Genomic DNA, 57,151 nt, shown 5'->3' on the forward strand with positions numbered 1-57,151 from the left:
ACTCTCCAGCGTGGTGCTGCTTCCGGTGACGAGACCCGTGAGATTATTGACGTAGTTGCCGCTACTGTCGACGCTCCAGATGGTGTACTGGTCCGTCCCCGGGGTTTTCCAGGCAATGTCATAACCCGTCGAGGTCTGCTCCGCTCCGATCGGTGCCCAGGGCGGAAACTGATTGGTGACGACGGCCGCGCCATCGCGCATCAACTCCGGTCCCGAGCCGGAATGATAGAGAAAGTAATTGTTGGCGATCTGCGTGAGGCTGGTGACGCCGGCGGACTCGATGACCGTCTTCACAACGCCGATCGTACCGTCGCCATTGAGGTCCTGATGGAACGTGGTCTCGAGCGACTCCAGCGCGTAGCTCGTTCCTGAGACAGCGTCGTCGAGCGTCGACAGGTAGTTGCCGGTGCCATCGACGCTCCACACCGTGTACTGATCGACGCCGGGCGCTTTCCAGGCAACGTCGTACCCGCTGCCGACCTGCTCGGCGCCGATCGGCGCGAGCGGTGAGTATTGGCCGACGACAACCGATACGCCGCCGTATTTCAGCGACGGGCCAGCACCGCCCGCGGTCGGATTGAGGAAATAATTGCTTCCCGCGCTCACCAAGCTGGTGAGGCCGAAGGCCTCGATCGTCGTCGGCGAGTTGACCGCGAGATGAAATCCGAGCGCATCGAGCTGCTGCAGATCAATCGACGTCAACCCCTGAAGAGTGCTGCTGGTATAGTATTCGTTGAAGGGGTCGTTGGGCCCCTGCACGCCGCTGTTGAGGAAATCGCTCGGATCGGAACTCCGGCCGTAATCGGCAAGCTTGGTGACACCCCCGTCCAGCGAGAAGTACGCCGCCGGTGCGGTCGCACCACCCGAGAACAGGCGGACGCCCGCGCTCGTGAAGCGGTAGAAATCGAAAACGTCGGGTGCCGAACCATATGGCACCCGCCCCATCGCGTGCGTCAGTTCATGCAGGGCAACGCCGACCAGGAGGTTGGGATTGATGTCCGTGGAAAAATTCGCGCTGGCATCGTCGGTCGTGGTGTCGTTGGCAGCGATCACGCCCCATAGCTTCAATTGCGCATACCAGGCCGCGACGTTCGATTGTCCCTGGATGGTGGAACCGCTCGGCAGGCTGTTGAATGTGGTGTCGCCTGCACTCGCGTTGTTGAGCAGCTCCGAGCGGACCCACGAATAATTTTCATAGTAGCCATTGTCGGGGCCAGCCGACGCGCCGCCGCCGGTGCCGCTGTAGTCGATTTTGATGTTGACGGTGATCTTGTCGGTGATGTTGGCAGCCAGGATCGCAACGGCCTGCTGCAGGCCGTTCTTGAAACTGGCGGGCGCCGCCTGCGCCGCCGCATCTAGGATCAGGTTGATCGTGATGCCGCCCGAGGTGACCGACATGACTGAGCCGGTCGTCGAACCGTCGGTCGCGCCTCCCGAACCGGCCGGAACGTAGCTCCCTTGAATGGTGTTGCCGACGACCGTGTAAAAGGGATCGTCGGAGAGCAGGTCGTCCTGGGTAGATGTCGATGTCATCTCGTCGTCTCGACTTGGGTTCCGACCCTCGGATCTGGCGCGAACGCGGCACGAAGCGCCGAGACTGGCCCGGTGCGGGGAACGTCATGCTCCGGATGCAGAGGATTGATCTTGCAGAGTTAATTTGCAGTTTCGATCGCGCCGGCACGGTGATGGCGACCCTTCATCGACTCTACGCCGACAGTCAACCCCGGTTAACTCCCGGTATTTGCGGTGCCTTTCAGGCGAAAGCCCGCCATCGCCCAGCCCATGCGCCCGCCGTATACGCCGCCAAACCATTGAATTTCTGCTAAACTTGCCCGATCAGAAGATCCGTCAAAGCCCTGTCCTCCCGGAGCCACCCAAAGATGCCCTTTCCGCCTGCCTCAGAAGCCCTGTCGCGCTTCACCGTGCTCGATCTGACCCGCGTCCGTTCCGGGCCCACCTGCGTACGCCAGCTCGCGGACTGGGGCGCCACGGTGATCAAGATCGATGCGCTCACCGAGGATTCCGGCGGCGAGCAGCCGGGCGGCCCGCGGCGGGGCTCCGACTTCCAGAATTTGCACCGCAACAAGCGGGCGATGACGCTGAACCTGAAGGACGAGCGCGGACTTGCGGTGTTCAAGAGGCTTGCTGCCAAGGCCGACGTCGTGGTCGAGAATTTCCGCCCCGACGTGAAGAAGAAGCTCGGCATCGACTATGAGAGCCTCGCCAAGATCAATCCGCGCATCGTCTACGGCAGCATCTCCGGCTTCGGCCAGGACGGCCCCTATCACAAGCGCCCCGGCTTCGATCAGATCGCCCAGGGCATGGGCGGCCTAATGTCGATCACCGGCGCGCCGGGCGAAGGTCCGATGCGGGTCGGCATTCCCGTCGCCGACCTCACCGCTGGCCTGTTCTGCGCCATGGGCATCCTCACCGCACTGCTCGAGCGCGAGGTCTCCGGCAAGGGCCAGTGGGTGCAGACCTCGCTGCTCCAGGCCCAGATCTTCATGCTCGACTTCCAGGCCGCCCGCTGGCTGATGGAGAAGGAGGTCGCCAAGCAAGCCGGCAACAACCATCCGACCAGCATCCCGACCGGCGTATTCAAGACCTCGGACGGCTACATCAACATTGCCACCACCGGCGGGCGGATCTGGGAGCGCTGTGCGCAGTCCATCGGCGCCCCCGAGCTTTACAGCCATCCCGATTATGCGACGGCCCCTGCCCGCTCCAAGAACCGCGACGCGCTCAACGCCGAGATCGAGAAGCGCACCGTGACGAAGTCGACCGAGACCTGGGTCCGTGAGCTCAACGAGGCCGGCGTGCCCTGCGGACCGATTTATGCGATCGACCAGATGTTCGAGGACGCGCAGGTCAGGCATCTCGGCATCGCCCAGGACGTGCCCAACGACGAGGACCGCCACATCCGCCTGGTCGGCCAACCCGTGACGCTGTCGCGCACGCCGAGCAAGATGGTAGCGCGGCCGCCGGAATTCGGCGAGCAGACCGACGAGGTGCTGAAGGAGTTCGGCTTCGGAGCCGACGAGATCGCAAAACTCAGGGACGCCAAGGTGGTGTGAGGCCCGCGCAACCCATCAGCAAAGGCAACCCATCAACGAAGAAAGGCTCGGCCTTTCGACCGAGCCTTTGAGCCGAACCGCGGACTCCGCTGGCTAGCGCGAGTAAATGCCGGGAGCGTGATAGCCGTTCGGATAGCACCGGCCATCGGAATAATTGTAATCATAGCCGTCGCCGCAGCCACGACGGCGGCGAGGCGGACCGGCGTCATACACCCCCGGCGCGTGATAACCGTTCGGATAACAGCGACCGTTGGAATAATTGTAGTCATAGCCATCGCCGCAGCCACCGCGCGGCGGACCGCCACGGCCGTAGCCGTAGCCACCGCGATTGTCGTAGACGCCGGGCGCATGATGGCCGTTTGGATAGCAGCGACCATCGGAGTAGTTGAGATCATAACCGTCGCCGCAACGAATCTGGACCTGCTGCAAGGGCGGCCTTAACGCGGCCGTTGAACGCCCGGCCTCCTTCGTCGGAATCAACGCCAAAGCGACCAAGGCAACTGCGATCATCGATCACTCCTCCCAGCAATATCTACGCTCCAGCATGGTCAGATTTGCCCGGGCGTCAACAGAGAACAACGCGACGAAGCCGCACGCCATCCCGCGATTGAAACGCCCCGCCGATGTCATGACCGGATCGCCATTTCGCCTGCACCATGACGCGCCGCCTGTTGGTCGCGCCTCCCGCTACCCGGCGTCGATCTTTGCGATTGTCTCCCCAGCTGGCTTGAGCTAACCCAGACGAAATGCAACTTCACATCAGCGAGAGCCTCGCCCACAAGTCGTGGTACCGGCCTGACATTGACGGGCTGCGCGCCATCGCGGTGGTCTCCGTCGTTCTGTTCCACTACGGAGCGCCGATCCGCGGCGGCTTCACCGGGGTCGATATCTTTTTCGTCATCAGCGGGTTCCTGATCACTCAAACCCTGGTGGCCGAGATCGCGGCCGGGACGTTTTCGATTGTCGGGTTTTACGACCGACGAATCCGCCGCATCCTGCCTGCACTCTTGGTGATGCTGGCAGCAACGCTTGCTGCAGGCACGCTGCTTCTCACGCCGGGAGATTACGCATCTCTCGGCACCACGGCCGCGATGGCGACATTTGGCGCCTCGAACATCTTCTTTCTCGCTCACACCGGCTACTTCGACCGAACCTCCGACCTTCTGCCGCTTCTGCACACCTGGTCACTCGCGGTCGAAGAGCAGTTTTACCTGGTCTGGCCGTTGCTGTTGTACCTGCTGTCGCGGTGGGGTTCGCGGGTTTTCATGGCCAGGGTTCTGGCCGCCCTCGTCATCATCGTGTGCGCGGCCAGCATCGCCTACTTCCGCGTCGACCCCAAGGCCGCGTTCTTCCTTGCGCCTCCTCGCGCATGGGAACTCGGGATCGGCGCGCTGCTGGTGTTCCTTCCAGCGTTGAACCGCGCTGCCGGCGAGACCGCCGCGTTGATCGGCCTGACGCTGATCGCGATCGGGTTCACGATCTCGCCCACGAAGTTTCCGGGCGAATTTGCGCTCTACCCCTGTGTCGGCGCGGGATTGATCGTCTGGCCGCGGTCCGGAAAAGCCACATCGAGCGAGATGCTTGGCTTGCTCGCGCCGATCGGGCTGATCTCGTACAGTCTCTACCTTTGGCACTGGCCGATATGGGTGCTGTATCGGATCTACATCAACGGAGCTTCGCCGGGCGCGACAGAAGCTACCTGTCTCGCAATCATCTCTCTCATCGTCGCAACCCTTTCGTACCGCTATGTGGAGACGCCGTTTCGTCGCCGGCGACGGAAGCCGGTACGAACAATCGCCGCGGGCATCGCGGCCATGCTGACGATGTTCGTCGCTGGGCTCTCCATCAGTGCGGCCAACGGATTGCCGCAGCGCTTTCCCGCAGAAGCCCAGCCCTTGCGCGATCTTGCCACGATGTGGGATTGGCCGTGTCAGGAAACGACCGTCGACGGGGTAGGCCCTTATTGCGTTTTCGGCGCTGCCTGGGACACCGCCAAGCACAAATCGATGATCTGGGGCGACAGCCATGCGCAGCATATTGCGCCGATCATAGAGGCGGTCGCGCGCGATCGAGATCGCTCCTTTCTCGTCTTTGCCGGATGCTCGGCCGTGCTCGGCGACGGCAATTCGATCATATCGATCGGAGTACCGAATTATCCGCAACGTTGCGGGCGCCTTCATGCGCTTGCAATGAAGCTGCTCGCGGATACTGCGATCGATCAAGTCGTCCTGACATCGAGCTGGCTGGAGCTGCCGCGGCGGATAGGCAATGATGACGAGGCCCGCGGTGCCAGCGCCATGCGCGACGCCCTGATCAAGCTCGTCGGAGAAATCTCGGCGCCCGGTCGGCAAGTCGTTCTCATCGGCGGAGAGCCGGAATTGCCCTTGCAAGTCGTGGAATGCGCTCACGCCGAGATCGCAGGACTATGGCGGGCGCCTTGCGAATCCGAACTCGGCTCGGCCGATGCACGCACGATCCTGCAGAGATCGGCCGTCGTCGACGACATTATCGCAGGGATCGCACAAACGCACGCTAATGTCGCGACCGCATTCCCGGCCCGCAACCTATGCAACGACCAAGGTTGTGACATCAGGCTCGACGGCGAGTTTCTGTATCGCGATCCGAGCCATATCAGGCGCAATTTGAAGCCGCAGACCAGGCGCGACTTTGCCGACAAGATCGGTCTCACTGCTGCGTTAAGCCGGCCACGGTGAGATCCTCGAGGCCGCACGCAACGCGGACGATCTCGAAAATGCTGATTCGGAAACGACAAAGCCCGGCGCGAGCCGGGCTTTGCTTCTTGTTGGAGAGGCGCGCCAAGCGCTGTGCCGAGACAGCGATATTCAGCAACAATCGAGCACAAGCGGTATCCTGACCAAAATACCACCAACTCGCCATAGGATTGATTCCAAACGAGATTATCGGATCGCTCTAACGCGATGTCGTCCCTGTCCGCTGCGTCCATCCAACGCGGACGAGCAACCCATCGATCGCCGGCCAGAACAGCAGCACGATCGCCAGCGTCGTGATCGAGCCGACCAGGCCGTTCGACCAGAACACTTTGAGGTCGCCGCCGGAGCCGATCATCGACAGGCGGAAGGCGTCCTCGGCGCGGTTGCCGAGCACGAGAGCGAGGGTAAACGGCGCCAGGGGAATGCCGATCTTCTTGAAGACATAGCCGACGACACCGAAGCCCAGCATCAGCCAGATGTCGAACATCGCATTCTGGATCGCATAGGCGCCGATCGCGCAGGACACCACGATCATCGGCGCCACGGCGGCGAACGGTACGCGCAGGATCGAGGCGAAGATCGGCACCGTCGTCAGCACCAGCACGAGGCCGACGACATTGCCGAGATACATCGAGGCGATCAGGCCCCAGACGAAATCCTTGTGCTCGACGAACAGCAGCGGTCCGGGATTGAGGCCCCACACCATCAGGCCGCCGAGCAGGATCGCGGCGGTGCCGGAGCCGGGAATGCCGAGCGCCAGCATCGGCAGCAGCGCCGCGGTGCCGGAGGCATGCGCCGCCGTTTCCGGCGCGAACACGCCCTCGATGCGGCCCTTGCCAAAACTTTCGGGATCCTTCGAAAAGCGCTTGGCGAGATTGTAGCCCATGAAAGACGCCGCGATCGCGCCTCCCGGGGTAATGCCGAGCCAGCAGCCGATGAAGGAGGAGCGCAGCAGCGTCACCCAGTACTTCGGCAGGTCCTTCCACACGCTCAGCACCACGCGCAGCGAGATGCTCGCCGCGTGGCCGCGCAGCGCCAGCCGCTCCTCCATCGTCAAAAGGATCTCGCTGATGCCGAACAGGCCGATCACGGCGACGAGGAAGTTGATGCCACGGAGCAGCTCGGACGAGCCGAAGGTCATGCGCAGCTGGCCGGACACCGTATCCATGCCAATACCGGCGAGCAGCAGGCCCAGCGACATCGAGATCACGGTCTTGTGCTTGGCTTCGCGGCCGAGGCCGACGAAGGAGCAGAAGGTCAAGAGATACACCGCGAAGAACTCGGGCGGACCGAACTTCAACGCAAACGACGAGATCATCGGCGCAAGGAAGGTGATGAGCAGCACCGCGACCAGCGAGCCGATGAAGGAGGAGGTGAACGCCGCGGTCAGCGCCTCGGCCGCCCTGCCCTGCTGCGCCATCGGATATCCGTCGAAGGTGGTCGCAACCGACCAGGCTTCGCCGGGGATGTTGAACAGGATCGAGGTGATTGCGCCGCCGAACAACGCGCCCCAATAAATGCAGGACAGCATCACGATCGCCGAGGTCGGATCCATCGTGAAGGTCAGCGGCAACAGGATCGCAACGCCGTTGGGGCCGCCGAGCCCGGGTAGTACGCCGACGAAGATGCCGAGCACGAGCCCCACCATCATCAGCACGAGCGTCTTCCCCGTCAGCAGGACGGCGAAACCGTGGAGCAAGAGACCGAAAGCTTCCATCGCGGATCCGCCTAGTAGCCGAAGGCCGCTTCGAGCGGCCCCTTCGGCATGATGACGTCGAAGGCGATATCGAAGGTGACGAACATGATCGCCGTGAACAGGAAGGCGGTGAGCAGCGACTTCCACAGCGCGATCTTGCCGATCGCCCGCATGAAGCCCGCGATCAGGAGGAAGCTCGCGACATAGAGGCCGAGGAACTGCGTCACCAGGCAGAACAGCAGCGTCGGCACGAACACCGCCATCACGCGGCGTGCCTGCGCGCGCGTGACGAAGGTCTCGGATACCGCGCGGCGTGCGAGCAATGCTGCGATCAGGCCATAGATGCTGCCGCAGCCGAGGACGATGGAGAGATAGAACGGGAAATAGCCGGGTTCGGGCCCGGTCGAATCCCAGGAGGCACCGGTGCGCCAATTGTCGAAGCCAAGCGCGACGGCGAGCGCGAGCAGCAGCAGGCAGACGATGATTTCGACCGTGCCGGAGCTCACGACGGCGGGCGAGTCGTCTTCAGGCGCAGTCGGATCCTCGACGGCGATTTCAAGATCGGTTTGGGACATGCTCTACAACAAACGCTGTGGCCAATCCCCTCTCCGCGCTTGCCGGGAGAGGATTAGGGTGAGGGGGGAGTCTCCACGGGGACGGTGAAAGCTAGACTCGCGGAGAGTCCCCCTCACCCGAATTCGATCTACGATCGAATTCGACCTCTCCCCGCAAGCGGGGCGAGGTGAAGAAGACCGGCTACTTCGCGACGAAACCGGCTTCCGTCATCAGCGACTTGTTGACGGCATCGTCCTCCTCGAGGAATTGCACCATGTCCTTGCCGGTGAGGAAGATCGGTTTCAACGCCTGCTTTTCCATGTAGTCCTTGTATTCGGTGGTCTGCGTCACCTTGTGGAACAGCTCGACGTAGAAGGCCTGCTGCTCCGGCGTGACCTTGCCGGGCAGGAACACCGCGCGCAGCATCAGATACTGGACGTCGACGCCCTCCTCCTTGCAGGTCGGGATGTCGGCCCAGGACTGCGTGTCCGTCACCTTGGCTGTGTAGGAGATGCGCTCCTTGTCGAACACACAGAGCGGCCGCACCTGGCCGGCGCGCCAGACTTCGAGATTTTCGGACGGGTTGTTGACGTTGGATTCGGTGTGGTTGCCGACCAGCTGGGTTGCGGCCTCGCCGCCGGACTTGTAGGGCAAATAGGAGAATTTCGCGCCGGTCTTCTGCTCGAGGAAAACAGTGAGCACGTGATCCTCGCGCTTGGACCCGGTGCCGCCCATCTTGAACGGGGAGCTCGCGGCCTTCGCGGCCGCGACGAATTCCTTCAACGTCTTGGGGCCGGCGCTGTTGTCCCACAGCACGAACTGGTCGAGCGCGATCACCGAGACCGGGGTCAGCTCACGCCAGTTGAACGGGATCTTGGCCGACAGCGGCAGCATGTAGATCAGCGAATAGGCGATCAGCACCTTGTTCGGATCGCCCTCGCTGGATTTCATGTACATCAGCGCTTCCGCGCCCGAGGCGCCGCCCTTGAGCGAGACCACCATCGGCTGCTTCATCAGATTGTTCTTCTGAATCGCGGCCTGCATCATCCGCGCCATCTGGTCGGAGGCACCGCCCGCGCCCGCCGCCACCACGATCTCGACGGGTTTGGTCGGTTCCCAGCCGGCAAAGGCTGGCGCGCTCAATAACAGGGCCGTCGCAGCGCCGACGGCCTTCACTGACATTCGCACGAGTTTCGTCCCCTGGTTCTTTTTTGGTTTTGTATTGTGCGGACTAAAGATCGCGAGTTCAAGCAGGCGAACATTCCGCCGCATATGACTTTCGGCTGACGAAGCGCGCGCTACTTGCCCTTCCAGTTCGGCGTGCGCTTGTTGAGGAAGGCGTCCATGCCCTCACGGAAATCTTCGCTCATATAGGCCTTGAGGATCAGATCCTCGCCTTCCTCGCGCGACAGCGTGCGGCGGATGCGGCGCACTGCTTCCTTGGTCGCCTCCAGCGTGAGCGGCGCGTGGCTCGCAACGAGCTTTGCAGTTTCATCCGCACGACGCTGCAGCGTCTCGACGTCGGGCACGATCTCGTTGAGCAGGCCAAGCGCCAATGCTTCCGGTGCCTCGACCAGGCGCGCCTTGAAGATCATGTCCTTGGCGCGCGCGGGCCCGACCAGCGAGACGACGCGGCTGATGTTCGACATCGACAGGCAATTGCCGAGCGTGCGCGCGATCGGGAAACCCATTCGCGTCGTCTCGGTGCCGATGCGGAGATCGCAGCAGGCCGCGATGCCGGCGCCGCCGCCGGTGCAGGCCCCCGCGATGGCCGCGATCACGGGCACGCGGCACTGTTCGAGCGTGCCGAGCACGCGGTCGATCCGCGCCTCGTAGTCGAGCGCATCCTGCGCCGTCTTGAACGCACGAAACTGGGAAATGTCGGTGCCTGACGCAAACGCCTTGTCGCCGGCGCCGGTGAGGATCAACGCCTTGATCGAACGGTCTGCGTTGATCTCGGTGCAGATCTCCGCCATGCGGTCATACATGGCGAAGGTCATGGCGTTGCGCGCCTGCGGGCGGTTGAAGGTGATCCGCGCGATGCCGTCCGTGACGGAGTAGAGCAGGTCTTCGTTGGTCGTCGTCGGTGCATTCATCGCGCGCTCACTTCTTCTTCAAGTTAGATAGTTCAAGCCACCTGAGCTTTGGCAATCGGCACCACGTCGCGTCCCTTCAGGACGTCCATGGCCGCCAGCACGCCGCCGCTCCGGTGCGGAATCTTTGCAAGATCCAGGCCCATCTCGACGCCGGCGAGCGTGCCCATCAGCATCAGATCGTTGAAATGACCGATATGGCCGATGCGGAACACCTTGCCCTTGATCTTGTTCAGGCCGGTGCCGAGCGACATGTCGAAGTTTTCGAGCACCACCTTGCGGAAGGCGTCGGCGTCATGACCGTCCGGCACGCGCACGCCGGTCAGCGCCGGCGAGTGTGCGGCGGGATCGGCGCATTGCGTCTCCAGACCCCAGACCTTGACTGCTGCGCGCGTCGCTGCGCTGTGGCGCTTGTGACGGGTCCAGACGTTCTCCAGCCCTTCCTCTTCCAGCATCTTCACGGCTTCACGCAGGCCGTAGAGCAGATTGGTCGCCGGCGTATAGGGGAAGGTGCCGAGCTTGTTGAAGCTGATGACCTCCTGCCAATCCCAATAGGATCGCATGCCCGGATTGGTCTTGGCGACAGCGAGCGCCTTCTCCGAGACGGCGTTGAAGCCGAGGCCCGGCGGCAGCATCAGGCCCTTTTGCGAGCCCGCGACCGAAACGTCGATGCCCCAGGCATCGTGCTCGTACTCCATCGAGCCGAGGCCGGAGATGGTGTCGACCATCAAGAGTGCCGGATGCTTGACGCGATCGAGCAGCTTGCGCACCTCCGCGGGCGGCGTCACGCAGCCGGTCGAGGTTTCGTTGTGGACGACGCAGACCGCCTTGATCGCATGCTGCTTGTCGGCAGCGAGGCGCTTCTCGATCTCGACGAGATCGGCGCCATGGCGCCAGTCGCTCGGGATGAAGTCGACGTCGAGCTTGAACTTCTCGGCAATGCCGCGCCACAGCACGGCGAACTGGCCGGTCTCGCACATCAGGATCTTGTCGCCGGGTGCGAGCACATTGACCATCGCCGCTTCCCAGGCGCCGGTGCCGGACGACGGGAAGATGATCACGGGCTGCTTGGTGCGGAACACGCGCTGCATTGCGGCGAGCACGCCGAAACCGAGCTCGGCGAACTCCGGACCACGATGGTCCAGCGTCGGCATGTCCATCGCCCGCAGCACGCGGTCGGGCACGTTGGTCGGTCCTGGAATCTGGAGAAAATGCCTTCCAGTATGCACGGTCATCGGCGTCCTTCCCGGTCTAGCCTTATTTTGATGGCCGCCGAATAGCACCATTTGACCGGCTTGTCCCCTCTCCAAAGGGCTGCTCCCATGCATAACCGGTGGACCTCCGCCGCCCCTACTCCGCAGCCATCACCTTGCGGGACGGCACCAGTCCTTCGGCGTCCGTGAACGGGCGCTCCGGGTGCATCAGGAAGGCGGAGAAGCCGCCGAGCAACAGCAGGCCCATCGACATCAGGAACGGCAGGTACCAATTCCCGGTCGCATCGATCACGAAGCCCGCGACCAGCGGGGAGACGATCGCGGCGAAGGCCGAGCCGGTGTTCATGAGTCCTGAGGCGGTGCCCGAGTATTTCGGGGCGATGTCCATCGGGATCGACCACATCGGGCCGATCACGAGCTCGGCGCAGAAGAAGCCGGCCGACAGACACAGCGCCACGATCGTGATGTCGTGGACGAACAGGATCGGAAACAGCGAGAGCAGCGCCCCCGCAAATCCCGCAACGGTGACGCTGAGCCGCGCCAGGCGGACATTGCCGGTGCGGTCAAGGATCTTGTCCGAGATCACGCCGCCGACGCTGTCGCCGATCACGCCGGCGAAGAACACACCCGAGGCGAACAGGGCCGAGTTCTTGATGTCGAGATTGTAGTTGTTCTTGAAGAAGAGCGGCAGCCAGTTGAGATAGAGCCACAGGCTCCAGCCGTAGCAGAAATAGGTCAGCGTCACCGGCCACATCCGCCCGAACAGCGGACCCCACGGCACGCGCGGCCGCTCGCCGGTCGGGCGCGGCGGCAGCGTGGCGAGCTCGGCTTCCGTGATCGAGGCGTGTTCTTTCGGCTCGTTGCGGAAGTACCAGACCCAGATCACGCCCCAAACGAGACTGACGAAACCGAGCGCGACGAAGGCGCCGCGCCAGGTCAGCCACAGGATCAAGAGCGCCACCACCGGCGGCGTAATCGCATTGCCGAGCCGGGCGAAGGAATGGGTCAGGCCTTGCGCGAAGCCGCGGCGGTTCGCCGGCGTCCAGTATTGCATCGCGCGCGTCGCGGTCGGGAACGTCGCACCTTCGCCGAAGCCGAGCGCGAACCGTGCGAGGAACAGCGCAGGGAGACTGTTGACGAAGCCGGTCGAGATGGTGGCCGCGGCCCAGATGACGCCGCACCAGAACAGCGTCTTGCGCGGTCCGAAATGATCACCGACCCAGCCGCCGAACACCTGGAACAGGAGGTACGGATAGGCGAAAGCGGAGAAGACGAGACCGAGCTGGGTGTTCGACAGACCCAGCTCCTTCTGGATCTCGCCGGCGGCGGTGCCGATGTTCACCCGGTCGACATAGGTGATGAAATACATCGCGCAGAGCATTGCCAGCACGATATGCGTGGCCCTGAACCGAATTTTCATCTCCACCCCTCCTTGATCGCTTCTTATGATTGCCGCTCGCGTGTCCCTGGGCGATTTAAGTACCGACCACTTTCAGATGCGGCGAGGCATTGCCTTGCGGGCGCTGCTCCAGCAGCTTCATCGCGACGTCGACGCCGCCCGAGCGGTGCGGCACGCCGGCGACCGACAGACCCATCTCCACGCCGGTGAGCGCACCGAGCAGCGTCAGCGCATTGCATTCGCCGAGATGGCCGATGCGGAAGACTTTTCCGGCGACCTTGGAGAGGCCCGAGCCGAGCGACATGTTGTAACTGTCGAGCACGATCTTGCGGAATTGATCGGCGTCATGTCCCGGCGGCATCAGCACTGCGGTGAGCACCGGCGAGAATTCGGCCGGCTCCTGGCACAACACTTCGAGGCCCCAATGGTTGACGGCCGCGCGCGTCGCCGCCGCTAACCGCTGGTGGCGCGCAAACACGTTGTCGAGCCCCTCTTCGAGCAGCATCGCGATCGCCTCGCGCAGGCCATAGAGCAAATTGGTGGCGGGCGTGTAGGGGAAGAAGCCCTTTGCGTTCGGCTTGAGCATCTCCTCCCAGTCGAAATAGGAGCGCGGCATCTTGTTGGTCTTGGCCGCAGCGCGCGCCTTCTCCGAGATCGCGTTGAAGCCGAGACCGGGCGGCAGCATGAAGCCTTTCTGCGAGCAGCTGACGCTGACATCGACCTTCCACTCCTCGTGGCGATAGTCGACCGAGCCGAGTGAGGAGATGGTGTCGACCATCAGCAGGGCCGGATGCGAGGCGCGGTCGATCGCAGCGCGGATCTCGGCGATGCGGCTGGTCGCACCCGTCGAGGTCTCGTTGTGCACGACCATGACGGCCTTGATCGTGTGCGCGGTATCCTCTGTGAGCTTCGCTTCGATCACGGCCGGATCGGCGCCGCGGCGCCAGTCGCCCGGCACGAAATCGACCTCGATGCCAAAGCGGCCCGCCATCTGCCGCCACAGCGTGGCGAAATGACCGGTCTCGACCATCAGCACCTTGTCGCCTGGCGACAGGGTGTTGACGATCGCGGCCTCCCAGGCGCCCGTCCCCGACGAGGGGAAGATGATGACAGGCCCCTTGGTCTGGAAAATTGTCTGGCTGCCTTCGAGCACGGTGCGGCCGAGATCGCCGAATTCGGCACTGCGGTGGTCGATCACCGGCATGTCCATGGCGCGCAACACGCGCTCAGGGACCGGGCTCGGCCCCGGAATCTGAAGGAAATGGCGTCCCTGATGCATGAAAACCTCCCTGTCGGCGGGTTCTGACCGGCTCTGCCGGCTATTTTGCATTCATTTTTTGTACTTTCAATCTAAATTTGGTATTCGATTGTGGACATCGACGCGACCCAACGGGCAAACTACTGTGCTGCAAATGAAATCCACGATTCCCGACGCCGGGGTTCCAATCGCCCCACCGGCCGGCAATGGCGGCGACCGCCAAGAAGACCGTCAGGAGGCCTCGCTCCATGGCGAGATCCTGCTGCGGCTGCGCGACTACGTCGTGGAAGGCAACATTCCCGACGGCGCGCGCGTTCCCGAGCGGCAACTCTGCGAGATGTTCGGCATCTCCCGCACGCCCTTGCGCGAAGCCCTGAAAGTGCTCGCCGCCGAGGGGCTCATCGAACTATTGCCGAACCGGGGCGCCCGAATCCGCCAGCTCAGCCAGCGCGATCTGGAAGAGCTGTTCGATATCATGGCGGGACTGGAGAGCCTGGCCGGACGCCTTGCCTGCGAGGCCATTACCGATGCGGAAATCCTCGCGATCGAGCAACTGCATTACGAGATGTACGGCCACTATCTGCACCGCGACATGCACGGCTATTTCCAGACCAACCAGCGCATCCACGAGAGCATCGTCACGGCCGCGCGCAACGAGACGCTGAAGACCGCCTACGCCAATTTCGCGGGGAGAATCCGCCGAGTCCGTTACTCCGCCAATTTCGCCCGCAAGCGGAAGCGTTGGGCGGAAGCGATGCGCGAGCATGAGGCCATCCTCGATGCGCTGCGCCGCCGCGCGGGCAGCGAGCTCAGCGACATCCTGTTCCAGCACCTGCGCAACAAGCGGGCGGCCGCGATCGAACACCTAACCGAGCCCCAGGACGAGGCGCCAGTCTCGCCTTGAGAGACGGCGGCCTTGCTCATTTTGAATTCATAATATAATCGGTCAGAAACAAGAATGAATAATCCATCAGGGTCGGAGGCCCGTTGGATCGCTCCGGGATCAGGGATGACAAACGCCACCTCGCTCGAACGGCGCCTGCGCGCGGACGTGACCGGCGACGTCCTGTTCGATCGCTTCAGCCGCGGCCGCTACGCCACGGACGCCTCGTTCTACCAGATCGTGCCGTCAGGCGTGGTCGTGCCCAAGACCATGGACGAGGCCTTGCTGGCGCTGGCGATTGCCCGCGACGAGGGCGTGAAGGTCACTCCGCGCGGCGGCGGCACCTCGCAATGCGGCCAGACCGTCAATGACGGACTCGTGGTCGATCTCTCGAAGCATCTCAACCGCATCCTGTCGCTCGACGTCGAGGGCCGGAGCTGCGTGGTCGAGCCCGGCATCGTGCTCGACGACCTCAACCGCCAGCTCAAAAAGCACGGCCTGTGGTTTCCCGTCGACGTCTCCACGGCCTCGCGTGCCACCATCGGCGGCATGGCCGGCAACAATTCCTGCGGCGGCCGCTCTCTCCGTTACGGCACCATGCGCGACAACACGCTATCGATGGAGGCTTCGCTAGCCGATGGCACGCTGAGCCGTTTTGGCGAGGTCTCGCGTGACCTCTCGGATAGCGACGCAGGCGACACCATGCGCGCCCTGTTTCGCGACATGCTCGATCTCGGCTCCCGCGAGGCCGACGAGATTGCGGCGCGCTTTCCCAAGGTGCAGCGCCGCGTCGGCGGCTACAATCTCGATGCGCTGGTGCCGCGCAACGCGCGCAACAACATGGCCCATCTGCTGGTGGGCTCGGAAGGCACGCTGGCCTTCACCACCAAAGTCGAGCTGAAGCTGTGGCCGGTGATCCGCAACAAGGTGCTCGGTGTCTGCCATTTCGGCAGCTTCTACGAGGCGATGGACGCGGCCCAGCACCTGGTCAAGCTGAAGCCGATTGCCGTCGAGCTGGTCGACCGCACCATGCTCGCGCTCGGCCGCGACATCGCGATGTTCAAGCCGATCATCCATGCCGCGATCAAGGGCGATCCGGACGCCGTGCTGGTGGTCGAATTCGCGGAGGAAGACCAGGCCGACAATCTGCAACGCCTGAAGCAGCTCGGCGTGCTGATGGACGATCTCGGCTTCGCCTGGGGCAACGACAAGCGCAAATGGGGCGGCGTGGTCGAGATATCAGAGCCTGCGCTCCAGAGCGGGATTGCGGATTTTCGTGCCGCCGGCCTCAACGTCATGATGTCGATGAAGCAGGAGGGCAAACCGGTCTCCTTCGTCGAGGACTGCGCCGTGCCGCTGCCGCATCTGGCCGACTACACCCAGCGGCTGAACGAAATCTTCGCAAAACACGGCACCAGCGGCACGATGTACGCGCACGCCTCCGAAGGCTGCCTGCATGTGCGCCCGGTGCTGAATCTCAAGCTCGAAAAAGACGTCAAGGCGATGCGCGCCATCGCCGAAGAGACCTTCGCGCTGGTGCGCGAATACAAAGGCTCGCATTCGGGCGAGCATGGCGACGGCCTGGTGCGTTCGGAATTCCACGAAAGCATATTCGGCGAGCGCCTCGTCGCCGACTTCAGGGAGGTCAAGCACCGCTTCGATCCCGACGGCGTGCTCAACCCCGGCAAGATCGTCGATGCGCCGAAGATGGACGACCGCTCGCTGTTCCGCTTCAAGCCCGACTATCGCGTCGCCGACCTCAAGACAAAACTCGACTGGTCCGCTTATCCCGGCGCCGGCGGCGGCTTCCAGGGCGCAGTCGAGATGTGCAACAACAACGGCGCCTGCCGCAAGCTCGAGGGCGGTGTGATGTGCCCGTCCTACCGCGCAACGCGCAACGAAAAGGACGTCACGCGCGGGCGCGCCAACACGCTACGGCTCGCGATCTCCGGCCAGCTCGGACCGGACGCACTCTCGTCCGACGAGATGATGGAAACGCTCAAGCTTTGCGTCTCCTGCAAGGCCTGCCGCCATGAATGCCCGACCGGCGTCGACATGGCCAAGATGAAGATCGAGGTGCTGGCCGCGCGCGCAACCTCCCACGGCCTGACGTTGCGTGATCGCCTGGTCGGCTACCTTCCGCGTTACGTCGGCCTCGCGTCGCGCTTCGCGCCGATCGTGAATCTGCGCAACAACAGCCCGCTGCTGCGAAAGCTGTTCGAACGTTTCGCCGGTATCAGCGCGCGCCGCGCCCTGCCCGCCTTCCGCAGCGACGTGTTCGTGCCGCCGGCTGCCAGCGTCGGGCCGGAAACGGGCCGCGAGGTCGTGCTGTTCGCCGACACCTTCAACCGCATCTACGAGCGCGAAAATCTCGACGCCGCGTTGCGCGTGCTCACGGCCGGTGGCTATCGCGTGCACATGCCGAAGCCTGCGAGCGGCGGCCGGCCGCTGTGCTGCGGGCGCACCTTCCTGTCAGCCGGCCTCGTCGATGAAGCCAGGACCGAGCTCGACCGGCTCGTGACCGCCTTCGCGCCCTTCGCCGCGCGTGGCGTGCCGATCGTCGGCCTCGAGCCGAGCTGCCTGTTGACGCTGCGCGACGAGCTCGCATCGCTCCGCAAGGACGACGACGCCAAGGCCGTCGGCGCCCATGCGCTGACCTTCGAGGAATTTCTGGTGCGCGAGGCCGAGGCCGGCCGGCTGCAATTGCCGCTGGGTGCCGTCGCCGACAAGGCCATGGTGCACGGCCATTGCCACCAAAAATCCTTCGGCGCGTTCAAGCCGGTCGAGCAGGTGCTGCGCCTCGTCCCCGGCCTCGAGGTCGAGACCATCGAATCCAGCTGCTGCGGCATGGCCGGCGCCTTCGGCTACGGTGCCGACACCTATGATGCTTCGATCGAGATGGCCGAGCTGTCGCTGCTGCCCGCAGTGCGGCGCGCAGACCAGAATACGCTGGTCGTCGCCGATGGCACCTCCTGCCGCCACCAGATCCACGACGGCGCGCAGCGCGTAGCACTTCACGTCGCGCGCGTGCTGGCGATGAGCCTCGATCGCACCGAGACCCAATCCACGACCAATCCCATTGCAAAGGAACCCAGCCATGGCTGACCTCACCCTCGACACCGCCCGAAAAATCCTCGACGCCGCTTTGGCAAAGTCCGGCGAGCTGAAGCTGAAGCCGCTGGTCGTCACCATCCTGGACGCGCGCGGCGTGCTCAAGATCGCAGCGGCGCAGGACGGCACCAGCCTGATGCGCGCCGAGATCGCGCACGGCAAGGCCTATGGCGCGCTCGCCATGGGCATGGGCTCGCGCGCGCTGTACCAGCGGGCGCAGGAGCAGGCCTATTTCATCGACGCCGTGAACACCATCGCCAAGGGCGCGCTGGTGCCGGTCCCCGGCGGCGTGCTGATCCTGGACGGCACGACCTTGCTCGGCGCCGTCGGCGTCTCCGGCGACACCTCCGACAATGACGAGGCTTGCGCGGTGGCCGGCATCCAGGCGGCAGGCCTGAAGGCCAACGCCGGGTAGCTCGTCTTCCGGAACGCACCACCTGGCGCGCGCCGACGAATGACGTCAGGCGAGAAACCCGATTCTGCCTTGATACAGCTGTTTTGCCCGACGGAGCAAGCCATTTTCGGTAAGACCGAAAATTCTTAGGGCGTTTCAACCCCATCTCTACTGTGCATGGGGTTGTTTTTCGATTTCACTTTCCCGTCCAGATCGGCTTCCGCTTCTCGCCGAACGCCTTCAGCCCCTCCTTGGCGTCTTCGGTCATCGCGAGCAGTGCGATCTGGCTTTCGGTGTAGGCGATGCTCTCGTCGAACGACATCGCGGCGATGGCACGCATGGCGTATTTGCCGCGGCGGATCGCGGTCGGGGATTTGTCGACGATGCGGCCGATCAGCCAGTCGACCTTGGCATCGAGCTCGGCCGTGGACACGACGTAGTTGAGCAGGCCTGCGCCGAGCGCGGCTTGCGCGTCGAAGGGTTCACCGGTGAGCGCCCATTCGTTGACGAGACGCGGCGGCGCGATTCTCTGCAACAGGCTCAGCACCTGCATCGGAAACACGCCGACCTTCACCTCCGGCAGGCCGAAGATGACGTGATCGGCCGCAACCGCCATGTCGGTCATGCACAACAGACCCATGCCGCCGGCCATGCAGACGCCGCCGACGCGCGCGATCGCAGGCTTCGTCGCGTTCTGCGACAGGCGCAACAGATCGGCATAGTCGACATTCGGCCTGGAATGATCCATCGCGAAAGCCGCACCGGAATTCTGCAAATCGGCGCCGGCGCAGAACGCCTTGTCGCCCGCGCCGGTCAGCACGATCACGCGGACATCCTTGTCCTCATGCGCCTCGCGATAGCCGCGTGTGATGCCGGCGATCACATCGCCGTTCAGCGCGTTGCGTTTCTCGGGCCGGTTGATGGTGATCCAGAACGCCTGCCCGCGCTTCTCGGTGATGACGCCTGTGGTGTCGGTCATGACGCAGCTTCCTTGCTCCCGGTTTGCAGCCATTTGCGGCAGCCGGGGTGCGAGGTGCAAGGGCAATCTGCCAGGAGGCGACGCTTTAGCGCATCGACGCAAATTTGCGCGCGATCGAGCGCGGGCGCGGCTCAGGCCGCGACCGCTTTCCGGATCCATACCTTGTTGTCGTGGAACGCAGCCCCGCCGATCGGCGCGACGGCCTCGGCCCCCGTCAACATGTTGATGCCGCGGCCACCGATATGATTCTTGTTCGGGTGCACGGACTCCGCGATCAGCACACCCCGTCGCACGCCCTCGAACAACACAGCAATCAGCGTAGTCTCACCGCGGGTGTTGCCGAGCGTCACGGCGTCGCCGTCGGCAATGTCGAGGGCGGCCGCATCCAGCGGATGGATCATCACGCTCGCCTTGCCCTCGCGCGCCTGCGAAGACGGGGTCTCGTTGAAGGTGGTGTTGAGGAAGCTGCGCGACGGGCTGGTCGCAAGCCGGAATGGATGGGCCTTGTTGGTGCGCTCAATCACGGCCCAGTGGTCCGGCAGCGACGGCATCTTGTCGAACTCGCCCATCATCAAGCCGAACGGTGGATTTGCCCAGTCGGCCTTGAAGTGGAATTTCTTGTCGGCGTGGGCAAAGCCGTCGAGATAATGCGCGGTGCGAAAGTCAGGCTGGAGGTCGCGCCAGATGTCGGCCTCGAGGCTCGCGATGTCGCCATGGTCGCTCAGCTTCAGCGTCGCGTCGATCAATTCGCGCGGCGTCATCTCGAAACCCCGGTGTTTCGCGCCAAGCCGCGGCGCCAGCGCCTGCAACACCTCGTGATTGGAACGGCACTCGCCCGGAGGGTCGATCAGCTTCGGCCCGACCGAGATGTGCTGGTGTCCGCCACCGTAATAGAGGTCGTCATGCTCCATGAACATGGTGGCCGGCAGCACGATGTCGGCCATCTGCGCCGTCTCGGTCATGAACTGCTCGTGCACCGCGACGAACAGATCCTCACGCGCAAACCCCTGCCGGACCAGCGCCTGCTGCGGCGCGACCGTCATCGGGTTGGTGTTCTGGATCAGCATCGCCTTCACCGGGCCCTTGCCTTGCAGGGCCTCGGCATCGCCGGTGAGGATGCGTCCGATCTGCGACTGGTCGAGCGCGCGCGTGGTCTTGTCGATCGCGTCGTGGCCTTCGATGATGGATTCGTTGAAGTGCCACAGCGCGTAATTGTTGAAGAAGGCACCACCGCCCTCGTACTGCCAGGCGCCGGTCACCGCCGGAATGCAGTTCGCCGCATGCATCTGTGTCGCGCCGTTGCGCGAGCGCGTGAAACCGTAGCCGAGACGAAGGAAGGTCCGCTTGGTCTCGCCGACGGCCTTGGCAAAGGCCTCGATCTCCGCCACCGGTACGCCAGAGATCGCCGAAGCCCATTCCGGCGTGCGCGTCTTCAGATGCGCCTCGAGCTCATCCGGGCAATCGGTGTACTTGTCCATATAGGCGCGATCGGCATGGCCGTCGCGAAACAGGACATGCATCACGCCGCAGGCAAACGCACCGTCAGTGCCGGGCCGCAGCAGGATCTTGATGTCAGCCTGCTTCATCGTCTCGTTGTCGTAGATGTCGATAGCCGCGATCTTGGCGCCACGCTCCTTGCGGGCCCGCGCGGCGTGCGTCATTACGTTGACCTGGGTGTTGACGGGATTGGTGCCCCAGATCACGACGAGATCCGACAGCGCCATCTCGCGCGGATCAACGCCGGCGATCCTGCCGGTGCCGACGGCATAACCGACGCGCGCAATGTTGGCGCAGATGGTCGAATAGAAGCGCGAATATCTCTTCACATGCGTCAGCCGGTTGAGACCGTCACGCATCACCAGCCCCATCGTGCCGGCGTAATAGTAAGGCCAGATCGATTCCGCGCCGAACTCGCGCTCGGCCTGATTGAAGCGATGCCCGATCTCGTCGAGCGCCTCGTCCCAGGAAATCCGCGCGAACTGGCCGGAGCCCTTCGCACCGGTGCGGCGCATCGGAAACATCACCCGCTCCGGATGATGGATGCGCTCGGCGTAGCGCGCGACCTTGGCGCAGACCACGCCGGCCGTATAGGTCTGCTTTTTCGAGCCGCGGACACGCCCGATGCTGCGGCCTTCGACCACCTCGATATCGAGCGCGCAAGCCGACGGGCAGTCGTGCGGACAGGTGGAGTGGCGGATCTCGATCTTGGCGTGCTGGTTCATGACCAATTTCGTAACACCAAAATACCGGGCAGCCGAGGGCATTTATCCGGCAATGCCCATGCAAAATGCTCAAACCATGCGCGCGACCTGGTTCCTGCCGCGACTGCGAAATGCCCCTCGGTCACACCGAAACCAGCCCGGTATTCCGGCCGGAATCGACTTTCTGAGGCGTCGACAGCCCGCGTGCGCTGCCGCTACAGTGCCGGCCAATAAGAACGACATGAGGGAGGTGGGCGTGACGGCTCGACGATTGATGCTGGCGCTGGCCGCCAGCCTGCTCACGATAGTCTCCGCAAGCCCCTCCCTCGCACAGGATTACCCCGCGCACGCGGTCCGGATCGTCGTGCCGTTCGGCGCCGGCGGGCCGGCCGATGTCGCGGCTCGCCTGATCGGCAATGCGCTCCAGGAGCGATTTGGCCAGCCCTTCGTGGTCGAGAACCGCAGTGGCGCTGGCGGCGTCATCGGCACGGTCGAGGCGGCGAAGTCGCCGGCCGACGGCTACACATTGCTGATGATGTCCAACACCCAGACTGCAAATGAATCGCTGCTGACGCCGGAGCAGCGCAAATACGATCTGATGCGCGACCTCGCGCCGATCACGCCGGTGAACTATTCCGATCTCGTCATCGTGGTGAACCCACAGGTCGCCGCGAAGACATTGCAGGAGTTCATCGCGCTCGCCAAGGCGCAGCCGGGCAAACTGAACTACGCCTCCTCCGGCCAGGGCACGCCGTACCACATGGCCGGCGAGCTGTTCAAAGCCATGGCCGGGATCGACATCGTCCACGTCCCCTACCGCAACAGCGGCGAGGCGCGCAGCGGCGTGATCGGCGGCCAGGTGCAGATGATGATCGACGCGGTGCCGGCGATGGCGCCGAACATCGGAGAGAACCAGGTCCGCGCGCTCGCGACCACCGGCAAGCAGCGCTCGGCGGTGCTGCCGAACGTGCCGACTGCCGGCGAGGCCGGTGTGGCAGGCTATGAGGCGACGATCTGGCTTGGCTTGATGGCGCCGGCGGGCACGCCGAAGCCTGTCATCGACAAGCTCAACGCTGCCGTGAACGCGATGGTGAAGCGGCCCGACATCGTCAAGCTCTGGACCGACCAGGGTGCCGTACCCATGTCGATGTCGCCCGAGGAGTTCGAAAAGTTCCTGCGCGGCGACATCGCGAAATGGGCCGATGTCGTCAAGAAGTTCGACAAGTCCTGAGGCCGGGCATGGCCACCATCCAATTCCAGCTCAACGGCGTAGCGGCTTCCGTGGATACCGACCCCGATCAGGCGCTACTCGATGTACTGCGCGGCCGGCTCGGCATCACCAGTCCGCATTTCGGTTGCGGAGCCGGTGAATGCGGGGCCTGTTACGTGATGGTCGGCGACCGCGCAATGGCCTCCTGCGACATGCCGATGTGGTCGGTGGCAACCAAGGACGTCGTCACGGTGGAGGGCCTCGGGGCAGTCGAGCATCCGCATCCGCTGCAACGCGCTTTCATCTCCGAACAGGCGATGCAATGCGGCTATTGCGTCTCGGGGATCCTGATCAGCGCGGCGGCGCTGCTCAGGCGCAATCCCTCGCCGACGGAAGCCGATGTCAGAACCGCACTCGATCGCAATCTGTGCCGCTGCGGATCGCACAATCGCATGGTCCGCGCCGTGCTCCGGGCGGCATCGGAGATGGCAATGTCATGAGTGCGCCGTCCCCTGCCCCGAAACTGCCGGTCAGCCTGGCAGCCAATCCAAGACTGTCGTCCTGGGTGAGGTTCACCGGCGAAGGCCGTGTGGCGATCTCGCCCGGCAAGGTCGAGATTGGCCAGGGCATCGTCACGGCGCTGGCGCAGATCGCGGCGGACGAGCTCGACGTCGAGATCAGCCGCATCGAGATGATCCGCGCCTCGACCGCGGCAAGCCCGAACGAGGGCGTCACCTCCGGCAGCCTGTCCGTCCAGCAATCCGGCCGCGCGTTGCGCCACGCCTGCGCCGAGGTGCGCCAACGCTTCCTCACAGCAGCATCGGAACGTCTTGGCGTCGATGCATCCCTGCTCGGCGTCGATGACGGCACGATCTCGGGCCCGGGTAACGTCAGGACCAGCTATTGGGAACTGTCGGATGACGTCTCGCTCGATCAGGAAGCCACAGCGGGCACCGTGGCGAAGTCCGCCATCGCACGCAGCGTGGCCGGGCGTTCGATCCAGCGCGTCGACATTCCCGACAAGGTGTTCGCGCGGCCGCGCTTCATCCATGATCATGCCCTGCCAGGCGTGCTGCATGGGCGCATGCTGCGGCCGGACGTCTCTGGCGCGAAGCTGATCGCGCTCGACGAAGGAACCGCGCGCGTTGTTTCCGGGCTCGTCGCGATCGTCCGCGACGGCGGCTTTGCGGGCGTCGTTGCCGACAGCGAGGTCGCGGCGGAAGCCGCACTGAATGCCTTGCGCAAGGGCGCGACCTGGTCAGCTGGCGCGCCGCTGCCCGATCAGGACGATCTGGCTGGCTTCCTGAGAAGCCAGCCAGTCGAAACCACCGTCATCGACACTCGGCCGGCGGTAGTTTCAGCGAAATCTGCGCGCACCCTGCGCCGGCAATACACCCGTCCCTATATCGCACACGCCTCGATCGCGCCGTCCTGCGCGATGGCACAATGGGATGGTGATCGTGTTCATGTCTGGACACACAGCCAGGGCGTCTATCTGCTGCGGGCCGATCTCGCGATCGTGCTGAAGCTGCCGACTGAAAGCATCGTCGTCGAGCACATGGAGGGTGCCGGCTGCTACGGACACAATGCGGCCGATGATGTCGCGCTCGATGCGGTGTTGCTGGCCAAAGCCGCCGGCGGCCGCCCCGTGCGGGTGCAATGGTCGCGCCACGACGAGATGTCCCATGCGCCATTCGGGGCGGCCATGGCCATCGAGATCGAGGCTGATCTCGACGCGGACAACGAGATCGTCGGCTGGCGTCATGGGATCTGGAGCAACGGCCATGCGGCGCGGCCGGGACGCGCGACGCAGCCCGCACTGCTCGCGGCGACCGAAATCGCAAATCCCTACCCGCGCATGATCTCGACGAATCCGCCGGCGGCCAATGGCGGCGGAGGAGATCGCAACTCCGTTCCGCTCTACGACTTCCCGGCTTGGACGATCACGAGCCATCGCTTGCTGACCATGCCGGTGCGCACCTCGGCGCTGCGGACGCTGGGCGCGCAGGGCAATGTGTTCGCCATCGAGTCCCTGCTCGACGAGATCGCCGTTCTGCGCGGCGAGGACCCGATCGCGTTCCGCCTGCGTCATCTGCGAGACGAGCGTGCAAAGGAAGTTATCCGCGCCGCCGCGCGACGCGCCGCGTGGAAGCCGCAGAAGCAAACCGGCATCGGCCACGGTGTGGGCTTTGCGCGCTACAAGAACACGGGCGCCTATTGCGCCGCAATTGCCGAGATCGAAGGCGCCGACGATATCCGGGTGAAGCGGCTGACGCTCGCGGTCGATGTCGGCGAGGCCATCAACCCGGACGGCGTCGTCAACCAGATCGAGGGTGGCACCATCCAGGCGACGAGCTGGGTCCTGAAGGAGTGCGTCCGCTTCGATCGGACGCACATCACATCGACCTCCTGGACCGACTATCCAATCCTGACATTCAGCGAGGTTCCGGCGGTTGACGTCGAGATTATCCAGCAGCCGGAGATCGAACCGGTCGGCGCCGGCGAAGCCGCGCACGGCCCGGTGACGGCGGCCATCGCGAATGCGGTTTACGATAGCCTCGGCGTGCGTGTGCGCGACCTGCCGATCACGCGTGACAAAATCATCGCAGCCATGGAGCTCGCATCGTGACCACAGTGAACATCCTGAGCGGCGGCGCGGCGCAAGGCCTGGTGCGCGGCCTCAGCGAGGTCTTCGAGGCGAAGACCGGATTCGGCATCGACGGCGAATTCGGTGCGGTCGGTGTGATGGCGGACAAGCTGCGCACAAGCACGCCAGCCGATCTCGTGATCCTGACGCACGCTCTCCTCGCAAAGCTTGCCGCGGAGAAGCTTGTCGTCCCCTCCTCGATCGCCGATGTCGGCCGGGTCGAAACCGCGCTGGCGGTGCGCAGCCGCGATCCCAGGGTGACCGTGAAGACCGAAACCGATCTGCGCGAGGTCCTGCGCTCCGCGGATGCCATCTACGTTCCCGACACCAAGGCTTCGACGGCAGGCCAGCACGTTGCAAAAATCCTGGATCAACTCGGCATCGCCTACGAGGTCGCCTCGCGCCTGAAGATCTTTCCGAGCGGCGCAACAGCGATGCGCGAGCTGGCGACGTCCACCGCTACGAGGCCGATTGGATGCACGCAGGCGACCGAGATCATCGCGACCGACGGCATCGCGCTGTCCGGTTCGTTGCCGCCGGGACGCGAGCTCGTGACGATGTACACGGCCGGCGTCGCGGCGCGGGCCGCACATCCGAAGGAAGCGGCGGCGCTGATCGCGCTGCTGACCGGCGCAGATCACAAGGAGCTGCGCCAGCGCGTGGGCTTCACGAGCTAGATGCGGATGGTTCTACTTGTTCAACTGAGTGAGACCGGTCGGCGGACCATCGACGGCAGTCCAGCCGCCGTCCACGAACAGCGTGCTGCCGCTGACATAGCTCGCGGCATCCGAGGCGAGATAGGCCACGGCCGTTGCGACCTCGTCTGCGCTGCTCCAGCGGTTGAACACGGTGTGGCCGGCGTAGAGATTGTAGATGTCGGGGCGCTGCTTGAACGGGTCGGTCAGCGCCGTCTCGGCAATGCTGGGCGCGATAGCGTTGACGCGGACGCCGGCATGGCCGACCTCGGAGGCAAAGCCCTTCACCAGCAGGCCGATCGCGGCCTTGGTCGAGCCATACACGGCCAGGCCGGGCTCGATCGTGACGGCGCGGACCGACGAACAGGCGATGATGCTGCCGCCCTTCTGCTCGACCATGATGCGGCCGAAGGCCTGGAAGAACCAGACGGTGCCTTTCACATTCAACGTGATGACGCGATCGAGATCCTCCTCGGTGTAGTCGAGGATGGTTTTCCGGATGTTGAGCCCCGGCGTCGTCACCGCGATATCGAGCCGCGAAAATTTCTGCATCACGGTTTTGGCCAGCACATTAACGTCGGCTGCGCTCGCGGCGTCGCAGGCGGCGGCCTCGGCCCAGCCGCCCTTGTCGCGGATGCCAGCGGCCGTCGCCTCTGCCGCGTCAAGCGCGCGATCGGCGCAGACGACACGGGCGCCGAGCCCGGCCAGCGCCTCAGCCGACGATTTGCCGATGCCCGATGCAGCGCCGAGCACCACGGCCGTCTTGCCGGTGAGGTCGAAGAGCTTGCGATAGTCCGTCACGGTCACATCCTTCCGGTGTTTTCGAAGTCGGGTCGTAGCGCACCCATCCTCGCCTGCGAAGAGAGAGCACTTGGTGTGTTGGCGCCCTCGCGATCGCCTGATCGATCCAAAATCGGTATCGATCGATACCCCCTTCAACTTGGACTCGCCACTCCACGCGACCCTAGGAAAGCTCCAGGGGAAATGGATCTAGGGAGGGACGCATGAGCGCGGAGCTGTCCGCTGAACGCGACGAAAGCTGGTATCCGACCATTCGCCGTGACCTTGCAAATCCTGCTGCAGCGCACCAATAGGCCAATCTGCCTAGTTGATCTCCGCTCAGTTTGCCTCGTATACTAATATATCAATTTTCAACCATAAGCATGCCCGCACGCACAACGAGGAAACCCCAGGCCGCGCCAGCCCCGGCCGCCATCAGCCCGCGCCGCGGCAAGCCGCCGCAGCGGGCGACGGCGTCGTCGCGCATCTATGGCGAGTTGCGCGGCGAGCTGGTGTCGATGCGCCGCCGGCCGGGCGAAGTAGTCTCGGAGGCCGACATCGCGCTCACCTATGGCGTCAGCCGGACGCCTGTGCGCGAAGCGATCCTCAAGCTCGCCGATGAGGGCTTGCTCGACGTTTTCCCGCAATCCGGCATCTTCGTGTCCCGCATCCCGCTCGCCGCCCTGCCCGAGGCCATCATCATCCGCAAGGCGCTGGAAGAGACCACCGCACGGCTCGCGGCCGAACGCGCCACCACAAGCCAGATCCTGCAATTGCGGTCGATCGTGGAACGCCAGCGCGAGGCGGATGAGGCCGGCGACCGCGTTGCCTTTCACCAGGCCGACGAGCTGTTCCACGCCACCGTCGCCGACGTCGCCCGACATCCCGGGATCTGGACGCTGATCATGCATGTGAAGGTGCACGTCGATCGCTATCGCCAATTGACGCTGCCGGTCGCCGGGCGCATGACGCAGGTGATCGCCGAGCACGAGCCGATCCTCGCGGCGATCGAGGCACGCGATCCGCAACGTGCCGGGATTGCGATGGAGCGGCATCTCGACCGGCTGCTCCGCGACATCTCGGAGACCCAACATACCAATCCGGAGTTTTTCGCCAGCACGGAATGACCGGAGCACCGGTCAACGACGACACACGCCTGAAGAAGCAACGAGGGAGGACTACCATGAGACGCCGTGATTTCATCAAATTGAGTGCCGGGCTTGGAGCAGCAACGTTGGCTCCGATCTCGTCGGGCAACGCCCAGACCAAGACCGTGTTCAAGGCCGCCGACGTGCAGCCGGTCGGTTATCCGACGGTTGCCGCCGTCGAGAGCATGGGCAAGAAGCTTGCGGAGGCAACCCAGGGCCGGCTTTCGATCCAGACCTATCCCTCCGCGCAACTCGGCGCCGAGAAGGAGACGATCGAGCAGACCCAGATCGGCGCAATCCAGATGCTGCGCGTCAGCGCCGGCGCAGTCGGCCCGATCATCGACGATATCAACGTCGTCAACATGCCGTTCCTGTTCAAGAACGTGGCGCAATCCTGGAAGATGATGGACGGCGACGTCGGCCAGGAGCTGCTCGACAAGATCACCGCGAGCCCGAACGCCAATCTGGTCGGTCTATGCTGGATGGATTCCGGCGCGCGCAGCTTCTACAACACCAAGCATCCGATCAAGTCGATCGCCGACGTTCATGGCCTGAAGCTTCGCGTGATCGGCAATCCGATCTTCATCGACATGGTCAACGCGCTCGGCGGCAACGGCATCGCCATGGGCTACGACCAGGTCTTCTCCTCGCTCCAGACCGGCGTGATCGACGGCGCGGAGAACAACCCGCCGAGCTACGTGTTCAGCAACCACTACACCGCGGCGAAATACTATTCGCTGACCGAGCACCTGATCATTCCCGAGATCCTCTGCTTCTCCAAGCGGTCCTGGACCGCGCTGTCGGCAGACGACCAGGCGCTGATCAAGAAGTTCGCGCGCGAAGCCCAACTCGAGGAACGCGAACTCTGGAAGAAGTACGAGACGACGGCGATGGAGAAGGCCAAGGCCGCCGGCTGCGAGATCGTGGAGATCGCCGACAAGAAGCCATTCCAGGATGCGGTCAAGCCGGTCTGGGACAAGTATGGTCCGAAATACCAGGCCATGATCAAGCGCATCCAGGCGCTCTGAGCCCGATCCGGCTCCAACCAAAGCCAGGCGCGATGGTCCCTCATCGCGCTTGGCCTCGACAATCTGAACCACTGACAGAGCAGGAAACGCGGATGGCCGCACTGTTTCGCCGAGCGATGGACTTCCTCTACCTGTTGTGCGTGATCGTCGGTTGCATCGCACTGGTCTTGATCTCCGCGGTGATCCCGTGGGCGGTGTTTACGCGATACGTGCTCAACAGCGCGGCTTCCTGGCCGGAGCCGATGGCGGTGCTGCTGACGATCGTGCTGACTTTCATCGGTGCCGCCGCCGGCTACCGGCTTAACCTGCACATGAGCATCACCTATTTCGCCAAGAAGCTTCCACTGCCCCTGCAACGGGCAACCGACATCCTGGTTCAGCTGCTGATGGCGCTGATCGCGCTGTTCATGGTGATCTGGGGCGAGCGTCTTGTCGAGGTCACCTGGTACAACACCATCCCCGATTTCCCCTCACTGTCAGTCGGCGTCACCTATCTGCCGATTCCGATCGGCGGCCTCTGTCTGCTGCTGTTCGTGATCGAGCGGATCTTCCTCGGCGTGCCGCCCGACCCGCTCGGCAAGCATCCCGAAACCGCCCCCTTCGAGTGAGCCGGGAGTCATCACAATGGACATCTTCATCCTCCTCGGCACGATGATCGCGTGCTTCCTGATCGGCATGCCGATCGCCTATTCGCTGGCCATGGCGGCGATCGCCGGCGCGCTGTCGGTCGGCATTCCGCTGGAAGCCCTGATGCTGAAGATCTCGGACGGCGTCAGCAAGGTTGCGATGCTGACGATCCCGTTCTTCGTGCTCGCCGGCGCCATCATGGCGGAAGGCGGCATGGCGCGGCGGCTCGTCGCCTTTGCCGACGTGCTGGTCGGCTTGACCCGGCTGCGTGGTGGGCTCTCGATCGTCAACGTGCTGGCGACGACCTTCCTCAGCGGCATCTCCGGCTCCGCGGTGGCCGACACCTCGGCGATCGGCTCGGTGATGATCCCGCAGATGGAGAAGAACGGCTATCCGCGCGTGTTCGCGACCAACCTGACGATCTCGTCTTCGGTGCAGGCGCTGCTGGTGCCACCAAGCCACAACGCCGTGCTCTATTCGCTCGCGACCGGCGGCACCATCTCGATCAGCGCGCTATTCATGGCGGGCGTTTTCCCGGGGCTGTTGATCGGATTCTCGCTGATCATCCTGTGCCTGGTGATTGCCTATCGCGAAGGCCACCCGCACGGCCGCACCGTGCCGGCCAAGGATGCGATCAAGATCACGATCGACGCGGCCTGGGGCCTGATCACGCTCGTCATCATCCTCGGCGGCATCCTGGGCGGTATCTTCACCGCGATCGAAGCCGGCGCAGTTGCCTGCATCTGGGCGTTCTTCGTCACCATGTTCGTCTACCGCGACTACAAATGGCGCGATCTGCCGGTGCTGCTGCACCGGACGTTGCGCACCGTTGCAATGGTGATGACGCTGATCGCTTGCGCCTCCGCAGTCGGCTACATCATGGCGCTGACGCAGATGCCGGCGAAGATGACGGCGTTCTTCCTGTCGATCTCCAGCAACAAATACGTCATCCTGCTGCTGCTCAATGTCCTGCTGCTGCTGCTCGGCACGCTCCTGGACATGGCGCCATCGATCCTGATCGCCACGCCGATCCTGCTGCCGGTGATGCAGAATTTCGGCGTCGACCCCGTCCACTTCGGCATGATCATGCTGCTCAACCTCGGCATCGGCCTATGCCATCCGCCGGTCGGCGCGATCCTGTTCGTCGGCTGCGCCGTCGGCAAGGTTTCGCTCGAAGAGGTCATGCGCAAGATCTGGCCGTTCTACGGCGTCATGCTGTTCGTGCTGATGCTCGTCACCTTCCTGCCGGAGATCTCGCTCTGGCTGCCGCGACATATTCTGCATTGAGCTGATCGCGCCGGCGCGTCTCTTGACGCAGCCGGCGCGGCGCCCTCAAGATGACGGAACATCTCGAGGGAAACGCCCATGCCGCGGAAGCTGATCGATATCTCCGTGCCGTTGCAGAACGACGTGCCAGCCGATCCGCCGGGCAATCACCCGACAATTCAATATATCGATCATCAGCAGGGACTGCCGCGCATGCTGCAGTTCTTCGACGGTCTCAAGGCACAGGACCTGCCGGACGGCCAGGGCTGGGCCGTCGAGCAAGTTTCGCTGTCTACGCACAACGGCACGCATCTCGACGCACCCTGGCGCTTCCATCCGACGATGAATCGTGGCGAGCGGTCATGGACCATCGACGAGGTTCCGCTGGAGTGGTGCTTGCAGCCCGGGCTGAAGCTCGACTTCCGGCATCTTCCAGATGGCTATGTCGCCGCCGCCGACGACGTCGAGAACGAGCTCAAACGCATCGGGCATACGCTCTCGCCGCTCGAGATTGTCGTCGTCAACACCAGCGCCGGCGCAAAATTCGGCCTGGCTGATTACGTCAACTCCGGCTGCGGCATGGGTTATGACGCCACCATATACCTGCTCGAACGTGGCGTGCGCCTGACCGGCACCGATGGCTGGAGCTGGGACGCACCATTCGTCTTCACCGCCAGGAAATATGCAGAGACAAAAGACGCGAGCCTGATCTGGGAGGGCCACAAGGCGGGGCGGCACATCGGCTATTGCCATCTCGAGAAGCTGCACAATCTCGAGCAATTGCCCTCGACGGGATTCACGGTGTCATGCTTCCCGGTGAAGATCGAACGCGCCTCCGCGGGCTGGACGCGCGCGGTCGCCATCATCGACAATTAAGTGCGAGACGTCTACTCGCCGTCGAGGCCGCTTTCGGCGAGTTCGCGCAGCGCATCGGTATCGAGCACGACGATGGCGCCGTGCTCGAGGCGGACCCAATTGCGCCCGGACCATGCGCGCAGTTGCTTGTTGATGCTCTCGCGCGTCATCCCCACCATCTCGCTGATCTCCTGTTGGGTGATCGCGAGTGTGCCGCTGCCGGAGTCGAATTTGCGCTCCTCGGTGAGGCCGAGCAGTGCACTGGCAAGACGGCCCGGCAGATTCTGCAAGATGACCTGCTCGACCTGCTGGCTGGTCCAGCGCAGCCGCGCGCAGAGCAATTCGATGAATTTCATCGCCAGCGCTGGCTGACTCTTCACGAACGGAAGGAAGTCGCGGCGGTCGATGATGTAGAGCTCGCAATTGGTGTTGGCGGTCGCATCCGCCGACCGCGGTGCACCATCAAGCACGGCGATCTCGCCGAATATCTCTCCGGGACCGATCAGATTGAGAATGGCATTCCGGCCATCCGGCGACGAGGAGGAAATCTTCACTGTTCCGGTGATCACCGCGAACAGATTGTTGCCGGGGTCCCCCTTGGCGGCAATCGTCGCACCGCGCTTGACCGTGGTGTGCTTGGCGTAGCGGCAGAGCTGATCGAGCGCTTCCGGATCCAGATCTGCAAAGATCGGATGCTTGCGCAGAACCGATAGTTTGTTGCCCGACGACTGCCGGGGGTCGCCGGTCTTGTCCTGAGGCACGCCGGGACTCCTAAGACTGCGAGGCACTGGAGTTCCTGCGTAGTCAGTGTTGCCGGGCTTTTCAACCGGAAAGCACGGACACAGTTTGAGCCAAGTGTAGTTAAAATGCCGCGCTCGCCCACGGAAGCGCATCCGCAGGGTGCGTCGATGCATTTTGGCCCATGCAGAGTTGCAGAGACAGCACGTCGCAGTTGAACTCAAGGCCCCTGCGGAACGGCTGAACTGGCCGAGGAAGAATCTACGGCAGTCGCGCCAAAATGCGATAGCGATCTCAGGAACTTCGGGGCTTAGTATGTGAATCGAGCCGACCGGCGCCGGTCTGTCGGTCCGCCCAAGCCAAAGCCAGGCCGAACGTCACAAACATGGCTACAACGGCGATGGTCACCAGCAGCGCGTCGATCGGCATCGTGCCCTCCCAAGCTTTGTTTCGGGCATTATTCGCGACGCATAACCGCTGTCATTGATCGGGATCAAAAATCAGCGAGCACTCCGGCCGGCCCAGGATTCAGGCCGCAGCCAGTGCCTCGACCCGCGCGGGATCGCGCAGGCCGATTCCGCCGTGAACGATCTCGATCGCTCCATGCCGTTCCAGCTTGGTGAAGGTACGGCTGACGGTCTCGATCGTCAGCCCGAGATAATCTGCGATGTCCTGCCGGCTCATCGGAAGTGGAACCGCGTTCGACGGTCCCTTGAGCAAGGACAGCCGCTCGCGCCAGCCGAGCAGAAACGTCGCGACCTTTTCATCCGCCGAGCGACGGCCGAGCAGAACCATGTGGTCGCGCGCCTGGCTCAATTCGCGGATTGCCAGCTCGTTAATCCGTTTCAGCAGATGCGGCCGGTCCTCGATGAAGCGACCGAACGGTATCTTGGAGAACTGGCACACGGTCACCGCGCCAATCGCATCGGCCGAAAAATTGTGGCGGCCGGACATATTCATCCCCAGGAAATCGCCGGGGAGCGCAAAGCCCACAATCTGCCGCCGTCCGTCCGGCAGCAGTTTGTAGAGCCGCATCACCCCTTCAAGGAGATTGTAGAACGAGGTCGTGATGTCCTCTTCGGAGAACGCGGTCTCTCCCGCAGCGAAATGGACGCGACGCCCGAGATGCTCGAACTCCCTGAGCTCGGCCGGGTCCAACGACGCACAAACCGCAAAGCCGCGGACCGCACAATCGCTGCAAAAATGGCCATTCGGCTCAATCATCGTCACCGAAGTTCTCATCCACCGCTCCCGGCGCCGCCGGATCTCCGTACCTGACGGTACCCACCGCGCGGAGTGCATTTTACTGCATCACGCCAAAGTCGATTGACCCAGATCAAATTTGACGCCCATCCCCGCCCTATTCTGCTTCGAGAATTCGACGGGACCGATTTCCATGCTGCAAAACACGTTGTGCCACACCCTGATTGGGCTGCTTCTGATCACCCCGCGCTCGCTGCGCCGACCGCCGAACAACGCGGCAAGGCTTATGCGCGGGCCAATTGTGCGCACTGCCATGCAATCGACCGTCGTTCCGAAAGCCCGCTCAAGATTCCTCAGCCGTTCAGGACCCTGCATCAACGCTACCCGATCGATACCCTCAAGGAAGCGCTCGCCGAAGGCATCTATACCGGCCACGCCGACATGCCCGCCTTCGAGCTCGATCCGGACCGGATCCACGACCTTCTGTCCTATTTCAAAACGCTCGAATAGGCCGTTGGCGGCCCTACACCGCCTGCACCGTCCAACCGATCAGTTCTTTTGCGATGCGTGCGAAGGCCGCGTCGAACGCCGCGACCGCGGCAGCCGGCTCGACCTTGTCGAGCTTCTCGCTGGTCTCGACCAGACGTGACGCGATCACCTTGCCATTCTTGTCGACGATCCGCGCCGACAGTCCGATCTCGACCCGGGTCTCACCGTCCGTGGCGATCCGGAAGCGCCTGATGTCGATCAGGAGCTGGCAGTCCGCCTGCCCGAGGTCGGCCGAGCGCAGCGGGGCGTGGGCGATATCGTAGTTCTCGAAACTGTCGATCAGCCGCGCCTGCATCAGTTTTGGAATGCTGTCCGCCCACATGAAGTCCGCAAAGCCAGAATTGTCACCAACTGGCGAGAATAGCATGCGCTGCGTCTGGAGCATCGCGACAGCGGTCGGCTCGGGAATGGCCAGCGAAGCCGTTAGCGTCTTGCCGGCCGGCCCGAGATTTTGCGGGCTGCGGAGATCATAGGTGATCTTCTGCGTGGGCGTCCCACCGCCGGTCATCTTCTCGAGGCCCGCCAGAATGCCGTCGAGCTTGCCGGTGTTGCGCGCGAGGCCGTCGGAGAACGTCTTGAAATTCGCAATCGTATCCTTCAGAGGGCCGGAATTGTCCTCCAGCACGGTGTCGACGCGCCGCAGTGCATCGCGCGCCGCCTGTGTCATGCTCTGGCCCGCGCCGGCTTCCGCGATCAAGGTCAGGGGCTCGCCCGACCTGGCGACAATCATGCCGCCCTCCAGTGTTACCACCGGCACGCCGGTCAGACCCTGGAAATCGAGGCCAACCTTGGTGTCGGTGCGCACCGGCGTCGCAGAGGCGACCGAGATCGTCGCGTTGACGAAGCGCGGATTGTCCAGCGCAAGGCCAAGCTGCGTCACCTCACCGACACGGATGCCGTTGAACAGCACGCCGGCGCCGACCAGAAGACCCGGCACCGGCCCCTGGAACTGCACGTGGTAATTCGTGCGCGGCCCGATGCCGCCAGTGTTGTTCAGCCAATAGACGAAGCCGAACACCGCAAGGATCGCGGCCAGCACGAAAGTGCCGATCAGCACATAGGGAGCGCGGGTTTCCATGTCTCATCTCATCTGTGGTTGCAACATCTGCGAGCGCTTGCCGTGGAAATAGGCGCGCACCCAGGGATGCTCGGACTGCAGCAGTTCGCGCATCGGACCGATCGCCACGATCCTGCCGTCGGCGAGCGCGGCGACCCGGTCGCAGACAGTGGTGAGGCTCGCGAGATCATGGGTGACCATGAAGACGGTGAGGCCCAAAGTCTTCTGCAGCGTCCTGATCAACGCGTCGAAATCTCCGGCGGCGATCGGATCAAGGCCGGAGGTCGGCTCGTCGAGGAAGAGGATCGGCGGATCGAGCGCGAGTGCGCGCGCCAGCGCCACGCGCTTGGTCATGCCGCCGGAGAGTTCCGACGGATATTTGTCGCCATCCTGCGGACGCAACCCGACCATCTCGAGCTTGGCGATCGCCATCTCGTTCATCAGCTCCTGTGACAGCACGAGATTTTCGCGAAGCGGAAATTGTATGTTCTGCCGGACCGTCAATGAGGAGAACAGCGCCCCCTGCTGGAACAGGATGCCCCAAGTCGCAGCCGTGCCGCGGTCATGCGGGCCACCGATCGGCTGCCCCATGATTTCGATGGTGCCGCCGCGGCGCGGGATGAGGCCGATGATGGTGCGCATCAGCACCGACTTGCCGCCGCCGGATGCGCCGACGAGCCCGAGGATTTCACCGCGACGGACGTCGAGCGACAGATGGTCAAGCACGGTCTGGCGACCGAAACCGACCACAAGGTCACTGACGCGGATCGCGAGCTCGTCCTTCGGTTCGGGCATCTTCACATTCCGATTGAGGCGAAGAAGATCGCGAACAAGCCATCGAGCACGATCACCAGGAAGATCGACTTGACCACCGATGTGGTGGTCTGCCGCCCTAGCGACTCCGCGCTGCCCTTGACGCGCAATCCCTCGCTGCAGGCAACGATCCCGATCACCAGCGCCATGAACGGCGCCTTCAGGATCCCGACCTCGAAATGAGTGACGGAGACGGCTTCATGGAGTCGCGCGATGTAGATCGCAGGCCCCATGTCGCCGTAGAATTGCGCGACCAGGCCGCCGCCGTAGAGCGCGGCAATCGATCCGATGAAGGAGAGAATTGGCAGAGCGATGACCAGAGCGGCAACCCGCGGCAGGATCAGGACGTCGACGGGATCGAGCCCCATGGTCGTGAGCGCATCAATCTCCTCGCGCATTTTCATCGAGCCGAGCTCGGCGGTATAGGCGCTCCCTGACCGGCCGGCGACCATGATGGCGACAATCAGCAGGCCGAGCTCGCGCAGGACGAGGATGCCGACCATGTCGACGGTGTAGGACTCCGCGCCGAACCTGCGGAAGTGGAAAAACCCTTGCTGGGCGATGATGGCGCCGATCAGGAACGTGATCAGCATGACGATGGGAATCGCCTGCAATCCGATCCGGTTGAGCTGATAGACCAGCGATGTCAGCCGCAACGAGCGGGGCCGTCGCACGACACCGGTCACGGCCATGAACAGAGCGCCGAGCATTTGCAAAAAGATCGCGACGTCTTCGCGGGCACCGAGCGTGGCCTTGCCGAGCTCGTGCAGCCTGAGCAGGACCGGGTTGGGTGCGGACGCCGGCGGCGGCGTGTGGCGATTGACCTGGCGCACTTCCTCCAGCAAGCCGCTGAAATGATCGGCCACGCCAACGATCTCAGCTGATCGCTCCGACGATGCCACCTTGCGGGACAGCTTCTCCAAAATCCAAGCGCCGAGCGTATCGAGCGCGCTGATGCCGGACATGTCCAGTGTCACGGCTCTCGATCGATCGACATCCGCGCCGACCGATCGGGACAACATTTCGAGCGCCGACACGTTGGCTGCGATCCACTGCCCCTCGGGTCGCAGTTCAAGCGTATCGCCAGACGGCGTTGCCAGCAGCAGCGGTTCCGAATTCACGCGCATATCCTCTTGAGACGACTGGTCCCGGATCGTTTGTTTCTAGGCCGACATAGGGTTGGTCGATTGACCTGCGTCAAACACGAACACCCGTCCGCTTGATGCAAATCAATGGTTGTTGGTTTCGCGTGCATAGTCTCTCGCCATTCGATGGAGACCACCAATGTTCGACACCGGCAGAATGAGCGACGAGTTGAGGGCGCTGAAGGTCGACGTCACGCGCCTCTTGAGCGCGGCCGGCGAGGATATGTTCGAGAACTCAAAGGACCGTGCCGAGGCCCTCGCTGATCAGATCAGCGCGGCGCTGGCCGAACTCGGCGAAACCGTCAGCGAGGAGCAGGACCAGTTGCATGATCTCATCGCGGAGCGCCCTGTCGCCTCGCTCGCTTCCGCCTTTGCGCTCGGCGTGGTGGTCGGCTTCATGCTGAGGAGGCATTAGGTGAATACGGAGAACGTGGTCAAACATCTGCGCGCTCTGTGGCGTACGGACAGGATCATCGCGGATATTCGGCTGCGTCACCTGCTGATCGGCCTCGGCCTGCAGGCCTTCGCGGCGCTGATCGCCGCATTCGGGCTCCTGATGCTGGAACTGTCCGCTTATTTTGCCCTGGTCCAGATCTGGAGCGCGATCGCCGCAGCCTCGGTCCTTGGAGCGATCAATTTCGTCATCGCGACGGTTTTGTTCATGGTCGCCGGCAGCTCGCCCTCAGGCCGCGACATCGAGCTCGCCAATGAGATCCATCGTACGTCGATCGAGGCTCTCCAAGTCGAAGCCCGGGCGTTTCAGGCCCAATTGACCGGCGCGGTTCATCATCCGCTCAGCACGATCGTGCCGGTGCTGGTGCCGCTGATCGCGATCATCGTCAAGAACATGCGGAAGACGGCCAGGGAGAGTGCCGCAGACGCATCGTCCGAAGCGCGCTCGTAGCCGGCGCGCGTCAGAGCTTCAGCCGGACTTCACAGATGTCCGGCTCGGTCGAATCCGGCTTGATCTCGAAACCAAGTTGCCGGCACATATCGAGCATCACGACGTTCTCCTTGAGCACGTCGCCCGAGATGGTCTTCAGACCTTCCGATTTTGCATAGTCGATGATCAACTGCATCAAGGCCCAGCCGAGCCCCCTGCCCTTGAGGTCGGACCGCAGCAGGATCGCGTACTCACCGCTCTCGTAGATCGAGTCCGAGTGAAGGCGCACCACTCCGACCATCTCGTTCTTGTCATCGAACGCAATGAACGCCATCGCGCGCGCATAATCGAGCTGAGTCAGGCGCGCGATGAACTCGTGGGTAAATTCCTTCATCGGCGCGAAGAAGCGCAGGCGAAGATCGTGGGCCGTGACGTGACGCAGGAACTCGTGAATGGTCGGCTCGTCCTCGGGACGGAGGGGCCGCACGGAGATGCGCCAGCCGTCCTTGAGCGCGAGGCGGCGCTCCCATTGCGACGGATAGGCTCGGACGGCGAAATTGGCGGGGCCGGAGCCTGCAAATTTCCTCTGCAGCAGTCCCACCGCGACGCGGGCATCGACGGCCGTCACGCCGGTTTCGTCCGCCAGCAGCGGATTAATATCAAGTTCGCGGACTTCGGGGATGTCAGTCGCCATTTGCGCCAGCTTGACGAGAACCATGGCGACAGCGTCCTGCTTGACGGCCGGCACATCCCGGTACGCGGGCAACAATCGCGACACACGTGTGCGCTCGATCAGGTCGCGGGCGAGCTGCAAATCGAGCGGCGGCAGCCCCAAGGCCTTGTCGTTGATGATCTCTACCGCCGTCCCGCCACGGCCGAACACGACAACGGTGCCGAAAGTCGGATCGTCGGCCAAGCCCAGGATCAGTTCGCGCGCCTTCGGCTTGACGACCATTGCCTGGACGATGAGGCCGGAGATGCGGGCTTCGGGCCACAACTTCTTCGCCCGCGCGAGAATATCAGCGGCCGCCGTGCGTACCGCAACCGGCGTGGTCAGATTGAGCACGACACCGCCGACATCGGATTTGTGCACGATGTCGCGCGACATGATCTTGAGCACGACTGTGGCGCCTTGCGCGAATATCTCGTCCGCGTAGGCGACGGCCTGCTCGATATCTGCCGCCGCGTAGGTTGGCACGATTGCGATGTCATAGCAGCCAAGCAGATGCTTGATCTCGACGGGTTCGAGCCATTTTCGGCCATCGGCGATAGCCGCCGCGACGATCTGTCTCGCAGCCGCAACATCCGGTACGAAGGTGTCCGGCATCGCCGGCGGAACCTGGCTGAGTTCGTCGACCACTTCGCGATGCCGGACCAGATGCATGAAGCCACGCACCGCGTCATCTTCAGTCGGATAGTTCGGAATGCCGGCGTCGGACAGCGTCGCAATGATTCCCTGATCGGCTCCGATCCAGGCCGCAAGCACAGGCTTGGCCCAACTGCGGTGCTTCTGGCGGTACTTGCCGACAAGCTCCGTCACGGTCGTCGCGATCGCGGTGGCCGAAGCGATCGCGGTCTGGACGTTGAGCACGAGGACCGCATCATTCTCGGAGTCGTCGAGCAGCACTTCCAGCGCCGCGGCATAGCGCGACGCATCGGCGTCGCCGACGATATCGATAGGATTTGCGCCGGACCAGGTCGGCGGCAGCACCGCGTCGAGCTTCTGACGCGTGTCTGGTGTCATGGGTGCGGGAACTCCGCCAAGGTCCGCCAGCCGATCGACCGCCAGAACGCCGATACCGCCACCATTGGTCAGAATGGCGAGGCGCTTTCCCGCCGGCGATCCGATCCGGCCAAGCGTCTCGGCACAATCGAACAGCTCGCGCAGATCGGATACTCGGAGAACGCCGGCGCGGCGGAAGGCCGCATCATAGACGGCGTCCGCGCCAGCGAGCGCGCCCGTGTGCGTGGCGGCAGCCTTCGCACCTTGCGCCATGCGACCGGACTTCACCACGACGACGGGCTTCACGCGTGCTGCAGCGCGCGCCGCCGACATGAATTTCCGCGCGTCCTTGATGGCCTCGATATAGAGCAGGATCGCGCGGGTCTTGTGGTCCATCGCGAAATGGTCGAGCAGGTCCGCGATGTCGACGTCGATCTGATCGCCGATAGTGACGATGCCGGAAAAGCCGACGCCGCGCTGGGCGGCCCAGTCCACCATACCCGCCGCGATCGCACCCGACTGCGAGATCAGCGCGAGGTTTCCCGCCGCGGGCATGTGCGCTGCGAAACTTGCGTTGAGGCTTGCGCCGGGCATCATGATGCCGAGGCAGTTGGGGCCTATCAGCCGCATGCCATGTTTGCGGGCAGCAGCGGTGGCGGCTTCCTGCAGCGAGCCCGGTCCATGACCAAGCCCCGCCGAAACGATCAAGGCGCCGGCCGAGCCGCGACGGCCGGCCCGGTCGATGATGTCAGGCACCGCGTGCGCCGGCGCGGTGATGACGACGAGTTCGGGCACGAATGGCAGTTGCTCCAGGCTACTTACTGCCGCGACGCCGCCGATTTCGGCATGGCGTGGGTTCACCAAACCGAACAGCCCCTTGAATTCCGCCTTGCGAATGTTCTCCAGCACCGCGCGTCCGACGGAGACCGGCCGGGAGCTTGCGCCGACCAGCGCGACCGACCGGGGCGACAACAGGTTTTTCAGGCGGTAGGTCGACATGACTGCATTCGTCCGTTCGGGCGACGGGTCCGATGGCTGGACACCTGGCTTTGGCGCGTAGAGAACGCCCCTAGTGCGACATCATTACCCAGCACGGTGGCTGGCCGATGACCGTCTTGGTCACGCCGCCCCAAACGGTCTCGTTCAGACGCGAATGGTGGTAGGCGCCCATGACGATGGCGTCGATGCTGTGGGATTGCGCCCAGCTCCCCAGCACCTTGCCGATCGAGCTGCCACCGCCCTTCACGGTTTCGAAGGACGCATAGACCCCGTGTTCCCTAAGATGATCGACGAGACTTGTGCCGGATTGCGTGGTGGAGTCGCCCTTGTCGTCCGCCACCGTGATCACGCGCACCACGGCGGCGGCCTGCAGGATCGGCAATGCATCGCCGACTGCACGCGCGGCACGCGCCGAGTTGTCCCAGGCAATCACGACATTCTCGAACTCCGGCCGCAGCGCCTCCACATGCTGCTCCGGACAGAGCAGCAGCGGCCGGCCGGATTGGAACAGGAAGGTTTCAACGATATTTTCGGTTCGACTATCGTGCGGCTTCACGGGGATCAGCGTAAGATCGCTGAAGCGCGCGTGCTCAGCCAAAGTTGATGCAATCTGGTCCGCCGGCACCCTGCCTGATCGGCTTTGAGCGCGAATGCCGATACGCGAAGTCGCATTGGTGAATGCGTTCAGGAGCTGCTGCGTGTCGCCCGCCTCGCGCACGAGGCTGAGTTCGGCGGCCTCCGGGTCATCAGGGAATACCACCTTCGGCCGCACGAAGACATCTTCCTCGAGCGCAAGCCCAGTCACCCTAGCACCGAGGTCGGCCGCAACGGCCACGCACTTCTCAATCGCGGCCAGCGTGGGGGCACGCGGCTGGCCAATGAGCGGCAGAAAGACGTCCTTGATGGGCATCGGGATTCTCCTTGCCGGCCAAAATAGGCCGTCTTTGGTCCGGACGCTTGATCCTCCTCAAGCCGGGAAAACTCCGCACCGCCAGCCGACGACAAGCCTTGACGGAAGTCAAGGACTGGTCGTGATCCCGCGCTAAGGGTTACCCTGGTTCGCGGCAGGGCCGCCTGGCGCCCCATCTGCATGGATACCGGCAGAGATGACAGACAATTCTGCGACCCAGGAACGGATCTTCGCGGCATTGACGGCGCATGCCGGCGTGAAGCGGATCGACACGCACGCAGCTTCGGTCTTCCTTGACGGGACGCGCGCGCTGAAGATCAAGCGGGCGGTCAAGTTTCCATTCCTCGACTATTCGACGCTCGAGAAACGCAAGGCCGCCTGCGAGGAGGAGGTGCGGATCAACCGGCCGCACGCACCACAAATCTATCATCGCGTCGTGGCCATCACAGAAGAGCCAGACGGATCAGTGAAGGTCGACGGCCGCGGCCATCCGATCGAATACGCAGTCGACATGTCGCGTTTCGACGAAGGCCGGACGCTGGATCATCTGGCGAAGGCGCTACAGTTCGACGTTGACCTTGCGTCAGCCATCGCCGACGCGATCGTGGCGTCGCACGCGGCAGCGACGCCTGCCGATGGCAGGGCATGGGTTTCCTCGATCCCTGCCCTGATCGACGGCAACAGCAATGGGCTGCGGAACGGCAATCATCTTCAGGGCGCGGAGATCGAACAGCTGACGCAAGCTTCCCACGAGGCATTCCTGCGCGCCCGCCCCCTGCTGGAGGAGCGCGGTCGCCGGGGATTCGTGCGCCGTTGCCACGGCGACCTGCATTTGGCGAATATCGTGCTGATCGAGCGGCAGCCCGTCCTGTTCGACGCCATCGAATTCGACGCGAAGATGGCGACTGTCGACGTGCTCTACGACCTCGCATTCACACTGATGGATCTGTTGCGCCACGATCAGTCGCTTGCCGCAAACATCGTCCTGAATCGCTATCTTGCTGCGACGTGGGCCGAAAATCTCGACGCGCTCGGCGTGCTGCCGCTGTTCATGTCCGTACGGGCGGCGATCCGCGCCCAGGTGGCGCTGGCACGGCTGAAGCCGCCCCATTCCGACGATGCCGGCATCCTCGACGAAGCACGCTGCTATTTTGACCTTACCCGGGCGCTGATCCACCCTCCCTCCCCGCGTCTGATCGGGGTGGGCGGACTGTCGGGTACCGGCAAGACGGTTTTGGCGCGCGCGCTCGCGCCGACTGTGGCGCCGCAGCCGGGCGCCGTGGTCTTGCGCAGCGACGTCATTCGCAAGCAGATGTTCGGGCTCGTCGACACGGAGCGGTTGCCGCCATCCGCATACACGCCCGAGCTTGCGGAACGGGTCTACGAGACGTTGGCCCAATGCGCCCGCCGTGTGCTCGCCCAGGGCCATTCGGCGATCGTCGATGGCGTATTCGCGCGCGATTTCGAGCGAGATGCCTTCGCCACGCTAGCCCGGGATTGCAACGTGCCTCTCACCGGCCTCTTCCTGGTCGCGGATCTGGAGACCCGGCAGGCCCGAATCGGTAGCCGCCGAGGCGACGCATCCGACGCCACGCAAGAGGTTGCTGCGTTGCAAGAGCACTATAATATCGGGCATATCGGTTGGGCGACCATCGACGCATCCGGGACACAAGCGCAGACGCTCCAGAGCTGCCTGGACGCGATCGCCGAGAGCAGTAAGGCAATCTGATTGGCGCGGACCAGGATGGCGCGACCCACCAAGAGTTCGACGGCGACCGCTCGCGTCAGGCCGGCCCCAGGCCGCGCTACGCTGCCGGGCCGCCTCAGCCCCGGCATGGCCTGCGACACGGCCTTTCGAATCATCGCCCGCCGTCACCTCGCCGCCGTCCTCGCCCAGCACGAGGGCACCTGCCGTGGCGATCCGGGCGCGCTGCACCAGATCCGAATCGCGCTGACCCATCTGCGCACCGCCATTCGCTTCTTTTCGCCCATGGTCGACGATGCGCTGCGCCCCAAAGTCTGGGCCGAGTTGAGGTGGCTGAATAGCCAGCTTGGCATGGTGCGCGATCTCGACGTGGCGATTGAACGCATCGTGGCCGAGACCGGCGACGAGCTCGCCGTGATCGCCGAGCTGCAGCACTGGGACGAAAAGCGCGCCGAGAGCCATCGCCTGCTGGCTCGCGCGCTGCAATCCGCGCGATATCGCCGCCTGGTCGAACAGATATCGAGCTGGATCGAGAGCGGCCCGTGGTCAACCCGGCGCAGCAAGGAGGCCATCAGACTACGCCGCGGCCCGCTTGCCGATCACGCGACAGCGCAGCTGATCGAATGGGAAAGGACGCTACTCAGGAAAGCCCGAAAGTTGCGCAAGCTCGACGTCGAGAAACGGCACAAGCTGCGGATTCTCAACAAACGACTGACCTATTCGATCGAGTCGCTGGAGGATTTGTTCGCCGAAAAGTCGCTGACGAAGCAGAAGTCGATCCTCAAGCAATTGCGCAAGGCGCAAAAGTCCCTCGGGCGGTTGAACGACGATGCGCGCGGTCAGACGCTGGCCGCATCACTGAACGAGGCCATACCCGCGGCTAGTATTCGCTTTCTCGACCGCAAGCGGGAAAAGAAGCTGTTGCGAACCGCTTCGACGGCATATCGCAAACTGGACAAGGCCAAGCCCTTCCGCTCTTCCGACCTGACGCCGGATTCGGAGCCGGAGGACTAAATGTGGATGTAGTCGCCGGGTGCATCCGGCAGGCTATCGATGTCTCCATACCCGATCGGCGGCGGATCACAGGGCTCGCCGGACCTCGCGATGAGCCAGCGGGTCCATTCCGGCCACCACGATCCCTCGACATGGGGCGCCAGCTTCAGCCATTCATCCGGACCGACATAGGGCCCGTCAGCGGCCTTGGTCATCACCTGATAGTTGTGTCCAGGCTCGTCGGGCGGCGCGACGACACCGGCATTGTGGCCACCGCTGGTCAACAGGAAGGTCAGGTCGGCATCGACCTGATAGTGGAGTTTGTGCACGGACCGCCACGGCGCGACGTGATCGCCGAGCGTGCCGACCACGAACATCGGCACATGAATGTCGGAAAGCGAAATGCTTTGGCCCTCGACACGGTAACGTCCTTCGGCGAGATCATTGTCAAGGAACAATTTGCGCAGATATTCCGAATGCATGCGATAGGGCAGTCGCGTCGCATCGGCGTTCCAGGCCATCAGATCGCTGAGCGGTGCCGCCTCGCCCATCAAATAATCGTGCGACAAATGCGACCAGATCAGATCGTTCGAACGCAGCAGCGCGAACGCGCCGGACATCTGTGCCGTGTCGAGGTAGCCTCGTTGCCACATCATGTCTTCGAGGAAGGCAACCTGGCTTTCGTTGATAAAGAGCGTCAGCTCGCCGGCCTCGGTGAAGTCGGTCTGCGCGGCAAGGAGAGTGACGGTGCCGAGACGCTCGTCGCCGTCGCGCGCCATCGCGGCGGCAGCGATCGACAGCAAGGTGCCGCCCAGACAATAGCCGAGCGCATGGATCTTCTGCCCGGGCAGGATTCGGCCGATCGCATCCAGCGCGGCCATTACGCCGAGCCTGCGATAGTCGTCGAACGCAACATCCCGATCCCTGGCATCCGCGTTGCGCCATGAGACCGCAAACACGGTAAAGCCCTGATCGGTGAGATATTTGACCAGCGAATTTTGCGGCGACAGATCGAGAATATAGTATTTCATGATCCAGGCCGGCACGATCAGGATCGGCTCGGCCTGCACTTTCGCGGTCGTCGGATAGTACTGGATCAGTTCGATCAGCTCGTTGCGGTAGACGACCTTGCCAGGAGAGGCCGCAACCGTTTTGCCGACGACAAACTGCTCGTTGCCGACGGGTTTGGCAGCCGAGAGCATCCGCATCAGGTCGCCGCACCAGTTCTGCCAACCGAAGACAAAATTCTCTCCTCCACTCTGAAACGTCTTCTCCAGCACCTCCGGGTTGGTCATTACGAAATTCGACGGCGCCAGCATATCGAGCATCTGGCGCACCGAGAATTCGACGATGGCTTCGTTCGCCCGCGAGACGCCGCGAACGCCGGTCGCGGCGTCGTGCCACCAGCGCTCTCCGAGCAGGAACGCTTGCGCAAGCAGATTAAAGGGCGGAGCCTCCCATTGCGGCTGCTTGAAACGGCGGTCTTGTCCCTCCGGTCGGATCACGGACCAGGGCGTTTGCCCCGGTGACGTCGCGTGCGCGACGGCTTTCAAAAAACGGCTGGTGTCACGAAGGACGTTGCCAGCGAGGTCCATCCGTCGCTGCGGCGCCGCGGCAAGATGGGAGCTCCAATCGAGCCAGGCGAGCAGCAAGGCCGACGGCGAAATCCCGCCCGTGAACCGCGCCAACATCGCATGGAACGTGCGGTCGAAAAGGTAGGGTTCTGATGCGGATTTGGTGGCTGAGGTCGGGGCAGTCGTCGCAGATGGAGCGACGCCCGCAAGGGGGGCAACGGAAGGCGCCGGCAACACCGGCTCTTCGGTCCGAGGAAGGATTTTCACAACGCTCATGGCCAGCAATTCCTGCGCGCTTCGGTCTGTGAGCGGCAGGATATGGCCGCCCGCTCGGAAGAGCGTTGAGCTGCATCAATTCCAGAGATTGATCACAATCGCTTAACCAGGAAGGACTGGCCCGTCGGCTTGACCTGCGTCAAGTCCCACCGCGGGGCCTGATCTAGATTTTGTCTATCGCAGTTTGATAATCAAGCGGAGCATTCCATGCGCGCCCACCAGATCATGACCCGGTCGGTCATCTCGGTCACGCCCGATACCAGCATCGTCGATGCGGCGAACATCATGCTGAAGCGTCACGTCAGCGGCCTCACCGTGGTCGACGACAGCGGCAAGCTGGTCGGCGTGGTCTCGGAGGGCGACTTCATCCGCCGTAGCGAAATCGGCACCGGGCGCAAGCGCGGCCGCTGGCTGCGGTTCATTCTCGGCTCGGGCAAGACGGCCAGCGATTTTGTCCACGAACACGGCCGCAAGGTATCGGAAGTCATGACCGCATCGCCTGTCACCATTACCGAAGATACTGCGCTTGCAGAGATCGTCGATCTCATGGAACGGAACAACGTGAAGCGGCTACCGGTGGTTCGCGGCGACAAGGTCGTCGGCATCGTGTCGCGCGCCAACCTTCTGCAGACCGTCGCGGGCCTCGCCCGCGAGGTTCCGGATCCGACCGCCGACGACGATCACATCCGCGGCCACATTATTGATGCCATGGAGAAGCACGAGTGGTGCCCGTTCGGGCTGAACGTCATTGTGCGTGACGGCGTCGTTCACTTGAGCGGCGTCATTACCGAGGAGCGTGCGCGGCAGGCAGCGGTCGTTGCCGCGGAGAATGTCGATGGTGTCAAGAAAGTGCACGACCATCTCTGCTGGGTCGACACGATGTCAGGCGTCTATCTGAATTCACCCGAAGACGACGACCTCGCCAAGGCAAGTTGAAGAGGCTGGATGACCGGCAGCGCGATCAGCGGGGAATGACGGCGGTGGCTTCGATCTCGACGCGGGCCGCCTTCTCGACGAGACGGACGACCTGAATCAGCGCCATCGCGGGATAGTGCGCGCCGAAGATCGTGCGATAGATCTTGCCGAGTTCCCTCAGGTTTGCGAGGTACTCGTCCATGTCGACGACGTACCAAGTCAGGCGAACGAGGTGCTCGGGCCGCGCACCGGCCTCGGCAAGGATATCGGCGATGTTGCTCAGGGTCTGGCGCACCTGCGCGACGAAGCCATCCGCGAGACGTTCCTCGGCATCCCAGCCAATCACACCACCAGTGACGACGATGCGCCCCTCGGCGGCCATGCCATTGGCATAGCCTTTCGGCATCGGCCAGCCGGACGGCTGGAGCACCTGCGCCCTCGGGCCGGTGTGATCCTCGGCTGCAGTGGGCAGCACCGCAAGCTGTGGGCCTTTCGGCGTCGTTCCGGACAATTTTCGATCCTCATCTCATTCTGTGGCAGCGCCGGAAGACGTTGCAGCCGCCTGCGCCAGTAGTCGCAAGGCAAAGCGCTTCAATTTGCCGGTCTCGGTCTTCGGCAGCTGCGTCACGAACTCGATCGCACGCGGATATTTGTACGGAGCGATCTCGCGTTTGACATGCTCCTGCAACTCGGCCGCGAGCTGAGCATCGGGCCTCACGCCGGGCGCGGCAATGACGTAGGCCTTCACGATCATCCCGCGCGCCTCGTCCGGCGCACCGACGACGCCGCATTCGGCAACCGCCGCATGAGTCAGCAACGCCGCTTCGACGTCCGTGCCAGCGATGTTGTAGCCGGCCGACACGATCATGTCGTCGGAGCGCGACTGATACCAGAAGTAACCGTCGGTATCCATGAGATAGGTGTCACCGGTGATGTTCCAGCCGTTCTGGACGTATTTCCGCTGCCGCTCGTCAGCGAGATAACGACAGCCGGTCGGCCCCCGCACCGCGAGCTTCCCCATCGTGCCCGGCGGCAAATCATTGCCGTCATCGTCGACGATCTTGGCCTCATAGCCGGGCACGGGCTTGCCGGTCGCGCCCGGACGGATTTCGTCCTCGGTCGCGCTGATGAAGATGTGCAGCATCTCGGTCGAGCCAATACCGTCCATCAGCTTTATGCCGGTGGCCTTCAGCCAGGCATCAAATGTCGGCTTGGGCAGCGTCTCGCCCGCTGAGACGCATTTCCGCAGCGAAGAAATGTCGCGGCCCGGAAGCTTGCCGATCATGGCACGATAAGCGGTCGGCGCAGTGAAGCAGACCGTGGTCTTGTATCGTTCGATTGCCGTCAAGATGTCGTCGGTCGTCGTCTTCTCGAGAACAACGAACGACGCGCCGATATGCATCGGAAACAATACGCCACCGAAGCCGAACGTGAAGGCAAGCGGCGCCGAGCCGACGAAGCGATCTTTCGGCCCGGCCCGCAAGATGTTGCGCGCGTAGCCGTCGCACACTGCCAGCATGTCCCGGTGGAAGTGCATGGTGCCCTTCGGATCGCCGGTGGTACCCGAGGTGAAGGCGATCAAGCAGACGTCATCGGAAGCCGTATCGACCGCCGTGAACTCCGGATTCGCATCCGCAATCAGCGCCTCGAGCGATTCGCCCCCGCCATTGCCCCAATAAACCACGTGTTTGAGGCCGGGCGCCGCAGTCTTCGCCTTCTCCATCTCCTCGGAGAGCTTTCCATCGCAGAGCGCGAGCGTGATCTCCGCCTTCTGGATCGGATAGGAAAGCTCCTTGGCGCGCAACAGAGGCATCGTCGCCACGCAAATGCCGCCGGCCTTGATCACCGCGAGATAGGTCGCAACCATCATCGGGCTGTTGGCAGAGCGCAACAGCACGCGCCCCCCGGTGACGAGACCAAGCTTGCCGACCAGCACATTGGCGATGCGGTTCACCAGTGCTTGCAGCTCACGATAAGTATAGCTGACGGCAGGACTGATGACGCAAGACGCGTCACCGTGGCCCTGTTCAACCCAGCGATCGAGGAAGTAGCTGACGCAGTTCAGACGCGACGGATAATTCAGCTCCGGCCGTGTGAAGATGAACTCCGGCCAGAGCTCGGGCGGCGGCAGATGCGCCCGCGCAAACGTATCGACATGGGCCGTCGCGGCATTGCCGTCATGCGAGCCCGAGAGTTGAACCTTGGCGGCGTTGGCCATCGCACGCTCCTTTGCGCATGGAAAGCACCCGGCAGCACTATCTGGAAAACATTTTAGGCTTAAAGCAATTCGGCGCAATAGCGGATTTTGGGCATCCATGCACTTTCCTGCAGCAAAATGGGTCTGGTGGCTGGTCGGCCCGTGGACTTAAGGCTTGCGTCGCGCGGCCGATTTCTGCGCCGACGCCTTGGTCTTGGCCAGGAGCCGCATCAACTCGCGCACGTCCTTCGGCGTCAAATCGGCGAAGAGATCGGCGATCCAGGTCTCGTGTTCCGAGGCCATCCTGCGAAACTCGGCACGCCCGAGTTTCGTGAGGCGGATCACCTGGACACGGCGGTCCGTCTCCGAAGTGCGGCGGTCGAGATGGCCGGATTCCACCAGGCGCTCGACGAGGCCGGTGACGTTGCCGTTGGACACCATCATGCGCTTGGAGACGTCCGACAGCGTCATGCCATCAGGCGCCTTGTCGAGCTGCGCCATCAGATCGAAACGGGGAAGCGTGACATCGAAACGCTGCCGCAGCCGGCCGCGAACCTCGCCCTCGATCAGGGTCGTGCAGGTCAGAAGGCGCAGCCACAACCGAAGCTCTTCGGCATGGTCCTCCGGCGTTTCGACGGCTTTGGTCTCGGAATCGAGCATCTTGATGCAGTCACTGACAGTTGGCAGGAGCGGAGGCCACGGATTCCCCAACGTTTTGAGCTTCAAATAAATCGGCACCGGCCGCAAGCCTAAAGCTGCAACAATCGCCGCACGCTGTTTTCTTTAAGTTTCAAGCAATTGGCGCGCCGCTTGCATGCATTCGTCTGCACGAGGGCACAACGCCTTCGGCCCTTCCTTGCCGCGGCAGCCATCATCGGAATAAGCTTCGATCGGAGTACGCGGCTTGCGACGCAAGCCGATAGTCACGGGGGACGGATCATGAAGACGCAATTGACCTTGGCCGCAGCCGCCTTGCTGCTCGGCATCTCGCTGAGCCCCACCCTCGCCGAGGACAAGATCAAGCTGGGCATGATCGTGACCCTGTCGGGACCTGCTGCTGCGCTGGGTCAACAGGTCCGCGACGGCTTCGCGCTCGCGGTGAAGGATCTCGGCGGCAAGATGGGGGGCCGCGATGTCGAGCTTGTCGTGGTCGATGACGAGCTCAAACCGGACGCAGCGGTTACCAAGGTCAAGGGCCTTCTTGAGCGCGACAAGGTGGACTTCGTGGTCGGCCCGATCTTCTCCAACGTCCTGCAGGCCATTCATCGGCCGGTCACGGAATCGAAGACCTTCCTGATAAGCCCCAACGCCGGCCCGTCGACCTTCGCCGGCAAGGACTGCAACCCGTTCTTCTATGTGACGTCGTACCAGAACGATCAGGTCCACGAGATCCTCGGCAAGGTCGCGCAGGACCGCGGTTACAAGCGGATGTATCTGATGGTGCCGAACTATCAGGCCGGCAAGGATTCGGTGGCCGGCTTCAGGCTCGACTACAAGGGCGAGATTGTCGAAGAATCCTACATGCCGCTGAACACGCTGGACTTCCAGCCGGAGCTGTCCAAGATCTCGTCGCAGAAGCCCGATGCGCTGTTCACGTTCATGCCGGGCGGTCTCGGCGTCAATCTCGTCAAGCAGTACAAGCAAGCCGGGCTCGCCGACAGCATTCCGGTGCTCTCCGCCTTCACGGTGGATGAATCGACGCTACCGGCGCAGCAGGATGCCGCCGTCGGCATGTTCGGCGGCGCGAACTGGGCGCCCAATCTCGACAACCCCCAGAACAAGAAGTTCGTCGCCGCCTATGAGGCCGCCTATAATAGCGTGCCCGGGACGTATGCCATGCAGGGGTACGACGCAGCGATGCTGATCGGCAGCGCGGTCAAAGGCGTGAAAGGTGATCTCTCGAACAAGGACGCCGTTGGGGCCGCGCTGAAGAAGGCCGACTTCACCTCGCTGCGTGGCGCATTCAAATTCAACACCAACGGCTATCCGATTCAGGATTTCTACCTTACGAAAGTCGCCAAGCGTTCGGACGGAAAGTTCCAGACCGAGATCGTCCAGAAGGTTTTTGAGAATTACGGCGACCGCTATGCCAAGGACTGCAAGGCGGCGAACTAAAGCCGCGCGTCGCGTTAAGGGAGGACTACAATGAAGAGCGAAATCACCGGCATCACACGGGCCAACGAGGGAATCCAGGGCATTTCCTGGAACATCCTCGGCCAGACCTATGTGCCGAAGAGCAATACCGAGAACAGCTTCTCCTGGCACGCGACATTGCCACCGGGCACGTTCGTGCCGCCGCACATCCATCCCGACCAGGATGAGTATCTCTACATGCTGGAGGGTAAGCTCGACTTCATGCTCGGTAACTCCGAGGCGCAGGCAACGCCGGGAGACCTTATCCGGCTCGGCATGGGCGTGCCGCACGGCATCTTCAACAAGTCGGACCAGACCGCAAAGGTGCTGTTCTGGGTTTCACCGACCCGCAAGCTGTTCGATCTGTTCTGGGGCCTTCACAACATGAAGGAACAGAAACCAGAGGATGTGGTGGCGATGGCCGCCGAGTTCAACATCCACTTCCTGCCGCCGCCTCCGGGCGCCGGCTAGCGGCTCAGATCAAGCGCGCACCGCTGCAAGTCCCGGCACTGCGGCGAAGCCGGCTTTGGTGGCATAGCCGCGCACGATGGCCTCACGTTGGGAATAGCTCAAGACGTTGTCGACATTGTCGAAGCCGTCGGGCGCAAGCTGCTCGACGGCATCGATGACCCCCTCGGGGCCTCCCCGGCGATTGGAGCGGACGATGTCCGCGGTCATCGGCAGGCGCTTTTTCTCGTATTCCATCAGCGCCTGACGCGGATGCTCGGCACGCACCAATGCGTCGGCGAGACAGCGCGCATCGAGGATCGCTTGCGAGGCGCCGTTCGAGCCGACCGGATACATGGGATGCGCGGCATCGCCCAGCAGCGTGACGCGCCCAGACGACCAATAGGGCAATGGATCGCGGTCGCAGGTCGGGTACTCATAAAACTCCGGCGTTGCCGAGATCAGGCTCTTGACGTCGATGTAGGGCACGGAGAAGCGCGCCACGTGGGGCATCAGCTCCTCGCGCCGGCCCGGCCGCGACCAATCTTCCTTACGCGGCGGCGGCGCATTGCCCTCGCCCACTTTCACCAGCACCGCCCAATTGGTGAGACGGCTTGCAGGGCTCGATCCCTCCGCGATCGGATAGATCACCACCTTGGCATTGAGGCCACCGGCCACGATCATCGATTTGCCAGTGAGGAACACCGGCCAGTCGCGCGCGCCGCGCCACAGCATCAGGCCGTTCCAGCACGGCGGTCCTTCGTTCGGGAACAGTGTGTCGCGGACACGTGAATGGATGCCGTCCGCGCCGATCAGGATATCGCCGCGCGCGGTGTGGATGTGTGCGCCAGTGCGATCGAAGAAATAGGCGGTGACACCGCTCTCGTCCTGCGTGAAGGCGCCAAGCCGGCAGCCGGTGTGGATTGCTTCTAGCCCAAGCCGCTCCTCGACAGCGCGATGGATGACGCCCTGAAGCCGGCCACGGTGGATTGAGAATTGCGGCACGTCGTGACCGGCGTCGACGCCACGGGCTTCGCGCCAGACCTCCTGGCCGTGACGATTGAGGTAGTAGAGCTGGTCGGTTCGGATCGCGACGTCGTCGAGTTTTTGCAGCAAGCCAAGGCTGGCAAGCTCACGCATGGCGTGCGGAAGCGTGTTGATGCCGACGCCGAGCTCGCGGATGGTGTCGGCCTGTTCGAAAATCTCGCACGCAATGCCGCGGGCCCGCAGCATCAACGCCGTGCTGAGACCACCGATACCGCCTCCGACGATAATCGCCTTCATCGCCCTCAACTCCACTCAAGACACGCCAGGCAATGGGTCAAATTCGCACGGGCGGTCACTCCGCCGCAAGCGGCTTTGTCGCCTCCGCCTTGAGCTCGGCCCGGATCTTGGGCTTAGCCTTAATTCGGAGCTCCTCCAGATCCTGTCTGTCCCGCACGCTGTTGCGGAAAATCTGGTCTTTTCCGGGCAGGTACTGCGGCGGACAGAACGCGTCGTTTGCCCCATACCAGGCCGCCGCCTTCATGGTGAAGAACGGGTCGACCAGATGCGGCCGCCCGAGCGCGACGAGGTCAGCCCGGCCGGCGGCCAGGATGGTGTTAGCCTGGTCCGCGGTCGTGATGTTGCCGACGCACATGGTGGCAACACGCGCCTCGTTGCGGACTTGATCGGAGAACGGCGTCTGGAACATGCGCGCGTAGATAGGCTGCGCATCGCGCACGGTCTGCCCGGTCGAAACGTCGACGAGATCGACACCGGCTTCGGCGAAGGCGCGCGCAATCGCCACCGCATCGTCACCAGTGATGCCGCCATCAGCCCAGTCGGTCGCAGAAATGCGGACCGACATCGGCTTGTGCGATGGCCATACCGCGCGCAGCGCCTCGAAGACCTCGATCGGGAAGCGCAGCCGGTTTTCGAGCGAGCCGCCATATTCGTCCGTGCGGGTGTTCGTCAGCGGCGAGATGAAGCTCGCGAGCAGATAGCCGTGAGCGCAGTGCAGCTCGAGCATATCGAAGCCGCAGCGCTCGCCGCGCTCGGCCGCAGCGACGAAAGAGTCCCTCACTGTGTTCATGCCGGCGCGATCGAGCTCGCGCGGCACCTGGCTGTCGGGGAAATAGGGCAGCGGCGATGCCGAGAACACTTCCCAGCCGCCCTCATCGAGCGGCCGGTCGATACCGTCCCACATCAGCTTGGTCGCGCCCTTGCGGCCGGCGTGTCCCAGTTGCAGGCAGATTTTTGCGGCCGAGTTACCGTGGATGAAAGCGACGATGCGCCGCCAGACGGCCTCCTGCTCGTCGTTCCAGAGACCCGTGCAACCCGGCGTGATTCGGGCGTCACGGCTGACACAGGTCATCTCGGTGAAGATCAAGCCGGCGCCGCCGATGGCGCGAGATCCGTAGTGCACCAGATGGAAATCGGTCGGCACGCCTTCCTTCGCCGAATACATGCACATCGGCGACACCACAGCGCGGTTGGCGATCTCCATCTGGCGCAGCCGGAAAGGCTGGAACAGCGGCACTACCGGCGTTTTGACATCGACGTCGAAGCCGCCGTCGCGAACCTGTTTCGCAAACGACTTCTCGACCTCCGCGACGAAATCCGGCGCGCGCAATTTTAGATTATCATAGGTGATCGCCTTCGAGCGCGTCATCACGCCGAAGGCGAACTGGACGGGGTCGAAATCCCAGAAGCGGTCGACGTGCTCGAACCAGACCAGCGAGACGTCGGCGGCGTGCTGCGTCTTTTCGACCTCCTCGCGACGGCCGTGCTCGTAGATCTCCAGCGCAGCCTTGAAGTCGGGCGCCTTCTGCATGGCCTCGGCCAACGCGATCGCGTCTTCCATCGCGAGCTTGGTGCCCGAGCCGATCGAGAAATGCGCGCTCGCCTTGGCGTCGCCCAGCAGTACCATGTTGCCTCTGACCCAGCGCTTGCTGCGGATCATCGGAAAATTGCGCCACATCGAGCGGTTGGTCAGCAGCTTGTGGCCGTCGAGGAACCAGCCGAAAATCTCGGCCATCCGCGCGGCGGACTGGGTTTCGTTCAGCCCCGTCAGGCTCGCCCGCTCGAACGTCTGCGGATCGGTCTCGAAGATCCAAGTCGAGTGCCCGGCTTCGTATTGGTAGGCATGGGCGATGAACGGCCCCCACTCCGTCTCCTGGAAGATGAAAGTGAAGGCATCGAGCGGTCTGGTCGACCCCATCCACGCGAACTTGTTGGTGCGGACATCGACCTCCGGCTGAAAGTGATCGACATATTTCTCACGGAAACGGCTGTTGACACCATCAGCGATCAGGACGAGATCGGCGTCAGCGAAGCGGGATTCGTCGTCGATATCCGCTTCGAACCGCAGCGTAACCCCAAGCTCGCGCGCCCGCTCCTGCAAGATTAGAAGCAGCTTCTGACGCGAACAGCCGCAAAAGCCGTTGCCGCCGACCCGATGGATCGTGCCGCGAAAGTGCACGGCGATGTCGTCCCAATACGCGAATTCCTGGGTGATGCGGCGGTAGCTCGGAAGATCGTGCTTCTCGAAATTGTCCAGCGTCGCATCAGAGAACACCACGCCGAAGCCGAACGTGTCGTCGGAGCGGTTCCGCTCATATACAGTGATGTCGGCGCTCGGCCGCTGCTTCTTGAGCAGGATCGCTGCGTAGAGACCCGCAGGTCCACCACCGATGATCGCGACCTTCATGGGAGCCTCGCCAATTCACCCGGCCATGAAACTATTTTAAGCCTAAAATAATTTCGCGCAAGTCCCCGTTGCGGACCTTCCCGCAAGAAAGGTCGCTCAGTCGCCCCTAAAGACCGGCTTGACCTTGTTGGCAAACGCCTCGAAGGCGCGCTCGAAATCAGCCGTCGTCATGCACAGCGCTTGAGCAATGGCCTCCGCCTCGATCGCCTCTTCTATCGACATCGCCCATTCCATGGCCAGCATCCGCTTGGTCATGGTGTTGCCGAAGGTCGGTCCTTCAGCGATCTGCTTGGCCAGCACTTGCGCCTGCGGCAGCACCTGCTCCGGCGTGACGATGCGACTGAAAAAGCCCCAGCGTTCGCCCTCTTCGGCAGTCATGAACCGGCCCGTGTACAGAAGCTCTGAGGCACGGGACTGGCCAATGATTCGCGGCAGGATCGCGCAGGCACCCATGTCGCAGCCGGCAAGGCCGACCTTGTTGAACAGGAACGCCACCTTGGCGCCGCTTGCGGCCAGCCGCATGTCAGATGCCATGGCAATGATTGCGCCGGCGCCGGCACAGATGCCCTCGACCGCGGCCACGATCGGTTGCGGACACGCCCGCATCGCCTTGACGAGGTCACCGGTCATCCGCGTGAACGCGGTCAGCCCCTTGGTGTCCATCTTCACGAGCGGGCCGATGATCTCGAATACGTCGCCGCCGGACGAGAAATTGCCGCCGGCACCGGTGACGACGATGGACTTGACCGCCTCGTCGAACGCGCAGGCGCGAAAGAAATCGGTAAGTTCCCTGTAGCTCTCAAACGTCAGCGGATTCTTCCGCTCAGGGCGGTTGAGCGTCACAGTCGCCACACCGTCGACCACCGTCAGCAGGAAATGTTGCGGCGAATAGTCCGCGAGCGGCACGGTGACGGGATTGGCTGGTCTGCTCATGCGATCTCCTTAGCTTCCTTGTTCCGCGCCTGCGCCACGCACGCTAGACTTCGCCACCGGCGACCACAATCGCCTGCCCTGTGATCGCACCGGCGTCCTCGCCGCACAACCAAAGCACGGCATTGGACACTTCCTGAGGTGTGATCAGGCGCCCCTGCGGATTGTGCTTTGCGAGCTCGGCGATCGCCTGCTCGCGATTCCGGCCGGTCTTCTTCATGATGTTTTCGATGCTGCCGGCAACCAGATCGGTGTCGGTGAAGCCAGGGCAAACCGCGTTCACAGTTACGTTGCTGCCGGCCATTTCCAGCGCAAGCGAACGCACAAGACCGACCACGGCGTGCTTTGCCGCCGTGTACGCGCTCACGTAAGCATAGCCCTTGAGCCCGGCCGTCGACGCAACCGCAACGATGCGGCCGTAGGGG

Annotated in this window: 49 protein-coding genes and 1 pseudogene (1 of these 50 cut by a window edge); 22 read left to right on the top strand and 28 right to left on the bottom strand. The window is 63.4% G+C overall.

Features of this window, described 5'->3' with window-relative positions; all coding sequences use genetic code 11:
* Window positions 1–1,533: NF038122 family metalloprotease (locus JJE66_RS36690; protein WP_200520664.1), on the bottom strand; the 1,533-nt coding region annotated here is incomplete at its 3' end.
* A 347-nt stretch (window positions 1,534–1,880) separates the two neighbouring features.
* Here JJE66_RS36690 and JJE66_RS36695 point away from each other — a divergent pair.
* A complete protein-coding gene (locus JJE66_RS36695) occupies window positions 1,881–3,074 on the top strand; it encodes a CaiB/BaiF CoA-transferase family protein (RefSeq protein WP_200520665.1) in 1,194 nt (397 codons plus the stop codon).
* 93 nt (window positions 3,075–3,167) lie between these two features.
* On the opposite strand, the gene JJE66_RS36700 is transcribed toward JJE66_RS36695, so the two are convergent.
* On the bottom strand, window positions 3,168–3,584 hold the full coding sequence (locus JJE66_RS36700) for a hypothetical protein (protein WP_200520666.1): 417 nt from the start codon (window positions 3,582–3,584) through the stop codon (window positions 3,168–3,170).
* Window positions 3,585–3,820: 236 nt separating this feature from the next.
* On the opposite strand from JJE66_RS36700, the gene JJE66_RS36705 reads away from it, so the two are divergent.
* Complete coding sequence (locus JJE66_RS36705; RefSeq protein WP_200520667.1) at window positions 3,821–5,788, top strand: acyltransferase family protein; 1,968 nt, start codon at window positions 3,821–3,823, stop codon at window positions 5,786–5,788.
* Window positions 5,789–6,005: 217 nt separating this feature from the next.
* On the opposite strand, the gene JJE66_RS36710 is transcribed toward JJE66_RS36705, so the two are convergent.
* The 7 genes from JJE66_RS36710 to JJE66_RS36740 all read right to left on the bottom strand — a co-directional run bounded on the left by JJE66_RS36710 (window position 6,006) and on the right by JJE66_RS36740 (window position 14,042).
* Window positions 6,006–7,523: a tripartite tricarboxylate transporter permease gene (locus JJE66_RS36710; RefSeq protein ID WP_200520668.1), complete on the bottom strand. Its 1,518-nt coding sequence runs from the start codon at window positions 7,521–7,523 to the stop codon at window positions 6,006–6,008.
* A gap of 11 nt (window positions 7,524–7,534) precedes the next feature.
* Entirely contained in the window at window positions 7,535–8,077 is a 543-nt protein-coding gene (locus tag JJE66_RS36715; RefSeq protein ID WP_200520669.1) for a tripartite tricarboxylate transporter TctB family protein, read from the bottom strand.
* Between the two features lie 181 nt (window positions 8,078–8,258).
* Entirely contained in the window at window positions 8,259–9,239 is a 981-nt protein-coding gene (locus JJE66_RS36720) for a tripartite tricarboxylate transporter substrate binding protein (protein WP_200520670.1), read from the bottom strand.
* 116 nt (window positions 9,240–9,355) lie between these two features.
* The gene (locus JJE66_RS36725; RefSeq protein ID WP_200520671.1) at window positions 9,356–10,153 is read right to left on the bottom strand and encodes an enoyl-CoA hydratase/isomerase family protein; all 798 of its coding nucleotides are present in this window, start codon (window positions 10,151–10,153) and stop codon (window positions 9,356–9,358) included.
* Window positions 10,154–10,185: 32 nt separating this feature from the next.
* Window positions 10,186–11,385, bottom strand: coding sequence for an alanine--glyoxylate aminotransferase family protein (locus JJE66_RS36730; RefSeq protein WP_200520672.1), 1,200 nt, complete (start codon window positions 11,383–11,385; stop codon window positions 10,186–10,188).
* 115 nt (window positions 11,386–11,500) lie between these two features.
* The gene (locus tag JJE66_RS36735) at window positions 11,501–12,784 is read right to left on the bottom strand and encodes an MFS transporter (RefSeq protein WP_200520673.1); all 1,284 of its coding nucleotides are present in this window, start codon (window positions 12,782–12,784) and stop codon (window positions 11,501–11,503) included.
* 55 nt (window positions 12,785–12,839) lie between these two features.
* The gene (locus tag JJE66_RS36740) at window positions 12,840–14,042 is read right to left on the bottom strand and encodes a pyridoxal-phosphate-dependent aminotransferase family protein (protein ID WP_409362871.1); all 1,203 of its coding nucleotides are present in this window, start codon (window positions 14,040–14,042) and stop codon (window positions 12,840–12,842) included.
* 133 nt (window positions 14,043–14,175) lie between these two features.
* Here JJE66_RS36740 and JJE66_RS36745 point away from each other — a divergent pair, with 133 nt between their 5' ends.
* The 3 genes from JJE66_RS36745 (at window position 14,176) to JJE66_RS36755 (ending at window position 18,430) form a co-directional block, all read left to right on the top strand.
* The gene (locus JJE66_RS36745) at window positions 14,176–14,925 is read left to right on the top strand and encodes a GntR family transcriptional regulator (RefSeq protein ID WP_200520789.1); all 750 of its coding nucleotides are present in this window, start codon (window positions 14,176–14,178) and stop codon (window positions 14,923–14,925) included.
* 105 nt (window positions 14,926–15,030) lie between these two features.
* Window positions 15,031–18,009, top strand: a complete 2,979-nt coding sequence (locus tag JJE66_RS36750; RefSeq protein ID WP_200520675.1) for an FAD-binding and (Fe-S)-binding domain-containing protein — start codon at window positions 15,031–15,033, stop codon at window positions 18,007–18,009.
* Complete coding sequence (locus JJE66_RS36755) at window positions 18,002–18,430, top strand: heme-binding protein (protein ID WP_200520676.1); 429 nt, start codon at window positions 18,002–18,004, stop codon at window positions 18,428–18,430. Before JJE66_RS36750 ends, JJE66_RS36755 begins: the two co-directional genes overlap by 8 nt.
* A 175-nt stretch (window positions 18,431–18,605) precedes the next feature.
* On the opposite strand, the gene JJE66_RS36760 is transcribed toward JJE66_RS36755, so the two are convergent.
* Window positions 18,606–19,388, bottom strand: coding sequence for an enoyl-CoA hydratase/isomerase family protein (locus JJE66_RS36760; RefSeq protein ID WP_200520677.1), 783 nt, complete (start codon window positions 19,386–19,388; stop codon window positions 18,606–18,608).
* Between the two features lie 131 nt (window positions 19,389–19,519).
* Window positions 19,520–21,610 (bottom strand): molybdopterin oxidoreductase family protein, encoded by a 2,091-nt coding sequence (locus tag JJE66_RS36765; RefSeq protein WP_200520678.1) that lies wholly within the window; start codon window positions 21,608–21,610, stop codon window positions 19,520–19,522.
* A 253-nt stretch (window positions 21,611–21,863) separates the two neighbouring features.
* Between JJE66_RS36765 and JJE66_RS36770 the strand changes: the two genes are divergently transcribed.
* Genes JJE66_RS36770 through JJE66_RS36785 form a run of 4 tightly spaced genes read left to right on the top strand, consistent with a single transcriptional unit; the run spans window position 21,864 to window position 26,123 of the window.
* A complete protein-coding gene (locus tag JJE66_RS36770; protein WP_200520790.1) occupies window positions 21,864–22,820 on the top strand; it encodes a tripartite tricarboxylate transporter substrate binding protein in 957 nt (318 codons plus the stop codon).
* 8 nt (window positions 22,821–22,828) lie between these two features.
* Window positions 22,829–23,299 carry a (2Fe-2S)-binding protein gene (locus JJE66_RS36775; RefSeq protein WP_200520679.1) on the top strand — a complete coding sequence of 157 codons (471 nt, stop codon included), beginning with the start codon at window positions 22,829–22,831 and terminating at the stop codon, window positions 23,297–23,299.
* Window positions 23,296–25,428: a molybdopterin cofactor-binding domain-containing protein gene (locus JJE66_RS36780; RefSeq protein ID WP_200520680.1), complete on the top strand. Its 2,133-nt coding sequence runs from the start codon at window positions 23,296–23,298 to the stop codon at window positions 25,426–25,428. Before JJE66_RS36775 ends, JJE66_RS36780 begins: the two co-directional genes overlap by 4 nt.
* Window positions 25,425–26,123 carry a substrate-binding domain-containing protein gene (locus tag JJE66_RS36785; protein WP_200520681.1) on the top strand — a complete coding sequence of 233 codons (699 nt, stop codon included), beginning with the start codon at window positions 25,425–25,427 and terminating at the stop codon, window positions 26,121–26,123. The genes JJE66_RS36780 and JJE66_RS36785 overlap by 4 nt, the downstream gene beginning before the upstream one ends.
* Before the next feature lie 12 nt (window positions 26,124–26,135).
* Here the strand turns inward: JJE66_RS36785 and JJE66_RS36790 are convergent, their stop codons facing one another.
* Window positions 26,136–26,942, bottom strand: a complete 807-nt coding sequence (locus JJE66_RS36790; protein WP_200520682.1) for an SDR family oxidoreductase — start codon at window positions 26,940–26,942, stop codon at window positions 26,136–26,138.
* A 362-nt stretch (window positions 26,943–27,304) separates the two neighbouring features.
* Here JJE66_RS36790 and JJE66_RS36795 point away from each other — a divergent pair, with 362 nt between their 5' ends.
* The 5 genes from JJE66_RS36795 (at window position 27,305) to JJE66_RS36815 (ending at window position 31,866) form a co-directional block, all read left to right on the top strand.
* Window positions 27,305–28,048 carry a GntR family transcriptional regulator gene (locus JJE66_RS36795; RefSeq protein ID WP_200520683.1) on the top strand — a complete coding sequence of 248 codons (744 nt, stop codon included), beginning with the start codon at window positions 27,305–27,307 and terminating at the stop codon, window positions 28,046–28,048.
* Window positions 28,049–28,104: 56 nt separating this feature from the next.
* Complete coding sequence (gene dctP / locus JJE66_RS36800) at window positions 28,105–29,097, top strand: TRAP transporter substrate-binding protein (RefSeq protein ID WP_200520684.1); 993 nt, start codon at window positions 28,105–28,107, stop codon at window positions 29,095–29,097.
* Window positions 29,098–29,189: 92 nt separating this feature from the next.
* The gene (locus tag JJE66_RS36805) at window positions 29,190–29,705 is read left to right on the top strand and encodes a TRAP transporter small permease (RefSeq protein ID WP_200520685.1); all 516 of its coding nucleotides are present in this window, start codon (window positions 29,190–29,192) and stop codon (window positions 29,703–29,705) included.
* Window positions 29,706–29,721: 16 nt separating this feature from the next.
* Entirely contained in the window at window positions 29,722–31,011 is a 1,290-nt protein-coding gene (locus tag JJE66_RS36810; RefSeq protein WP_200520686.1) for a TRAP transporter large permease, read from the top strand.
* 78 nt (window positions 31,012–31,089) lie between these two features.
* On the top strand, window positions 31,090–31,866 hold the full coding sequence (locus tag JJE66_RS36815) for a cyclase family protein (protein WP_200520687.1): 777 nt from the start codon (window positions 31,090–31,092) through the stop codon (window positions 31,864–31,866).
* An 11-nt stretch (window positions 31,867–31,877) separates the two neighbouring features.
* Here the strand turns inward: JJE66_RS36815 and JJE66_RS36820 are convergent, their stop codons facing one another.
* The 3 genes from JJE66_RS36820 to JJE66_RS36825 form a co-directional block, all read right to left on the bottom strand.
* Window positions 31,878–32,606, bottom strand: coding sequence for a Crp/Fnr family transcriptional regulator (locus tag JJE66_RS36820; protein WP_200520688.1), 729 nt, complete (start codon window positions 32,604–32,606; stop codon window positions 31,878–31,880).
* Between the two features lie 271 nt (window positions 32,607–32,877).
* Window positions 32,878–33,012 carry a hypothetical protein gene (locus JJE66_RS38575; protein WP_283818558.1) on the bottom strand — a complete coding sequence of 45 codons (135 nt, stop codon included), beginning with the start codon at window positions 33,010–33,012 and terminating at the stop codon, window positions 32,878–32,880.
* Window positions 33,013–33,111: 99 nt separating this feature from the next.
* On the bottom strand, window positions 33,112–33,825 hold the full coding sequence (locus JJE66_RS36825) for a helix-turn-helix domain-containing protein (protein ID WP_200520689.1): 714 nt from the start codon (window positions 33,823–33,825) through the stop codon (window positions 33,112–33,114).
* Between the two features lie 154 nt (window positions 33,826–33,979).
* On the opposite strand from JJE66_RS36825, the pseudogene JJE66_RS36830 reads away from it, so the two are divergent.
* A pseudogene (locus tag JJE66_RS36830) lies at window positions 33,980–34,296 on the top strand (c-type cytochrome).
* 13 nt (window positions 34,297–34,309) lie between these two features.
* On the opposite strand, the gene JJE66_RS36835 reads toward JJE66_RS36830, so the two are convergent.
* From JJE66_RS36835 to JJE66_RS36845, 3 genes are read right to left on the bottom strand one after another with little or no spacing between them, the layout of a single operon-like run.
* Window positions 34,310–35,413 (bottom strand): ABC-type transport auxiliary lipoprotein family protein, encoded by a 1,104-nt coding sequence (locus tag JJE66_RS36835; RefSeq protein ID WP_200520690.1) that lies wholly within the window; start codon window positions 35,411–35,413, stop codon window positions 34,310–34,312.
* A gap of 3 nt (window positions 35,414–35,416) precedes the next feature.
* On the bottom strand, window positions 35,417–36,187 hold the full coding sequence (locus JJE66_RS36840) for an ABC transporter ATP-binding protein (protein WP_200520691.1): 771 nt from the start codon (window positions 36,185–36,187) through the stop codon (window positions 35,417–35,419).
* 2 nt (window positions 36,188–36,189) lie between these two features.
* Window positions 36,190–37,326: an ABC transporter permease gene (locus tag JJE66_RS36845; RefSeq protein ID WP_200520692.1), complete on the bottom strand. Its 1,137-nt coding sequence runs from the start codon at window positions 37,324–37,326 to the stop codon at window positions 36,190–36,192.
* 163 nt (window positions 37,327–37,489) lie between these two features.
* Here JJE66_RS36845 and JJE66_RS36850 point away from each other — a divergent pair, with 163 nt between their 5' ends.
* Entirely contained in the window at window positions 37,490–37,765 is a 276-nt protein-coding gene (locus JJE66_RS36850) for a hypothetical protein (RefSeq protein WP_200520693.1), read from the top strand.
* Window positions 37,766–38,254: a phage holin family protein gene (locus JJE66_RS36855; protein WP_200520694.1), complete on the top strand. Its 489-nt coding sequence runs from the start codon at window positions 37,766–37,768 to the stop codon at window positions 38,252–38,254. It begins immediately after the preceding gene.
* A 10-nt stretch (window positions 38,255–38,264) separates the two neighbouring features.
* Here JJE66_RS36855 and JJE66_RS36860 read toward each other — a convergent pair whose 3' ends face one another.
* Both JJE66_RS36860 and JJE66_RS36865 read right to left on the bottom strand, forming a co-directional pair.
* Window positions 38,265–40,955, bottom strand: a complete 2,691-nt coding sequence (locus JJE66_RS36860) for a bifunctional acetate--CoA ligase family protein/GNAT family N-acetyltransferase (RefSeq protein WP_200520695.1) — start codon at window positions 40,953–40,955, stop codon at window positions 38,265–38,267.
* 70 nt (window positions 40,956–41,025) lie between these two features.
* Window positions 41,026–41,865 (bottom strand): universal stress protein, encoded by an 840-nt coding sequence (locus JJE66_RS36865; RefSeq protein ID WP_200520696.1) that lies wholly within the window; start codon window positions 41,863–41,865, stop codon window positions 41,026–41,028.
* A gap of 196 nt (window positions 41,866–42,061) precedes the next feature.
* Between JJE66_RS36865 and JJE66_RS36870 the strand changes: the two genes are divergently transcribed.
* Together JJE66_RS36870 and JJE66_RS36875 are read left to right on the top strand one after the other, a co-directional pair.
* The gene (locus tag JJE66_RS36870; protein WP_200520697.1) at window positions 42,062–43,594 is read left to right on the top strand and encodes a bifunctional aminoglycoside phosphotransferase/ATP-binding protein; all 1,533 of its coding nucleotides are present in this window, start codon (window positions 42,062–42,064) and stop codon (window positions 43,592–43,594) included.
* Between the two features lie 15 nt (window positions 43,595–43,609).
* Entirely contained in the window at window positions 43,610–44,584 is a 975-nt protein-coding gene (locus JJE66_RS36875) for a CHAD domain-containing protein (protein WP_200520698.1), read from the top strand.
* Here JJE66_RS36875 and JJE66_RS36880 read toward each other — a convergent pair.
* Window positions 44,581–46,413 carry an alpha/beta hydrolase gene (locus JJE66_RS36880; RefSeq protein ID WP_200520699.1) on the bottom strand — a complete coding sequence of 611 codons (1,833 nt, stop codon included), beginning with the start codon at window positions 46,411–46,413 and terminating at the stop codon, window positions 44,581–44,583. The two genes, JJE66_RS36875 and JJE66_RS36880, sit on opposite strands and share 4 nt — an antisense overlap.
* 207 nt (window positions 46,414–46,620) lie before the next feature.
* Between JJE66_RS36880 and JJE66_RS36885 the strand changes: the two genes are divergently transcribed.
* Complete coding sequence (locus JJE66_RS36885) at window positions 46,621–47,349, top strand: CBS domain-containing protein (protein ID WP_200520700.1); 729 nt, start codon at window positions 46,621–46,623, stop codon at window positions 47,347–47,349.
* Window positions 47,350–47,374: 25 nt separating this feature from the next.
* Here the strand turns inward: JJE66_RS36885 and JJE66_RS36890 are convergent, their stop codons facing one another.
* From JJE66_RS36890 to JJE66_RS36900, 3 genes are all read right to left on the bottom strand, one after another.
* A complete protein-coding gene (locus JJE66_RS36890) occupies window positions 47,375–47,839 on the bottom strand; it encodes a RidA family protein (protein ID WP_200520701.1) in 465 nt (154 codons plus the stop codon).
* A gap of 15 nt (window positions 47,840–47,854) precedes the next feature.
* Window positions 47,855–49,546 (bottom strand): benzoate-CoA ligase family protein, encoded by a 1,692-nt coding sequence (locus JJE66_RS36895; RefSeq protein ID WP_200520702.1) that lies wholly within the window; start codon window positions 49,544–49,546, stop codon window positions 47,855–47,857.
* 147 nt (window positions 49,547–49,693) lie between these two features.
* Window positions 49,694–50,185 (bottom strand): MarR family winged helix-turn-helix transcriptional regulator, encoded by a 492-nt coding sequence (locus JJE66_RS36900; RefSeq protein WP_200520703.1) that lies wholly within the window; start codon window positions 50,183–50,185, stop codon window positions 49,694–49,696.
* 279 nt (window positions 50,186–50,464) lie between these two features.
* On the opposite strand from JJE66_RS36900, the gene JJE66_RS36905 reads away from it, so the two are divergent.
* Together JJE66_RS36905 and JJE66_RS36910 are read left to right on the top strand one after the other, a co-directional pair.
* Window positions 50,465–51,640, top strand: a complete 1,176-nt coding sequence (locus tag JJE66_RS36905; RefSeq protein WP_200520704.1) for an ABC transporter substrate-binding protein — start codon at window positions 50,465–50,467, stop codon at window positions 51,638–51,640.
* Between the two features lie 30 nt (window positions 51,641–51,670).
* Window positions 51,671–52,129 (top strand): cupin domain-containing protein, encoded by a 459-nt coding sequence (locus JJE66_RS36910; protein ID WP_200520705.1) that lies wholly within the window; start codon window positions 51,671–51,673, stop codon window positions 52,127–52,129.
* 9 nt (window positions 52,130–52,138) lie between these two features.
* On the opposite strand, the gene JJE66_RS36915 is transcribed toward JJE66_RS36910, so the two are convergent.
* The 4 genes from JJE66_RS36915 to JJE66_RS36930 form a co-directional block, all read right to left on the bottom strand.
* Window positions 52,139–53,389: a flavin-dependent oxidoreductase gene (locus JJE66_RS36915; RefSeq protein WP_200520706.1), complete on the bottom strand. Its 1,251-nt coding sequence runs from the start codon at window positions 53,387–53,389 to the stop codon at window positions 52,139–52,141.
* A gap of 55 nt (window positions 53,390–53,444) precedes the next feature.
* The gene (locus JJE66_RS36920; protein ID WP_200520707.1) at window positions 53,445–55,796 is read right to left on the bottom strand and encodes a bifunctional salicylyl-CoA 5-hydroxylase/oxidoreductase; all 2,352 of its coding nucleotides are present in this window, start codon (window positions 55,794–55,796) and stop codon (window positions 53,445–53,447) included.
* 96 nt (window positions 55,797–55,892) lie between these two features.
* A complete protein-coding gene (locus JJE66_RS36925; RefSeq protein ID WP_200520708.1) occupies window positions 55,893–56,729 on the bottom strand; it encodes an enoyl-CoA hydratase family protein in 837 nt (278 codons plus the stop codon).
* 43 nt (window positions 56,730–56,772) lie between these two features.
* A protein-coding gene (locus JJE66_RS36930; protein WP_200520709.1) for an SDR family NAD(P)-dependent oxidoreductase crosses the window boundary here: on the bottom strand, window positions 56,773–57,151 show its end. The gene runs 383 nt beyond the window's last position; 379 of the gene's 762 nt are visible here — the last part of the coding sequence; the start codon falls outside the window, past its right edge — the gene reads right to left on this strand; the stop codon is at window positions 56,773–56,775.

The sequence above is a fragment of the Bradyrhizobium diazoefficiens genome (genome assembly GCF_016612535.1).
GTDB classification, from domain to species: Bacteria; Pseudomonadota; Alphaproteobacteria; order Rhizobiales; family Xanthobacteraceae; genus Bradyrhizobium; species Bradyrhizobium diazoefficiens_C.

What these genes read in the sequence shown, in the direction of transcription:
- JJE66_RS36780 (WP_200520680.1), top strand. Translation starts at nt 23,296, where the DNA reads ATGAGTGCGCCGTCCCCTGCCCCGAAACTGCCGGTCAGCCTGGCAGCC.
- JJE66_RS36745 (WP_200520789.1), top strand. Translation starts at nt 14,176, where the DNA reads ATGAAATCCACGATTCCCGACGCCGGGGTTCCAATCGCCCCACCGGCC.
- JJE66_RS36710 (WP_200520668.1), bottom strand. Translation starts at nt 7,523, where the DNA reads ATGGAAGCTTTCGGTCTCTTGCTCCACGGTTTCGCCGTCCTGCTGACG.
- JJE66_RS36875 (WP_200520698.1), top strand. Translation starts at nt 43,610, where the DNA reads ATGGCGCGACCCACCAAGAGTTCGACGGCGACCGCTCGCGTCAGGCCG.
- JJE66_RS36720 (WP_200520670.1), bottom strand. Translation starts at nt 9,239, where the DNA reads ATGTCAGTGAAGGCCGTCGGCGCTGCGACGGCCCTGTTATTGAGCGCG.
- JJE66_RS36775 (WP_200520679.1), top strand. Translation starts at nt 22,829, where the DNA reads ATGGCCACCATCCAATTCCAGCTCAACGGCGTAGCGGCTTCCGTGGAT.
- JJE66_RS36750 (WP_200520675.1), top strand. Translation starts at nt 15,031, where the DNA reads ATGACAAACGCCACCTCGCTCGAACGGCGCCTGCGCGCGGACGTGACC.
- JJE66_RS36755 (WP_200520676.1), top strand. Translation starts at nt 18,002, where the DNA reads ATGGCTGACCTCACCCTCGACACCGCCCGAAAAATCCTCGACGCCGCT.
- JJE66_RS36695 (WP_200520665.1), top strand. Translation starts at nt 1,881, where the DNA reads ATGCCCTTTCCGCCTGCCTCAGAAGCCCTGTCGCGCTTCACCGTGCTC.
- JJE66_RS36865 (WP_200520696.1), bottom strand. Translation starts at nt 41,865, where the DNA reads ATGCCCATCAAGGACGTCTTTCTGCCGCTCATTGGCCAGCCGCGTGCC.
- JJE66_RS36735 (WP_200520673.1), bottom strand. Translation starts at nt 12,784, where the DNA reads ATGAAAATTCGGTTCAGGGCCACGCATATCGTGCTGGCAATGCTCTGC.
- JJE66_RS36860 (WP_200520695.1), bottom strand. Translation starts at nt 40,955, where the DNA reads ATGTCGACCTACCGCCTGAAAAACCTGTTGTCGCCCCGGTCGGTCGCG.
- JJE66_RS36905 (WP_200520704.1), top strand. Translation starts at nt 50,465, where the DNA reads ATGAAGACGCAATTGACCTTGGCCGCAGCCGCCTTGCTGCTCGGCATC.
- JJE66_RS36700 (WP_200520666.1), bottom strand. Translation starts at nt 3,584, where the DNA reads ATGATCGCAGTTGCCTTGGTCGCTTTGGCGTTGATTCCGACGAAGGAG.
- dctP (WP_200520684.1), top strand. Translation starts at nt 28,105, where the DNA reads ATGAGACGCCGTGATTTCATCAAATTGAGTGCCGGGCTTGGAGCAGCA.
- JJE66_RS36815 (WP_200520687.1), top strand. Translation starts at nt 31,090, where the DNA reads ATGCCGCGGAAGCTGATCGATATCTCCGTGCCGTTGCAGAACGACGTG.
- JJE66_RS36715 (WP_200520669.1), bottom strand. Translation starts at nt 8,077, where the DNA reads ATGTCCCAAACCGATCTTGAAATCGCCGTCGAGGATCCGACTGCGCCT.
- JJE66_RS36810 (WP_200520686.1), top strand. Translation starts at nt 29,722, where the DNA reads ATGGACATCTTCATCCTCCTCGGCACGATGATCGCGTGCTTCCTGATC.
- JJE66_RS36835 (WP_200520690.1), bottom strand. Translation starts at nt 35,413, where the DNA reads ATGGAAACCCGCGCTCCCTATGTGCTGATCGGCACTTTCGTGCTGGCC.
- JJE66_RS36895 (WP_200520702.1), bottom strand. Translation starts at nt 49,546, where the DNA reads ATGGCCAACGCCGCCAAGGTTCAACTCTCGGGCTCGCATGACGGCAAT.
- JJE66_RS36725 (WP_200520671.1), bottom strand. Translation starts at nt 10,153, where the DNA reads ATGAATGCACCGACGACGACCAACGAAGACCTGCTCTACTCCGTCACG.
- JJE66_RS36730 (WP_200520672.1), bottom strand. Translation starts at nt 11,385, where the DNA reads ATGACCGTGCATACTGGAAGGCATTTTCTCCAGATTCCAGGACCGACC.
- JJE66_RS36910 (WP_200520705.1), top strand. Translation starts at nt 51,671, where the DNA reads ATGAAGAGCGAAATCACCGGCATCACACGGGCCAACGAGGGAATCCAG.
- JJE66_RS38575 (WP_283818558.1), bottom strand. Translation starts at nt 33,012, where the DNA reads ATGCCGATCGACGCGCTGCTGGTGACCATCGCCGTTGTAGCCATGTTT.
- JJE66_RS36885 (WP_200520700.1), top strand. Translation starts at nt 46,621, where the DNA reads ATGCGCGCCCACCAGATCATGACCCGGTCGGTCATCTCGGTCACGCCC.
- JJE66_RS36760 (WP_200520677.1), bottom strand. Translation starts at nt 19,388, where the DNA reads ATGACCGACACCACAGGCGTCATCACCGAGAAGCGCGGGCAGGCGTTC.
- JJE66_RS36925 (WP_200520708.1), bottom strand. Translation starts at nt 56,729, where the DNA reads ATGAGCAGACCAGCCAATCCCGTCACCGTGCCGCTCGCGGACTATTCG.
- JJE66_RS36840 (WP_200520691.1), bottom strand. Translation starts at nt 36,187, where the DNA reads ATGCCCGAACCGAAGGACGAGCTCGCGATCCGCGTCAGTGACCTTGTG.
- JJE66_RS36765 (WP_200520678.1), bottom strand. Translation starts at nt 21,610, where the DNA reads ATGAACCAGCACGCCAAGATCGAGATCCGCCACTCCACCTGTCCGCAC.
- JJE66_RS36740 (WP_409362871.1), bottom strand. Translation starts at nt 14,042, where the DNA reads ATGCATCAGGGACGCCATTTCCTTCAGATTCCGGGGCCGAGCCCGGTC.
- JJE66_RS36850 (WP_200520693.1), top strand. Translation starts at nt 37,490, where the DNA reads ATGTTCGACACCGGCAGAATGAGCGACGAGTTGAGGGCGCTGAAGGTC.
- JJE66_RS36880 (WP_200520699.1), bottom strand. Translation starts at nt 46,413, where the DNA reads ATGAGCGTTGTGAAAATCCTTCCTCGGACCGAAGAGCCGGTGTTGCCG.
- JJE66_RS36795 (WP_200520683.1), top strand. Translation starts at nt 27,305, where the DNA reads ATGCCCGCACGCACAACGAGGAAACCCCAGGCCGCGCCAGCCCCGGCC.
- JJE66_RS36805 (WP_200520685.1), top strand. Translation starts at nt 29,190, where the DNA reads ATGGCCGCACTGTTTCGCCGAGCGATGGACTTCCTCTACCTGTTGTGC.
- JJE66_RS36900 (WP_200520703.1), bottom strand. Translation starts at nt 50,185, where the DNA reads ATGCTCGATTCCGAGACCAAAGCCGTCGAAACGCCGGAGGACCATGCC.
- JJE66_RS36770 (WP_200520790.1), top strand. Translation starts at nt 21,864, where the DNA reads ATGCTGGCGCTGGCCGCCAGCCTGCTCACGATAGTCTCCGCAAGCCCC.
- JJE66_RS36915 (WP_200520706.1), bottom strand. Translation starts at nt 53,389, where the DNA reads ATGAAGGCGATTATCGTCGGAGGCGGTATCGGTGGTCTCAGCACGGCG.
- JJE66_RS36705 (WP_200520667.1), top strand. Translation starts at nt 3,821, where the DNA reads ATGCAACTTCACATCAGCGAGAGCCTCGCCCACAAGTCGTGGTACCGG.
- JJE66_RS36920 (WP_200520707.1), bottom strand. Translation starts at nt 55,796, where the DNA reads ATGAAGGTCGCGATCATCGGTGGTGGACCTGCGGGTCTCTACGCAGCG.
- JJE66_RS36825 (WP_200520689.1), bottom strand. Translation starts at nt 33,825, where the DNA reads ATGAGAACTTCGGTGACGATGATTGAGCCGAATGGCCATTTTTGCAGC.
- JJE66_RS36870 (WP_200520697.1), top strand. Translation starts at nt 42,062, where the DNA reads ATGACAGACAATTCTGCGACCCAGGAACGGATCTTCGCGGCATTGACG.